This window comes from Streptomyces sp. NPDC006197, from assembly GCF_040613865.1.
Taxonomy (GTDB): domain Bacteria; phylum Actinomycetota; class Actinomycetes; order Streptomycetales; family Streptomycetaceae; genus Streptomyces.
On the sequence record NZ_JBEXSZ010000006.1, the window covers coordinates 56290 to 113552 of the forward strand.

Below are 57263 nucleotides of genomic sequence, written 5' to 3' on the forward strand. Positions count from 1 at the left end.
ACCGGGGCCGGGCCACCGCCTTCGACTGGTCCTGGTTCGCCCTCGACCACTTCCACGGGCCGGACACCTTCGCCGCCGGGGCGCTGATCGCCGCGTTCTACTACTGGGGCTGGGACGTCACCAGCAACCTCAGCGAGGAGACCCGCGACAGCCGCCGCACCGCCGGACTCGCCGCGCTCGTCGGCGTCGGCTTCGTCTTCCTCCTCTTCGAGGCCTTCACCGTCGCCGTCAACGTCCTGCTGAGCGCCGAGGAGATCCGCGCCGCCGGACCCAACGTCCTCGCCGTCCTCGGCCAGGAGATCTGGCCCGGCGTCGGCGGCAAACTGCTCGTCGTGGCCGTCCTGCTGTCCACCGTCGCCACCCTGGAGACCACGCTCCTCCAGGTCACCCGCTCGCTCTTCGCGATGGGCCGCGACCGGACCCTGCCGGCCGCGCTCGGCCTCGTGCACCGCCGCTGGAACACCCCGTGGGTCGCGGTCGCCGCCGTCGGCGGCGCCGCCCTCCTGATGTTCTGCGCGGCCGCGGCCGCCGGCTCGGTGCAGCAGATCCTCAGCGACGCCGTCTCCGCGATCGGCCTCCAGATCGCCTTCTACTACGGCCTCGCGGGCATCGCCGCCGTCGTCGCGTACAAGGCGGTCCTGTTCCGCTCCGTACGGAACCTGGTCCTCGGCGGCCTCTGGCCGCTGCTCGGCTCCGCGTTCATGCTCTGGGCCTTCGTCGAGTCCCTCGGCGAGCTCTCCACGACCGCCCTCGCCATCGGTCTGGGCGGCCTGCTCCTCGGCGTGGTCCCGCTCCTCGTGTACTGGCGGAAGGGCAGCGACTACTACCGCCCGGCCCGCCTCGACGCGGTCCGCGCGCTCGCGGCGGCGGAGGGCTCGGCACCGGCCACCCGCCCGCGCACGGGAACCCGCGACAAGAGCTACGCGACGGACTTCTGACCCGCCCCCGCACGCACGCAGCGACTTCTGACGGCAGCCGAACCCGAAGGAGGCCCCCGATGGCCGTACGCCGCCGCTCCGCGCGCCCGGCGCGACCGGAGCGCTTCGCGCCCGACTTCGACCCGGACTTCGGGGACCGGGCGCTGACCGAGGCGCGCCACGACATCGTCATCGGCCGCTGGCAGGGCGTACGGGACCTGCTCGCCGCCACCGGTACGGACTGGGCGCGCCGCACCCACCGGCTGCGGCTCCTCTCGCACGCCGCCGCCGGCAGCTCCACCGTCGAGACCTGGCGGGCCGCCGAGCCCGGCAACCCCGACGCCGCCGTGCTGCGGGCCGCGACCGAGGTGGTCCGCGTCTTCGACGCGGCCATCGCGGCCGGCCGGGGCGCCGCCATCGAGCGGGGCCGGATCGACGCCGCCGTCGACGCCTGCCGGAGCGCGGCCGAGGCCGCGCCGGCCGACCCGATGCCCTGGGTGTCGCTGCTCTCGGTGGCCCGGCTGTACGAGGGCGGGGTGCCGCGCCGCGAACTGCGCCACTGGTTCGACGAGTTGCGGCGCCGCGACCCGTACAACACCGAGGGCCACATCCAGGTGCTCCGCTACTGGTCGGCGCGGTGGCACGGCACGCACGGCAGCATGTACGACTTCGCCCGCGACGCGGCGGGCGTGGCACCGCCCGGCTCGCCGCTGCCGGTCCTGGTGCAGGTGGCCCGGGTCGAGGAGTACCGGTACATCGCGGACGGGGCGCTCGGCCGGGGCCCGGTGCGCGGCTTCGACCAGCACTGGAAGCACGAGCTGGCGGTGACCGAGCTGCGCCGTACCCACGCGCGCTGGATCGGCGGGCGGGGCCCGGAGCGCCCGGTGGCACCGGAAGAGGTCGGCGACCTCAACTTCCTGGCACACGCGGCCTGTTACGCCGGGCAGGTGGAGATCGCCCGGGAGCTGATGGGTCTCCTCGGCACGCGGGCGGCGTGGGTGCCGTGGTCGTACACGGGCGCTCCGGAGGAGCAGTTCACCAGGTTCAGGGAGGGCCTGGGAGTGGAGTGACTCCCAGGCCCCGGACTCGGCGGGTCCCTGGACTCGGCGGGTTCAGACGCCGATGTCGCGGCCGTCCGTGCGCCACACGGCGACGACCGACGGGCGAACGATCTTCCCCGGTCCGTCGGGCCAGACGGAGGCGGGCTTCTCGACGGAGGCGCCGTCGACCTCGCCCGGGTGCTGCACGGAGACGAGGACGCGGCGGTCCTGGACGAGCGGACCGCAGGTCTCGGCGCCGGTCGGCACGGTCAGGAACTGCTTGAGCTCACCGCGCCGCTCGCCGCGCGTGGCGACGCCGAACAGGCCGTCGTGCGAGCCGAGCTGGTTGCCGTCGGTGGCGATCCACAGGTTGCCGTGCGGGTCGAAGGCGACGTTGTCCGGGCAGGAGATCGGGGAGACCTGCTCCTTGGGGAAGCCGGCGAAGTAGGTGGCCGGGTCGTTCGGGTCGCCGGCGACGAGGAACAGCCGCCACGCGAAGCCGTCGCTCGCCGGGTCGTCCCAGTGCTCGGCGAGCTCCAGGATCTGCCCGTGCTTGTTGAGGTTGCGCGGGTTGGCCTCGTCGGCGGGCGCGTACCCGGCCTTGCCGCGGTTGGAGTTGTTGGTCAGCGCCACGTACACGCGACCGCTGCGCGGGGACGGCTCGACGTCCTCGGGACGGTCCATCTTCGTCGCGCCGACCTTGTCACCGGCGAGACGGGTGAAGACGTACACCTCCTCGGCGGTCATGTCGGGGACGTGCGAGACGGCACCGTCGGGACCGGCCGTGGCGAGCGGGATCCACACGCCGGAACCGTCGAACTCGCCGTCGGAGGGCAGCTTGCCGCTGCCGTCGACCTCGGCGGCGGGGCTGTCGCCGGTCAGCTTGGCGACGTAGAGGGTGCCCTCGTCGAGGAGGGTGAGGTTGTGCGCGTGCGCGGCCCGCGACGAACCCTTCTTCATCCGCTTGCTCGACACGAACTTGTAGAAGTAGTCGAACCGCTCGTCGTCGCCCATGTAGACGACCGGCCGGCCGTCCTCGGTGAGCCGGGGCTGCGCGGCCTCGTGCTTGAAGCGGCCGAGCGCGGTGCGCTTGCGGGGCGTCGACTCCGGGTCGTACGGGTCGAGCTCGACGACCCAGCCGAAGCGGTGCACCTCGTTGGGCTCCTGCGCGAGGTCGAAGCGCTTGTCGAACCGCTCCCACTTCCGCTCCGAGGCCCCGGTGCCGACGCCGTACCGCTTGTCCGTGGCGCTCGACCCGTTGGCGAAGTACTGGTTGAAGTTCTCCTCGCCGTGGAGGGTGGTGCCCCACGGGGTGGTGCCGCCGGCGCAGTTGTTGAGCGTGCCGAGGACGGTACGGCCGGCCGGGTCGGCGGAGGTCTTCAGCAGGTCGCTCCCGGCGGCGGGCCCGGCGACCTCGAACTCGCTCGTCGTGTGGAGACGACGGTTGAGGTGGTGGCGGCTGACGGCCGTCAGCTTCCCGGTCCGGTGCTCCTCCTGGACCACGACGACGGACAGGCCGTGCGCGGCCCAGGCGATCTCGACCTGCTCGCGGGTCGGGTTCGCGGCGTCGTACCCCCGGAACATCAGGACTTCGTCGGTGTACTCGTGATTCGCGACGAGGACCTGACGGTGGTGCTCCCCGCGCAGCGGCAGCAGGGAGAGGAAGTCGTTGTTGTAGCCGAACTGGCCGGCCTGCGCCTTCGCGGTCTGGTTCTCGGAGTCGAAGGCGGGCGCACCGCGGAGGATGGGCTCGCCCCAGCGGATGACCACGTTCTGGCCGTACCCGGAGGGGACGGTGACCCGGTCGTCGTTGTTGGGAGCGACGGGCGCGAAACGCAGACCACGGGCGCCGTCGGCCGGCTTCCGCGGCTGGGCGGCGACGGCCTCGGGGGCGTTCCCGACGGCCACGGCCCCGCCGACGGCGGAGGCGACGGTCACGACGGCGGCGGCGCGCAGCGCGGAACGGCGGGAGAGCGCGCCGGCTATGACGTCGCCGACGTACTCGTTGTCGCTGGTGTTGGGCACCTCGTGGAAGCAGGCGTCACCGCAGCGGAACCGGCAGGTGAGGGCGGAACGTCCGCCTCCGTGGGGGTTCGTGCTCAGCAGCGGCAGCAGTTTGCGCACTTCGTCCTCCTCCGGCGCAGACCGCGCCGACATGGTGTCGGGATTGCTTCGGCGGCGACGCTATGGGCGTAGATCTGCACAGGGGCGGCACCGGAGTGAACGGCGCATGAATGCACGGCAACCGGCGGCGACCGGGGCGCCGGAGGCGGGAGGGGCGGCCGCTAACCTTACGTATCCGCCCTGGCCAGGGATGAAAGTCCCGAAACGCCCAGTACGGACATTCACACTGCACCCCACTCATGCGAAAGGGTTCGCCCATGGGTATTCGGAGCATGCTGCGCAAGGTGTTCGGCCGGGACCGCGAGGACTCCCCGGCAACCTCCGTCCCGCCCCAGACGCGTGAGACCCCGGAGGCCGTGGAGGCCGTGAAGCCCGAGGGGACTGCGGGGGCCGTGGAGACGGCGGGGGCCGTGGAGACGGCAGAGGCCGTGAAGACGGCGGAGGCCGTGGAAACCGCGGAGGCCGGGGAGACGGCGGAGCTTCGGGAGGCCCCGGAGACGGCGGCCCGCCGGGCGGCGGACGACCTGGTGGCGGCGGCCTTCGACAACCCGCAGATCCCGAAGGCGCGGACGGCTGACGCCGGGGAGACGGGGAAGGCGACCGCGGCTGCGGAGGCGGGCGAGACCGCAGCTCCGGCGGCGGAGCCGGACGCCGAGGCGTCTGCGGCTCCGGCCGCGGAGCCGATCACCGAGGAACCGGCCGAGGCTGCGGTGGACACGGCGGCGGCGCCGGACGCCGAAGAGTCGACCGCGGACGCGGCGGCCGAGCCGGCAGAGCCGGAGACGGCCGTCGTCACGGACGAGCCCACCGTCGCGGCGGAGCCGGAGACGGCCGTCGCCGACGAGGCACAGGCCGAGGCCGACGTTCCGGCGGAGCCGGAGACGGCCGTTGCCACGGACGCCGACGCGGAGACGCCCGAAACCGCCGCCGAGACGGAAGAGGCCGTCGCCGACGAGGCCCAGGCCGAGACGACCCCTCAGGCCGAGGCCGCCGCTGCGGACGAGCCGCAGGCCGAGGCCGACGCCCCGGCGGAGTCGGAGACGGCCGTCGTCACGGACGAGCCGGTCGCCGTCGCGGCGGCCGACGTCGAGGCCCAGGCCGACGAGGCCCAGGCCGAGGCGGCCGAAGAAGCCCAGGCCACGGACACGGTCACGGACACGGACATCGCCACGGAGACCCCCGTCCCCGCCGTCCCCCTCGCCGCCGTCAAGGCCGTCGCCCCGCACCTCGCGGACGCGTACAAGGCCGCCGGGGCGCAGCTCAAGAAGCAGGGGCTCACGGGGGCGCGGGCGGCCGTGTACCTCGTGGTGGACCGGTCGGGTTCGATGCGCGGGTACTTCAAGGACGGTTCCGTGCAGCGGCTCGCCGAGCAGGTCACCGCGCTCGCGGCGCACCTCGACGAGGACGCCACGGTCACGACCGTGTTCTTCTCGACGGACATCGACGGCACGGTCGACCTGACCCCCGCCGACCTCACCCCCACCCGGATCGAGGAGATCAACGGCACCCTCGGCCGCCTGGGCCGCACCAACTACCACCGCGCCGTGGAGGAGGTCCTCGCCCACCACGAGAAGGCGGACCCGGCCCGCCCGGCCCTGGTGGTGTTCCAGACGGACGGCGCGCCGGAGTCGAAGACGGCCGCGACGCAGGCCCTCGCCGAGGCGGCCGAGAAGCCGCTGACCTGGCGGTTCGTGGTCTGGGGCGAGGAGGACAACAAGGCCTTCGACTACCTCCGGAAGCTCGACGGCACCCCCCGTACGGGGACGTACTTCGCGGGCACGACCCCCGTGGAGGCGACGCACGCGGCGTTCTACCGGGGCCTGCTGGCCGGCCTGGAGCTCTAGGTACGAGAGGCGGTGACGGTGACCGGCAGGGTCACCGTCACCACCAGCCCGCCGCCCTCCGCGGCGGACCGCGCCACGACCCGTACGGCCCCGCCGTGCGCGACGGCGATCGACCGCACGATGGAGAGCCCGAGCCCCGCGCCGGGCCCCGTCCGGTCCCGCCCCTCCCCCCGCCGGAAGGGTTCGAAGAGCCCGTCGACGTCACCGGCGGGGACGACCGGCCCGGTGTTGACGACGGTGAGGACCCCGTCCTCGGCCCGTACGCCCACTTCACCCCCCGGCACGTTGTACGCGATCGCGTTCGCGACGAGGTTCCGCACGAGCTGCGCGAGCAGCACCCGGCTCCCCCGTACGACACCGCCGTCGGCGACCACGCACGCGTCCGGGTACTCCTCGGCGACGACCTCCCCGAGCCGCACGGGGTCCTGTTCGGCGAGCCCCCGCTCGCTCCGCGCGAGGAGCAGCAGCCCGTCGATGAGGCGCTCGCTGCGCCGGTTGGCGTCGAGGAGGACCTGCCGGACGTCGCAGTCGTCGTCGAGTCCGATCTGGATCGCGGCGCGCTGGGTGGCGAGCGGGGTCCGCAGTTCGTGGGAGGCGTTGGCGATGAACCGGCGCTGGCTGTCGAAGGCGGTTTCCAGGCGTCCGAGCAGCGCGTCGATCGTGTCGCCGAGTTCCTTGAGCTCGTCGTCGGGTCCGCGCACGGCCAGCCGGTCGCCGAGGTTCCGCTCGGAGAGCAGGCGGGCGCGGGCGGTCATCTCGTGGACGGGCCGCAGGACGCGCCCGGCGGTCCACCAGCCGACGACGACGGCGCCGCAGGCCATGACGAGCAGGGCCAGGGAGGACCACATGAGCATCTGCTCGCCGGCGGCCCGGCTGACGTCGTCGCCGATCCGGTACGCCTCGGCGAAGGCGACGTCGTCGTCCGCCCGCGCGACGATCGCGTCGGCGTCGGCGTCCGTACCGGCTCTGACCAGCAGGTTCACGAGGAGCAGCAGAACCGCGCCGAGGACGAGGAAGACGCCTCCGTAGACGAGGGCGATGCGGGTACGGATGGTGGACCCGGCGCCGAGGAGTCCGGGGCGGCTGCTCAAAGCGCGTACCCCACGCCCTGCACGGTCCGGATGAGGCCCGGCTCGCCCAGCTTGGCCCGCAGCTTGCTCATGCAGACCCGTACGGCCCCGGTGAAGGGGTCGGTATGGGCGTCCCAGGCGCGTTCGAGGAGCTCCTCGGCGGAGACGACGGCGCCGTCGGCCTCCAGGAGGAGCTGGAGGACGGTGAACTCCTTGGGGGAGAGGTCGAGGTCCCGCCCGTCGCGGACGGCGGTCCGCCGGACGGTGTCCATGAGGAGGCCGCCGCGTGCGAGGAGGGGCGGGAGGGCGGGGCGGGCGGAGCGGCGCCGGAGGGCGCGGACGCGGGAGACGAGCTCGGGGAAGTCGAAGGGCTTGCCGAGGTAGTCGTCGGCGCCGAGGTCGAGGCCGTCGACGCGGTCCTCGACGGCGGAGGAGGCGGTGAGCATGAGGATCCGGGTGGGGGACCCGGCGGCGAGGAGCCGCCGGGCCACGTCGTCGCCGTGGACGCGGGGCAGATCACGGTCGAGGACGAGCACGTCGTAGGGGCTGGGGGCGTCGTACGGCCGGGCGGCACCGTACGGACTGCCACCACCGTCGGGCGGCCCGGCGGCGCCGTCGCGCGGCCAGGCAGCGCCGTCGCGCGGCCAGGCAGCGCCGTACGGACTGCCGACGCCGTACGGAATGACGGCCTCGCACGGCCCGGCGGCGCCGTACGAAGGCAGCCCGAGCGCCTCCAGGGCGTCGTCCCCGGCGTGCACGGTGTCGACGGCGAAGCCGGCCCGTCGCAGGCCGGTGGCGAGGAGGGCGGCGAGGTCGAGCTCGTCCTCGGCTACGAGTACACGCATGCCGCTCATCATCCCCACCCCCCGGTTCGCGGATGTGAGTGGATCTTCGTACGACGGTTAGGATTTCGACCATGGCGGCCACTGGATCCGAGAAGCAGGGGGCGAAGGCGTACTACGTCACGACCCCCATCTACTACGTCAACGACGCTCCTCACCTGGGCCACGCCTATACGACCGTCGCAGGCGACGTGCTCACGCGCTGGCACCGGCAGCGCGGCGAGAAGGTGTGGTTCCTCACCGGCACGGACGAGCACGGTCAGAAGATCATGCGCACGGCCGAGGCGAACGACGTCACGCCCCAGGCCTGGTGCGACAAGCTCGTCGAGGAGGCGTGGAAGCCCCTCTGGGAGCACCTGAACATCGCGAACGACGACTTCATCCGTACGACGCAGAAGCGTCACACGGACCGCGTCCAGGAGTTCGTGCAGGACCTGTACGACAAGGACGAGATCTACAAGGGCGGGTACGAAGGCCCGTACTGCGTGGGCTGTGAGGAGTACAAGCTCCCCGGCGACCTCATCGAGGCGGAGGACGGCACCAAGCTGTGCCCGATCCACAAGAAGCCGGTGGAGATCCTCAAGGAGGAGAACTACTTCTTCAAGCTGAGCGAGTACGGCCCGAAGCTGCTGGAGTTCTACGAGGCGAACCCGGGCTTCATCCAGCCGGAGTCGGCCCGCAACGAGGTCGTGAACTTCGTCAAGCAGGGCCTTCAGGACCTCTCCATCTCGCGCTCGACGTTCGACTGGGGCATCCCGATCCCGTGGGACGAGAAGCACGTCATCTACGTGTGGGTCGACGCGCTCCTGAACTACGCCACGGCCGTCGGCTACAACGAGAACCCGGCGAAGTTCGACGAGACCTTCCCGGCGAACGTGCACCTGGTCGGCAAGGACATCCTGCGGTTCCACGCGGTGATCTGGCCGGCGATGCTGATGGCGCAGGGCCTGCCGGTCCCGGGCCGGGTCGCGGCCAACGGCTGGCTGATGGTCGGCGGCGAGAAGATGTCGAAGTCGAACCTGACCGGCATCAAGCCGCAGGACCTGACCTCGCACTTCGGCGTGGACGCGTACCGCTGGTACTTCCTGCGCGCCATCGCCTTCGGCAGCGACGGCTCGTTCTCGTGGGAGGACTTCACCGCCCGCTACACGAGCGAGCTGGCGAACGACTACGGCAACCTGGCCTCGCGCGTGGCGGCGATGGTCGGCAAGTACTTCGGCGGCGAGCTGCCGGCGTCGACGGCCGACGGCGACGCGGAGAAGGCGATCCACGAGGGCCTGGCCAAGGCCGTCGCGACGGCCGACGCGAAGATCGGCGAGGAGCTGGACTTCCAGGCCGGCATCCTGGCGATCTTCGACTTCGTGAAGCAGGTCAACGGCTACATCACGGAGCAGGAGCCGTGGAAGGTGGCCAAGGACGAGTCCGAGGAGGGCCGCGCCCGCCTCGCCACGATCCTCTACACGGCCGCCGAGTCCCTCCGCGCCGTCGCCGTCCTCCTCAACCCGATCATGCCGGAGACCTCGCAGGCGCTCTGGGAGTCGCTGGGCGCCGAGGCGTCCCTGGGCGCCCTGGCCGAGCAGCCGGTCCAGTCGTCGGGCACGTGGGGGCAGCTCCAGGCCGGTGCGACGGTGACGAAGGGCGCGGTGCTGTTCCCGCGCCTGGAGGACCCGAAGAAGGACTGACGTACAGCTCCTCTCGTACGAAGAAGGCCGCCGTCCCGGTTCGTCTCCGGGGTCGGCGGCCTTCGTCGTACGCGCTCCGGGTCACCAGGTCAGGGCCAGGGCGGCGACGGCGGGCGCCATGTAGACGAGCGGGAAGGGGGCGTGGCCGTACGCGCGGGCCCGCAGCACGGTGATCACGGCCCCGGTGAAGTACAGGACGAGCCCGATGGCGGCGAGGGTGCCGATGACGGGGACGTAGAAGCCGACGACGAGGCCGACGGCCCCGGCGACCTTGGCGGCGCCGAGCCAGTTCCACATCGCCCGCGGCACGCCGTACTGGGCGAGCGGCTCGACCACGAACTTCGCCCTGGCGAAGATCGACGCCCCGGAGAACCCGGCCATGAACGCGGCGACGGCGGTGACGACGATGGCGGTGGTGGACATGGCGTGGGCTCCTTCAGCCTCTCGGTGTCCGCCTCGACCGAGCCGGACACTGCACTGACGGAGCCGGCACGAGGTGTGTGACAGCCACCGGAGAATTTCTTTCCGGCGGCCCACAGGGCCGGGACGTGACGCACCGCGGATAAAGGCTTTGCGGGCCCTCGCGGCCCGATGCCAGCCTGGTGACGACCACGGCCGAGGCATGTCGACCCAGAAGGGGGACGTCTCAGTGGACGACCCAGTGCCCGACTGGCACCGGAAACTCGAAACGTGCGGCCTCCAGGTCCGAGGCCCCGACATGTCATCCGTGCTGCCCGATGTCCGCCGGGCCCACTACGCCTTCGCGGGGTACGAGGTGAAACCGACCGCTACGGTCAGCCTTGCGCGACCCGATGTCGCGGCAGAACTGGACCGTCAGTGGGATTCCCTGACGGCAGCCGCCCGACTCGCCACGCCGGAAGGCGAGTTCTGCATGCCGGCGCCGGGCCGGGGCGGTCACGAGACCGGCTGGGTCCGCGTGAAGGACCTCGTGGGAACCGCCCTGCCCTCCCGCATCCAAGCAGGCACCGGCCTCACGGAGTTCCTGGCCGTTTCCGTGGACGGGCGGATCATGTGCGCCGTGTCCGACGAGGAGTACGACAAGTGGATCATCGTGCACCGGTTCGATGAAGAGCGCCGGGAAGCCTGACCGTCGGCCCGTCGTCCCGCTGCCGGTGGGCGGGCGCCTGGACGCCACGGCGGCGCGCGGGTTCGCGGCGGGCTGCCGTGCGGTGGGCACGGACCGGATCCTGTACCTCGCCTCCGGTGACGCTCCCTCCGTCGGCCTACGGCCGACGGAGGCCGACCTCGTCGGCATGGCCCCACCGGCGCGCCTGCTCATCCCGGACGGGGCCGGGGCCCTGCTGTTCCCCGAGCCGGGATACGCGCTCATCACCGGCACCGAGGCTTTCCTGGCCGCCGCCGTGGCCGAGGGAGCCGACGCGGCGCGGGCGCGGTTCGGGCGCTACGCCCGGACGGTGAAGGGGCGGTGGCCCCGCGTCGAGGAGATCGCCCGCGCCTACCCGCCCGTGCACAGGGTGTGGTTCCGCGCGGCGGATGTCGTACCCGGAACGGCGTCGGCACAACTGCTGTCGCTGCTGGACGACTTCACCACAGGGACGTGCACCGCGGCCGACTTCGCCGACGGATGGCGGGAGGCCCGGAGGGCGGCGCGGGCGAACGGTGAGCGGACGGGCGGAGCCCTGGCCGAGCTCTTCGACCGCGTGTTCCTGACACTGGAGGACTACACGCCGGACCCCGGGCTGAGGGAGGCGGGCGACCTCACGGACACCGAACTGCGAGAGGCGATCCGTACGCTCGGACCCGCGTAGCGCACAGGCCGGCCGGGACGCCCTGCTCGACACCTTCGACCTGCGGCTACGCGGGCTGTGGGTTCCTGTGTACGTCAGCTGCCGAGGGCGTACGCCACGAACCCGGCCCACGCGGCGCGAGGCTCGCCCGGCTCCTGGCCGTCGAGTGGCTGCGGACGCGGACCGTCTCGTACGACGCGACGGAGGCGGCGACCCAGATCACCGCGGAGCTCGCGGCGAACGCGGCCACGCACGGGCGGGTGAGCGGGCGGAACTTCCTTCTCTCGCTGCTGGTTTCGGCGGAGGTGCTCCGCATCGAGGTGACGGACACGTGTGCCGACGCCCTCCCCCGGCACTCGGGTCGAGGCCCGCTGCTCGTGGAGGCGCCGGCCGACCGGTGGGGCGTCGACCTGGGACCCGTACCCAGGAAGACGGCGTGGGCGGAACTCGACCTGCCACGCCCCTGACCAGGGAAACCACCCATCCACCGAAGCTCGTGAGCACGGGCTTCGGTGGGGCGGGCGGTCTTCCCAAGGACGACGAGAGAAGGAAAGAAACCCACCGAACCCCACCCCTTCCCGCCCCACGGACGGCACTCACTCATGCGGGTGAAAGAGGCCAACTGGGCTGGATTCGGGAGGGGTTGCCTGCTTTACGCTCAGCGCAATCGGCATATGCCGCCAGACATGAGTCAGCCCTCGCCGGGACGGCATTCCCATTGGCGAGGGCCTGACCACCGAGGAAGTAAAGGCACCTTCTCTTCCCCCATGGGTATCTCTGACACTAGCGCGCGCACGTCCTCCCCGTCCCGCAACGGCGGGGAAAACCACCCTCACGTGCGCACCCACCCCGCCGGCGTAGTCCACGACAACGCCCGCCACACCACCCGCTTCACGGTGGTCGGCAACCACCTCGCGCAGCACACGGAGTTGTCGTTGGTGGCCATCGGGCTGGCCCTGCACATCCAGTCGCTGCCGAGCGGAGCACCGGTCGACATCAAGACGCTGGCGGCCCGGTTCCCCGAGGGAACGACGCGGATCGCCGCCGGGCTGCGCGAGCTGGAGGCGCACGGGTATCTGCGGCGCACGCGGGAGCGCACCGAGAGCGGGCGGATGATCACCCGTACGGTGTCCTGCAACCGTCCGGGCCGGACCGGCGCCGCCGAGGCTCCCAAGCCCGAGCCCAGGCCTTCGACCCGCCGCCCGGAGAGCAGGCCGAGGCCCCCGGCCCACCGACCGGGAATCGACCCGAAACCCCCCGCCCGTCGACCGGAGAGCAAGCCGAAGCCCCCGACCCGCCGCCCGGAGCCACGGCCGCGCCGCGCGCTGCCCGCCGTACCGCAGCCCGCGTACCCGGCGCCGGACCTCCTGGCCACGGCCCTCGGCATCCTGGCCGGCCTGCACCACGAGGACCCCCGCCTGTACCTCTCCGCCACCGACGCCGAGCACCTCGTCCCGGGCGTCGCCACCTGGCTGGAACGCGAGCTCACGCCCGATGCCGTACGTCGCGTCCTGACCTTCGACCTCCCGACGGAACCACTCCGCCGTCCGGCCGCCCTCCTGGCCCACCGCCTCTCCGTCAAGCTCCCGCCGCTGCCACCCTTCCGCCCACCGAGCCAGGCCGTCCTGCACCCGTACCAGAACTGCGACATCTGCGACCGCGCCTACAGAGGCCCGGAACCAGGCGAGTGCGGGGCCTGCCGAGCGGGGAACCACTGACCGGGTGCAAGATCAGCCGTCAGGCATCCCGGCATGGACAGAGGCGGAATCCGTGATCGAGCTGAGTTTCTCCGTACGCCCGGATCAGGGTGAACCCTCCGACTTCGACCTGGGAGACGTGCGCTGCGGGGGAGAGAGGGGCACGGTGACGTCGGTCGGCCATGTTCCCGACCAGGGCATGATGATCTACCTCTCCGTACCACTCCTGCTCCACTCCTCAGCCGGCTGTTCGTCGGCGCGAACACGGCTTCCTTCATCGGCGCGGACACGTCGTTCCGGCTCGACTTCCGTCGCACGCGCGGCGGGCTGGTGGCGGTGTCGGCGCGGAGGAAGGTCCTGGGGACGACCGGCCTGGACGAGCTCGCGCAGGCGGTTCTCCGCCCCGTCCGCAAGCTCGCCGAAGAGGACCTGTGCCGCCTCCCGGCCGGGAGCGGGGCGGTGAACGACTACCTCCGGTCCTTGCGGAGATTCAGCGCGATCGTCGAGTAGAGCTTCGAAGCTCCACGGAGGCGGGGCCGACGACCTGACAAAGACGCCCCGAACCGTGCGCAGTACCGCAAGACCGCGCCCCGCCGAATCCGCGCCTCAAGTCCCTTCCCACCAGCGGATTTTTCACCGGGCCTGACCGTCGGCCGTCGGCAGGCGCAACCAGACCGTACTTTTGTTCGTTTCTGGTGTGAATGAGCGCATGCCAGCATGCGCAAGTGAACGAGACGGGGGACGAGACAGCACTGGCAACTCAACAGTTCTCCAGACTGGCGGAGTTGGCAGGCGAACCAGGGACAGACACGTCCGCGCGGACAACGCCCGAGGCAGAAACCGTCGACGAAGAAGCCGCGGCACGGCGGCAGTTTGCCCGGTTACTCGGTGAATTCCGGCGTACCGCCGTCCTGGTGCCCTTCGACGAGCAAGGAAGCCTGTGGACCGCCGACTTCAACGGCGTCCGGTGGATCTGCGCGTTCTCCGACGAGGAGGCGCTGGCCCGGTTCGCCGTCGCGCGGGGTGATGCCGAGCGGGAGTGGACGTACCGGACGATCCTGGGCGCGCGTCTTCTCGACGTGATGGTGCCGATGCTGCCGGGTCCGGGCGGGGTCGCGCTGGACGCGGGCAGCGCGGACGGAATGCTCTTCCCGCCGGTGGCGGGGATCGTCCCGGATGAGGTGGCGGTCGATCTCGGGGGAACGGGGACACGATGAGCGGGAGCGAGCCTGATCTCGCGGCGCCGGCGGAGGCGCTGGCGGCGATAGCGAAGGGCATCGACCTTGCCCATGCCGAGCTGAAGGAGCTCGGCATGATCGGCGAGGCGTCGACGGGCCGGGGTTTCTCCGATCTGGCCCTGTCGGGAATTGAGTTGGGGCACGGCGGTCTGACGTCGGAGTTCGGGACGTTCTGCGACCGGTGGGAGTGGGGCGTCCGTGCGCTGACCATGCGGGGGAACGGGTTCGCTCAGGCGGTCGGCCTGTCCGCCGGCTCGTTCGCGGAGCAGGAGCAGTACATCAAGGACACGATCAAGATCGGCGTGAACTCCCTCAACGGGAATCCGCATCTGTCCGAGGACGAGGTCAAGCAGAAGAGCTGGGACACCGTCCGTGACCAGCATATGTGGGACAACCCGGACTGGAGCGGGGAGTCGTTCAGCGACGCCCATCGAGAGGTCAAGCAGACCTGGGGGAACACCACGTACGACGTCGAGGACTCGATGCTCGACGGGCTGGAGCGTTCGGGGGCGCTGGACCCGGAGCGGCGGAATCGGGCTGACGAACGACTCAGGGACCTGCTCGATCCCGACCGGGCGACCATCGAGCAGGCCGAGCAGCCGCGCTGGGGGGAGAGCCGCTGATGGTGGACTGGGGTGGTCTGGCCGACAAGGGCATCGACAAGATCGCTGACGGCATTGACAGGGGCAAGCGGGGCCTCGGCGAGGGCATCGACTATGTGACCGACAAGACCGGCCAGGGCTTGGACAGCCTGGGAACGCACGAGTGGGCGGACGCGGTCGAGGAGTGGGGCGACAAGACCGCCTCCTCCCTGGGAGCGGAGGTCGGGGAACAGCAGCTCGGGCAGACCGAGGACGCGGACGAGCTCATCCACGGCAAGCCGGAGAAGATCGCCGAGACGGTGAAGAACCTCCGGGACTTCCAGCGGGCGTTCGACCTCGTCGGCGGCGGGATGAAGAAACTGGACGCCGGTCACTGGAAGGGGGAGGCGGCCGACGCGTTCCGGGAGAAGTTCCAGACCCTGCCGACCGACTGGCTGCACGCGGCGGACGCCATGGAGAACGCGGCCAAGGCGCTGGAGACGTACTCGAAGGCGATCGTGAGCGCGCAGGGCAAGGCGCGTGAGGCGATCGCGCTGTACAAGGAGGGCGTCCAGAGCTCCAAGGCGGCCGTCGACACGTACAACAAGAAGGTCGCCGATTACAACGCGGCGCGCAACGGGGACAACCCGCTGCCGGACCCCGGGCCGTTCACCGACCCCGGCACGGCCAAGCAGCAGCGCGCGCAGGAGATCCTGGACGACGCGCGGAAGGCCCGTGACGAAGCCGCGGAGACCGCGAAGGCAGCGGTCGGCGCCGCCCTCGCCCACGCGCCCGAGGAGCCGACGGGCCGCGAGCGGGCCAAGGCCGAGCTGATGGACTACGCCCTGGACCAGGGCTTCGAACTGGCCCACTTCGACGGCGGCATCGTCAAGGGCACGGCCGACCTGCTCAACTTCGTCCGCTCGCTCAACCCGGCGGATCCGTACAACCTGACCCACCCGGCGGACTACTACAAGGGCGCCAACATGACGCTCGCCGGGCTGGTGTCCACGGCGGCGAACCCGGACAGGGCGCTGAAGAACGCCTGGGAGTCGTTGAAGGGAGACCCGTCGGAGTTCTTCGGCCGGATGGCGCCGGAGCTGATCGGGACGAAGGGCGCGGGGCTGATACGGGGAGGCGTGCGCGCCGGGCTGAAGAACGGTGCCAAGCACCTGCCGGACGGGAAGAAGCCGGGCGGAGAGAAGCCGGGCGGCAGCCGGGGAGACCAAGAGAAGGATCCGAACAACAACAGCAACGAGTGCCGCGACAATGTGTGCGAGGGCGACCCGGTGGACATGGTGTCCGGCCGCGTGCTGCTGCCCCAGACGGACATAGCGCTTCCCGGATCACTCCCCCTCGTCTTCCAGCGCACCTTCGACTCCTCACGCCGATCGGGACGATGGTTCGGACCGACCTGGTCCAGCACGGTGGACCAGCGACTGGAGATCGACTCCGAAGGCGTCGTCTTCAGCTGCGACCAGGGCAGCCTCCTGGCCTATCCACATCCGGCGCCCGGCGTCCCCGTCATGCCCACGCACGGTCGCCGCTGGTCCCTGGACAGGGTGGAGGATGGCTACACCATTACCGATCCCAGCTCGGGAAGCATCCGACACTTCGTCGACCACGGCGACGGTCTCGCTCTCCTGGCCCAGATCGACGACCGCAACGGCCGCTGGATCACCTTCGAGTACGACGAGGCGGGCGCCCCGACGGCAATCGTCCACCACGGCGGCTACCACCTGAAGCTCACCACGAGCGAAGGCCGCGTGACCGCCCTCCACCTCGCGGGAGCGGCAGCGGACGGCTCCGACCAGGAGATCCTGCGCTACGGCTACACCGACGGGCACCTGACCGAGGTCGTCAACTCCTCGGGGCGCCCGCTGGTCTTCGGCTGCGACGAGCACGGCCGCATCACCTCTTGGACCGACACCAACGGAAACCGCTTCGACTACGTCTACGACGACCAAGACCGCTGCATCTACCAATCCGGCACTCATGGGCACGTCGAGTCCCACTTCTCCTGGGGAGTCGCCGACCCCGACACCGGCCTGAGGACGACCTCCATCACCGACGGTCTGGGGCACACCAAGAGGTTCGTCATCGACGACCGCGCCCAGGTCGTCGCCGAGATCGATGCGCTGGGCGCCGTCACCCGCTACGAGTACGACCGTCATAACCAGCTGCTGTCCCGTACAGATCCGGCCGGAAACACCGAACGCTTCGTCTACGACGAGGCCGGACGGCTCACCACCGTGGTTCGGCCGGACGAACGGCGTCTGCTCGCGGAGTACACCGCATCGGGTTTCCCTGTGCGCATCGTGTCCGCAGACGGCGCGGTCACACACCAGAGCTTCGACGAACGCGGAAACCGTGTCTCCCTCACTGACCCGTCAGGCGCAACGACACACTTCACTTATGACGATTCGGGTCACCTCGCCGCCGTCACGGACGCCCTCGGACACACCACTGTCGTCCGCTGCGACAAGGCTGGCCTTCAAGTCGGGATCACCGATCCGCTCGGTGCGACGACACAGATCGAACGAGACGGATTCGGTCGTCCCGTCTCCTTCAGGGACGCATCAGGCTCCTCTGCCCGGTTCGAATGGACCGTGGAGGGGCTGCTCGCCCGTCGTGTCGAGACGGACAGCAGTGAGCAATCGTGGACGTACGACGGTGAGGGCAATTGCGTCAGTCACACGGATGCCCTGGGTGGCGTCACCACCTACGAGTACACCGACTTCGACCTTCCGACGTCCCGCACCGGCCCGGACGGCGCTCGATACGAGTTCACCCACGACACCAACCTGCGGCTGACACAGGTCAGGAACCCTCAGGGGCTTGTCTGGAGGTACACGTACGATCCCGCAGGGCGCCTCTCCGCCGAAACTGATTTCGACGATCGGACCCTTGCCTACGGCTACGACCCGGCGGGCAGACTCACCTCGCGCACGAACGGCATTGGTGAGACCGTCCAGTTCCAGTACAACACCCTCGGACAGGTCGTCCGCAAAGACGCCGCAGGCACGATCACCACCTTCGAGTACGACGTATTCGACGAACTCGCAGTGGCGACCAACTCCGATGTCACCCTCACCCGGTTGCGTGATCGCCACGGACGGCTCGCGGCCGAGACCGTCGACGGCCGCACGCTCACCTTCACATATGACCTCCTCGGCCGCCGCATCGGCAGGACGACACCCAGTGGTGCCGTCAGCTCCTGGAGCTACGACCCGGCTGGGCGCCGCGCGTCGCTGACCGCCTCAGGTCGTACGCTGGTTTTCGAACGCGACGCCCTGGGGCAGGAGTTGCTTCGCCGGGTCGACGGATCGCTCACGTTCTCCCATGTGTACGACGTGATGGGCCGAATGACCGAGCAGCACGTCATCGGGCGCGGCCGTACGCTTCAGCTCCGTTCTTACGCGTACCGGGCGGATGGCAATCCGGTCGGTGTCGACGACCGACTCCGTGGGCCCCGGCACTACGACCTCGACGCGGCCGGCCGCGTCACAGCGGTTCACGGACATGACTGGACCGAGCGCTACGCCTACGACTCGGCGGGAAGCCAGACCGAGGCAACATGGCCGGCCACGCATGCGGGGGAGGACGCCACAGGCCCTCGCTCGTACCAGGGGGGTCGGATCACTCGCGCGGGGAATATCCGCTACGAACACGACGGCCAGGGGCGCATCGTCCTTCGCCAGAAGACCCGTCTGTCACGCAAGCCGGACACCTGGCGCTACACGTGGGACACCGAGGACCGGTTGACGTCCGTCACCACGCCGGACGGCACCGTGTGGCGTTACCGATACGACGCTCTCGGCCGCCGCGTGTCCAAGCAACGGCTGGCCGGCGACGACCGGACGGTCGTCGAGCAGGTCTCGTTCGTCTGGGACGACACGACCCTGTGCGAACAAACGACCCACGCCGCAGCCTTGCCTCACCCCGTGGCACTCACATGGGATCACGAAGGCTTCCATCCCCTTACCCAGACGGAGCGAGTCCTCGCGACTGACACATTGGACGAACCAGTGGCGGAGCGATTCTTCGCCATCGTCACCGACCTGATCGGAACTCCAAGTGAATTGATCGACGAATCAGGTAATCTGGCATGGCAGAGGCGTAGCACACTATGGGGCACGACGACATGGGCGGCGAACAGCACCACCTACACTCCCCTGCGTTTTCCCGGCCAGTATTTTGATCCCGAAACAGGCCTACATTACAACTACTTCAGGCACTATGACCCTGAGGTCGCACGTTATCTGACACCGGACCCCTTGGGACTTTCTCCGGCACCCACCCCAAGGTCCTACGTATCCAACCCACTCACCTGGTCTGACCCTCTCGGACTCAAACCATGCAAGAAAAAAACCGAAGATCTCAATTGGAACGAAAAGAGCCGCCCTACCTTCGGTCACACGTTCAGCGAGCACGGAGAAGGAGCTAGGAACACAAAGAGTCTGACGGACCGCGCCCGCTCCACAGGCAATGACCAAGGACAATGGCTTGACAATGCCAAGGCTGTAGAATTCCTCAAAGCACACCACGATCCTGATGCCGGTGTACGGGAAGTTCCGATACCAGAGGGCATGGGGCAGGTCATCAAACCTGACGGCCAGATCGTGCAACCGACCCACGTCCGCATGGTGCCCAAACCAGATGGCACCTACAGGTCAGCTTTCCCCATAGTGAAGTGATCCGGCGCCATGACTTTCAGAATGTCTCTGACCTCTCCTTCCCAAAGGCTCCCCGACCCACCGGAGATCGACCCCTCCGACGACTACGAATCGCTGGCGATGGACGCGTGTCAGCTGCTTTCGGAAACCGATGCGCGATTCATCATCTCGGGGTTCGGCCAGCCCGAATGGCCCGTCGATGTCTCGTACGATCTTTCCTCGGTGATCGAGCAGCTCCCTGCCGCGATCGATTGCCTGCAACAAGGGCGCGACGCCCGAATCGATCTCTACGGGCAAGGGGTCGAGCGGTGCCTGCTCTTCGCGCCTGCGGGAGTCACGGTAGAGATTCGCTGCGTCTCAGGCACCACATGGCGCCCCGACCCCGACGTGGAGGTCATGCCACGCGTGGAAGTCCTGAAACATCTCACCGACTTGGCCTCCGAGTTCGGGGCCGCGTTGCGTAAGGCAGCTCCCGAGGTTGCGGCGCTGACGCCTTTCGCCAGGTGGTAGTCGCACACGAAGGGCCCGGAATCCGTGAGGATTCCGGGCCCTTTCCAGGAGCGGACGCTTACCGCGCCGCGTCCGGGTGGACCGACTCCGTCACCGGGCGGTCCTCCGTCTTCTTCTCGACCGGCTTGCGGAGCTGGATGTTCAGCTCGCGCAGGCGGGCCTCGTCGAGCTCGGTCGGGGCGCCCATCAGGAGGTCCTGGGCGTTGCCGTTGAGCGGGAAGGCGATGGTCTCGCGGATGTTGGGCTCGTCGGCGAGGAGCATGACGATGCGGTCGACGCCCGGGGCGATGCCGCCGTGCGGCGGGGCGCCGTACTCGAAGGCGCGGAGCATGCCCGCGAACTCCTGCTCGACCGTCTCGCGCGAGTAGCCCGCGATCTCGAAGGCCTTGAACATGATCTCGGGCTCGTGGTTCCGGATGGCGCCGGAGGAGAGCTCGATGCCGTTGCAGACGATGTCGTACTGCCAGCCGAGGACGTCCAGCGGGTCCTGGGTCTCCAGGGCCTCCAGACCGCCCTGCGGCATGGAGAACGGGTTGTGCGAGAAGTCGATCTTGCCGGTCTCCTCGTCCCGCTCGTACATCGGGAAGTCGACGATCCACGCGAAGCGGAAGACGTTCTCCTCGAACTGGCCGGCGCGCTTGGCGGCCTCGACCCGGACCGGGCCCATGATCTTGGAGACCTCGTCGAACTCGCCGGCGCCGAAGAAGACGGCGTGGCCGGGCTGGAGGCCCAGGCGCTCGGTGAGGACCTTGACGTTCTCCTCGGTGAGGAACTTGGCGATCGGGCCGGTGAGGGCGCCGCCCTCGCCGACGCGGACCCAGGCCAGGCCCTTCGCGCCGAGGGAGACCGCGAAGTCGCCGAGGGAGTCGAAGAACTTGCGCGGCTGGTCGCCGGTGTTCGGGACGGCGAGCGCGCGGACGTGCTTGCCGGCGAAGGCCTTGAACTCCGACGCCTCGAAGACGTCCGAGATGTCGACGAGCTCCAGCGAGGTGCGCAGGTCGGGCTTGTCGTTGCCGTACTTGAGCATCGACTCGCGGAACGGGATCCGCGGGAACGGCGAGGTGACATGGCGGCCGCCGCCGAACTCCTCGAAGAGCTCCGTCATGAGCTTCTCGATCGGCTGGAAGACGTCCTCCTGCTCGACGAAGCTCATCTCGACGTCGAGCTGGTAGAACTCGCCGGGCGAGCGGTCGGCGCGGGCATCCTCGTCGCGGAAGCAGGGCGCGATCTGGAAGTACCGGTCGAAGCCGGAGATCATCAGCAGCTGCTTGAACTGCTGCGGCGCCTGCGGCAGCGCGTAGAACTTGCCCGGGTTCAGGCGGGACGGGACGACGAAGTCGCGGGCGCCCTCGGGGGAGGTCGCGGCGAGGATCGGGGTCGCCATCTCGTTGAAGCCGAGGGCCACCATCTTGGAGCGGATGGAGGCGATGACGGCGGAGCGCAGCATGATGTTGCGGTGCATGCGCTCGCGGCGCAGGTCGAGGAAGCGGTACTCCAGGCGCCGCTCCTCGTTCACACCGTCGTCGGTGTTGATGGTGAAGGGGATCTGCTTGGCGGCGCCCAGGACCTCGACCTCGGTGGCCTCGATCTCGATCTCGCCGGTCGGCAGCTCGGGGTTGACGTTCTCCGCGCCGCGGGAGACGACCTTGCCGTCCACGCGGACGACGGTCTCCTTGGTGAGCTTGTCGAGGACCTCGGCGGCGGGCGTGCCGGGCCGGGCGACGAGCTGCGTGATGCCGTAGTGGTCGCGCAGATCGATGAAGAGGATGCCGCCCAGGTCGCGCCGATTGTGCAGCCAGCCGCTCAGCCGGACGTCGGTGCCGACGTCAGAGGCGCGGAGCTCGCCGCAGGTGTGGGACCTGTACCGATGCATCGTCGTTCATCCAGTCTTCGGGATCGATGGTGAAGGGCTTGACGGTGTCAAGCCCTCCCAGCCTACCGGCCGGCCCAAGATCGCATTTCGGATACCGTCGGTGGCGGCCCGCTGTCCGGTATTCATAAAGTGGGGCAATGCGCACCGAGGACGTCCTGGCCGCGATCGCGACCGGCCTGTGGCGCTGGGACAACGCGTCCGGGATCGTCTCGCTCGACGCCGAGGCCGCCCGGCTGCTCGGGCTGCCCGCCGAGCCCGTGCGGCTCAGCGAGGCGGCCGTGCGGTCCCGTTTTCATCCGGTCGACTGGAACGAGATCGACGGGGTGGTCAACCTCGCCGTCGCCGAGGGCACCCTCGCCGAGGCCCGGCTGCGGATCATGGACGAGCACGGGCGGGTGATCCGTACCGTACGGAGCAGGTCGAAGCCGCTCATCGAGGGGAACGACTACCAGCTGGTCGGCACCCTCCAGGAGGTCGCCGAGCAGTTGCCGGGCACCGCCGCCCGCACCCCCATCACCGGCGACTGGCGCCGCTCCCGCGAGGCCTTCCTGCTCGACGCCGGGCGGGCGCTCGCCGAGGCGCGGTCGACGGCCGAGGTGCTGCGGGTGGCGGCCTCCCTGTCGATGCCCGGCTTCTCGCCGGACGGGCTCGCCGTCTTCGGCGTGGCGGGCGAACGGCTGACGATCATCGGCCACCACGGGCACAGCGAGGGCGACGAGGGGCCGTTCTCCTCGATGTCGCTGGACACGGACTATCCGGCGGCCGAGGTCGTGCGGACCGGGCGGGCGATCTACCTGCCGTCCCCGGAGGAATACCTGCGCCGCTTCCCCACCACCTGGCCGCTCGCGCAGCGCTTCGGGCGCCGCTCCTGGGCCTTCGTGCCGCTCGTCGTCGCCGGGCGCACGATGGGCGCCTGGATGGCGGCCTTCAAGCACCCGGTGGCGTTCACGCCCGACGAGCGTTCCGTGCTGACGACCGTCGCGCGGATGCTCGCGCAGGCCCTCGCACGCGCGGGCGTGGCCGAGTCCGAGCGCGAGCTGTCGCTCGGACTCCAGCGGACGATGATGCCGGTCCTCGGGCCGGGCATCCCCGGCATCCAGGTCGCCGCGCGGTACGTGCCGACCGGCGGCGGACTCCAGGTCGGCGGCGACTGGTACGACATGATCCGGCTGCCCGGCGGCTCCTCCCGCACCGGCGGGCACGGCCCGGGCCGGATCGCCCTCGTCATCGGTGACGTGCAGGGCCACGACGTGCGGGCCGCCGGCCTGATGGGGCAGCTGCGGATCGCCCTGCGCGCGTACGCCTCCGAGGGCCACCGGCCGGACGCGGTCCTCGCGCGCGCCTCCCGCTTCCTCTACGGGGTCACGGACGGTGACGACGGGGACGGCGGCGGTCCGCGCTTCGCTACCTGCCTCTACCTGGAGGTCGACCTGGAGACGGGGACGGTCGACATCGCGCGCGCGGGGCATCCGGACCCCGCGGTACGGATGAACGACGGAACGGTTCTGCTGAGGCCCACGGCCGGCGGGCTGCCCCTCGGCATCGACCCCGACACCGACTACCCCACCACCCGGCTCACCCTGGACCCCGGCGAGACCCTGATGATCTGCACCGACGGCCTGCTGGAGACCGGCGGACACGACCTGGACAGCGGCTGGGAGCGCGTACGGCGGCTCCTGGAGTCCCATGACGGCGACGATCTGGAGCGGCTCGCCGACGCCCTCGTGGAGGCCGTCCACGGCCCCGGCTCGCACCACACGACGGGCCCGCTCGCCGACCGCCGCGAGGACGACATCGCCGTGCTGCTGCTCTCCCGCCGGCCCGGCGGCACCGTCCAGGAGGCCCCGCGCCGCACCCTGATGACGATCGCCCAGGCGGAGCCGGAACGGATCGCCGAGGCGCGCGAGCAGGTCCGGCAGCTGCTGCACGACTGGTCGGACGAGGACCAGCTCGACGCGGCGGTCCTGATGGTCTCCGAGATGGTCACGAACGTCCTCGTCCACACCGACGGCGACGCGCTCCTGGTGGCGGAGGTCGCCTGCGGCGAGAAGACGCGGCGGCTGCGCGTGGAGGTCTCCGACGGCAGCGACGAGCTGCCGCACAAGCGGCACCCGGGCGAGATGGCGTCGAGCGGGCGCGGCCTGATCCTGATGGAGATGCTGGCGGACGCGTGGGGCGTCGACCCGCGGGGCGAGGGCAAGGCGATCTGGTTCGAACTGAACGAACCGGACCCGGAGGGCGGCTGCTGCGGATAGCCCCCGGCGGGCGACGGGCACCCCGCTGCGCGCCGCACACGTGGTGCGGGTCAGGGCGCGGAACGCGGAGGCGCCGCTGAAGGCGTCGTCCCGTACCGCGTCCGCAGCACTCCCAGGACTCCCGTCGCGGCGGCCGTCAGCGGGACGGCGAGCAGCATGCCGAGGATGCCCGCGACGGACGCGCCGGCCGTGATCGCCAGCATGACCGCGGCCGGGTGCATCTGCACGGTCCTGCTCTGGACGAGGGGCTGGAGGAGGTGGCCCTCGATGACCTGGACGGCCAGGACGACGCCGAGCACCCACAGCGCGATGACGAAGCCCCGGTCGGCGAGGGCGACGAGGACGGCGATCGCGCCGGAGAGGAAGGCCCCGAGGTACGGGATGTAGGCGGTGACGAAGACGAGCGCGGCGAGTCCCACGGCGCCGGGCACGTCGAGGACGACCAGGCCGATGCCGATGAGGACGGCGTCGACGAGGGCGATGAAGGTGGTGCCGCGCATGAAGCCCTCGACGGCTTCGAAGGCGCGGCGCGCCATGGCCTCGACGAGGTCGCCGGTGCCGCGGGGGGAGAGGGAGCGCAGGGCGCCGGCGGCCCGGTCGGAGTCCTTGAGGAAGAAGAAGATGAGGAGCAGGGCGAGGACGCCGGTGGCGAGCATCTGGCCGACGACGCTGAGGCCGCTGATGACGCCGGAGGCGGCGGTGCCGCCGAACTCCTTGAGGAGCTTCTCGGCGTTCCCGGCGAGGTCGTCGAGGGAGGTGCCGGCGGCCCCGAGGTGGTCGGCGATGTCGGAGGCGGCCCGCCGGAGCGAGGCGATGATCTGGTCGCCGGTTTCGATGAGGGCGACGACGACGACGTACGTGGCGCCGCCGACGACCACGAGGACGGCGACGACCGTGAGCGCGGCGGCGAGGCCCTTGCGCACCTTCATCCGCAGCAGGCGCCGGTGGAGCGGGCCGAGGAGGGCGGTGCCGAGGATCGCGAGGAGGACGGGGGTGACGGCCGTCTTGAAGACGACGCAGAGCCAGACGAGGACGGCGGCGACCCCGGCGGCGAGCAGCAGGACGACGCACCAGGCGGCGAACCGGCGGGCGGGTTCGGGGAGCAGGGGCTCGGGAGGGAGGGGCGCTGGGCTCGGCTGCACCCGACCACCGGACCACGTCGGCGGGCGTGGCGTCGCGCGCTGGCGGGCCGTCCGGGTGACGGCCCGTCAGTGACGGCGTACCGCTCGCCGACCCCTTCCGGCACCCCTCACGCCGGCACCACTCACGCGCCTCTCCCCGTACCGCCTATTCGCCCATTCCGTGGACCGCCGGGATCGTGCCGAGGCGGCCGGCCTGGAAGTCCTCGAAGGCCTGGCGCAGTTCGGCCTGGGTGTTCATGACGAACGGGCCGTAGTGGGCCATGGGCTCGCGGATCGGCTGCCCGCCGAGGAGGACGACCTCCAGGTCCGGGGTGTTGCCGTCCTGCTTCTCGTCGGCGCGGACGGTGAGCGAGCCCCCCTTGCCGAAGACGGCGGTCTGTCCGGTGTGGACCGGCCGCCGGTCGGTGCCGACGGTGCCGCGGCCGGCGAGCACGTACGCGAGGCCGTTGAAGTCCTCGCGCCAGGGCAGGCTGATCTCGGCGCCGGGGCGCAGGGTGGCGTGGATCATCGTGATCGGGGTGTGGGTGATGCCGGGGCCCTGGTGGCCGTCGAGCTCGCCGGCGATGACGCGGAGCAGCGCGCCGCCGTCGGGGGTGGTGAGCAGCTGGACCTGGCCGCCGCGGATGTCCTGGTAGCGGGGGGCCATCATCTTGTCGGAGGCGGGCAGGTTCACCCACAGCTGGAGGCCGTGGAAGAGGCCGCCGCTGACGACGAGGGACTCCGGCGGGGCCTCGATGTGGAGGAGGCCGGAGCCGGCGGTCATCCACTGGGTGTCGCCGTTGGTGATGGTGCCGCCGCCGCCGTTGGAGTCCTGGTGGTCGAAGGTCCCGTCGATGATGTAGGTGACGGTCTCGAAGCCGCGGTGGGGGTGCCAGGGCGTGCCCTTGGGCTCTCCGGGCGCGTACTCCACCTCACCCATCTGGTCCATCATGATGAACGGGTCGAGGTACTGGTAGTTGATCCCGGCGAACGCACGGCGCACCGGGAAGCCCTCGCCCTCGAAGCCCGAGGGGGCCGTGGTGACGGCGAGCACGGGGCGGGAGACGGCGTCGGCGGGGGCGGCGACGCGCGGCAGGGTGAGCGGGTTCTCGACAGTCACAGCGGGCATGACCGGACCTCCTAGGTGCGACCTTGTACGACCACTTTAGTTGAACACTGAACTTTCTGCCACCCAGAACGCGGCCCCGTTCCGTCTCATTCCCGGGCGCCTCGTCCGGACGGCCGAAAGTCGCCCACTCGTCCGAGTGAGCCACGGCTCCACACCCCCGGCCACTCGGGCACGCTGTCTCCGCCGGGCGGACCTCCCGGCCCCCGACGGCCCCTGAAGGAGCCCGCATGCCGTACTACCCGGAGAACCTCACGTACTCGAAGGACCACGAGTGGGTGGAGGTGACGGGCGACCGGCGCGTGCGCGTCGGCGTCACCGACTACGCGCAGACGCAGCTCGGCGACATCGTCTTCGTGGACGCCCCCGAGGTGGGCCGCGACGTCGAGGCGGGAGAGCCGTTCGGCACCCTGGAGTCGGTCAAGTCGGTGAGCGAGCTGTACGCGCCCGTCTCCGGCCGGGTGACGGTCAAGAACCCCGAGCTCGACAGCGAGCCCGAGCTGATCAACACCGACCCGTACGGCGACGGCTGGATCATCGAGATCGAGACGCCCGGCACCGGGGCGCCGACGGGCCTGCTCGACGCCGCGCAGTACAGGGACCACATCGCGGCGGAATCGGAGTAGGCCCCACGAGGAACGGGCGGGCCCGGCGCCCCTCAGGGGTCACCGGGCCCGCCCGTTCGCATCCGCGCGTACGCGCCCGTCAGCCGTACATCCGCCGCATCGCGAAGTCGACCATCTGCTCCACGGCCTTCGCGTCGAAGACCATGCGGTGGTCGCCCTCCATGTCCAGGACGAAGCCGTAGCCGGTCGGCAGCAGGTCGATCACCTCGGCGCCGGTGATCACGAAGTACTTCGACTCCTTGCCCGCGTACCGCCGCAGCTCCTTCAGCGAGGTGAACATCGGGATGACCGGCTGCTGGGTGTTGTGCAGGGCCAGGAAGCCGGGGTTGTCGCCGCGCGGGCAGTAGACCTTCGAGGTCGCGAAGATCTGCTGGAAGTCCTCGGCGGCCAGCGTGCCGGTCGTGAAGGCGCGCACGGCGTCCGCGAGGGAGGGCGGCGAGGGCTCCGGGTACAGCGGAGGCTGCTGCTGGGCGTACCCACCGGGGACACCGCCCTGCATGCCACCCTGCATACCGCCCTGCGGCGCGTACTGCCCCTGCTGGGGCGGGGCGTACTGCTGCTGGGCACCCGGGTTCTGCTCGTAGCCGTACATGGGGGCCAGCCTATCGAGCGGCGGGCCGCGGGGAAGTCGCACGGGCGCCTCTCGCACTGTTCTTCGCACCTCACGAACTCTCTTGCTAGGTTCGCGGAAGCAATTCGTCCACCACGGGGGTGACAGATGGCGCTCGACGCCAGATGGCAGGAAATCATCGGTGAACAGCCGGCCGCGATGAGCCTCGCGGGGCTCGCCGCCCCGGACGGCGGAGGCGGCGGCGGAACCGACCTCAAGGCCGATGCGGGCCCCTGGCACAGCGCCGGAAACACCGCGGGCGAACTGAGGACCTCCACCTCGAACTCGGTCACCGACCTGGACACGGCCAACGAGGGCGTCAGCGGCTCCACCGCCGGCTTCGACTCCTCCGCCGCGCTCACCGAGATCCTCGGCACCTGGAAGACCCGCCTCACCGCCGTCCGCGACGAGTGCGGCCGGCTCGAAGGCGCCCTCAAGGCCGCCGGACGCGACTTCGGCGAGCGCGAGGAGGACACCAGGCAGAGGGTGGCCGCCGAGGGCGCCCGGCAGTCCGGCCAGTCCGGCCAGAAGAAGGAGGGCTGATCCCGCCATGCCCACCTGGCAGCAGCTGCGCGACGCGAAGCTGAACGAGTACACCGACGCCGCCGACGGCTGGGGCAAGGTCAGCTCCCGCGCCAACGCGGACAAGGACCGCGTGGACAACGGCATGTTCGCGAAGATCCACGCCACCCAGAAGGGCGAGACGGCGGACAGGGCGGGCGCCGACGTCCAGCAGCTCTCCCGCAACTACCAGTACCTGCACACGGAGTGCGGCCTGATCCGTACGGCGCTCAACGGGCTCGCCAGCGAACTCGCCGCGCCGCAGAAGAAGTTGAAGCAGGCGCTGGAGGACGCGGAGAACCTGAAGTTCACCGTGAACCCCGACGGGACGGTCACCTACCCGACCCAGTCCTTCGTCCTCGCCCCCGGCACCAACACCGCCGAGCACGGCGCACCCGTCCCGCTCGCGCCCGGAAAGGGCGAAGGCGTCGGCAGCGCGGACGCCAACAAGGGCAAGGCCGAGGACATCGCCCAGCGCATCGGCGACGCCGTCCGCGAGGCCGGCGAGATCGACAGCCGCTACGCCGCCGCCCTGCGCAGGCTCAAGGCCGGTCCGGGCCTGACGGTCAGCGACGCGGACCTCGTCGACGCCGCCGCCGACACCAAGGCGCTCCAGAGCGCGGCCGGGACGTACGCGGACGACGACAAGATCCCGCACGGCAAGTCCCCCAAGGAGAACGCCGCCTGGTGGAACGGGCTGTCCCAGGAGCAGCGTGACGAGTACGCGACGCTCTACCCGGCCTCCGTCGGCGCCCTCGACGGCCTGCCGTCCTCGGTCCGCGACGACGCCAACCGCATGGTGTTCGCGGAGACCGGGGCGCAGATCCGGACGGATCTGGCCAAGCCCGCGCCGAACCAGTACATACCGAACCCCAGCGGCTCCTACCCGGCGGTCGTCCTCAGCCCCGAGTACAAGGAGTGGCAGAAGAACCAGGAGACGCTGAAGAACCAGCTCAAGGGCGTCGAAGCGATCGAGGCCCGCTTCGCCGCCACGGGCAAGGAGGGCCTCCCCGAGGCCTATCTCCTCGGCTACGACAAGAACGGCATCGGCCGGGCGATCATCGCCAACGGCAACCCCGACACCGCCGACCACACCGCCGTCTACGTACCGGGCACGAAGACGAACCTGAGCAACGAGTTCGGCGACGACATCAACCGGATGACGGAGACGTGGCTGGAGGCCTCGAAGATGGCACCGGGCCAGAACGTCTCCACCATCACCTGGTTCGGCTACGAGGCTCCGCAGTCCCTCGCCCCCGACGCCATGCAGAAGGACTTCGCGTACGACGGCTCCCCCAAGCTGCTCCAGTTCATGGACGGCCTGGAGACCGTGCAGGGCGGCGCCGACAAGAGCCACACCACGATCATCGGGCACAGCTACGGCTCCACGGTGGTCGGCGACGCCTCCAACAAGGGCGATCTGGCGGCCGACGACATCGTGGCGGTCGGCAGCCCCGGCATGCTGACCGGCAAGGCCGAGGACCTGGACGTCGGCAAGGACCACGTCTGGTCCGAGGCGGCGACGAGCGACGTGGTGCCGGCGGCCGGCAAGGTCGCCGGGCTCGGCGGCTACACGTGGGGCGTCGAGACCTGGAACGGCGTCCCGTTCAACGCCGGGTACGTGCAGACCGTGCCCTCCGACGAACTGTTCGGCGCCCACCGGATGGACGTCGACACCAGCGGACACAGCGACTACTGGACCCGGGACTCGGAGAGTCTCAAGAACCAGTCGAAGGTCGTGGCAGGCCGGTACGACAAGGTGAACGAGGACTGATGAACTCCAGCGACCGACAGACCCCCACAGCCCCGGCGCGCCGCCGCGCACGGCGCCCGGCCGCGCTCGGCGCCCTCCTCCTCTGCCTCACCACCCTCGCGACGGGATGTTCCATGAGCGACGCCGACGACCTCGGCTACACCCCCACGACCCTCGACGTCGACGACGCCAGGACCCGGACGAAGGAGCTCTCCAGCGAGATCTTCGACATGATCGGCCTGCCCCAGGGCAAGACGACCCCGGGCGGCGCGGGTGCCTCCGTGTGCCAGGAGGACCGCGAGCACCTCTTCTCGATCCGCCACCCGTGGTCCCTCTACGACGTCTCCGAGGACGAGCTGAAGCAGGGCTTCGAGCGGCTTCACCAGGCGCTGCCGGCCAAGGGGTGGAAGATCGTCTCGTACGGCCCGAACAACAGCAAGGCCAGGACCCTCGAACTCACGGCGGACAAGGAGAACGAGCACTTCGCCGTCAACGCCGAGCTGTGGGTCGGCAGCAAGGACCCGAAGCAGAAGAACCTGATCGCCGTCACCGTCGTCTCCGGCTGCTTCCGCGCCCCGGAGGGCACCGACCTGACGAACCTGTACTGACCGGCCCGTACCGACCGGACACCGACCCGGGGCGTGCGGCTCGCGTCACAGATGCCCGGACAGGGGTTGCCGTTATTACCCGTGGGTAGCATCATCGTAGAGAACGTGAGCTACTCACGGGTAGTACGCGTACGAGGAATCCGCCTCCCCGAGCCTTTACGGAGCCGTCGCCATGGGGCACTACAAGTCGAATCTCCGCGACATCGAGTTCAACCTCTTCGAGGTCCTCGGCCGCGACAAGGTGTACGGCACCGGGCCGTTCGAGGAGATGGACGTCGAGACCGCCAAGAGCATCCTCGACGAGATCCGCCGTCTCGCCGAGAACGAGCTCGCGGAGTCCTTCGCCGACGCCGACCGCAACCCGCCGGTCTTCGACCCGGAGACCAACACCGCCCCCGTGCCGGCCTCGTTCAAGAAGTCCTACAAGGCCTTCATGGACTCCGAGTACTGGCGCCTCGGCATCCCCGAGGGCATCGGCGGCACCGTCTCCCCGCGCTCCCTCGTCTGGGCCTACGCGGAGCTGCTGCTCGGCTCGAACCCGGCCGTCTGGATGTACTCCTCCGGCCCGGCGTTCGCCGGCGTCCTCTACAACGAGGGCAACGAGGCGCAGAAGAAGATCGCGCAGATCGCGGTCGAGAAGCGCTGGGGCTCCACCATGGTCCTCACCGAGCCCGACGCCGGCTCGGACGTCGGCGCCGGCCGCACCAAGGCCGTGCAGCAGGAGGACGGCTCCTGGCACATCGAGGGCGTCAAGCGCTTCATCACCTCCGGCGAGCACGACATGGAGGAGAACATCCTCCACTACGTCCTCGCCCGCCCCGAGGGCGCCGGCCCCGGCACCAAGGGCCTGAGCCTCTTCCTCGTCCCGAAGTACGAGTTCGACTGGGAGACCGGCGAGCTGGGCGCGCGCAACGGCGTCTACGCCACCAACGTCGAGCACAAGATGGGCCTCAAGGCCTCCAACACGTGCGAGATGACCTTCGGCGACCAGCACCCCGCCAAGGGCTGGCTGATCGGCGACAAGCACGACGGCATCCGCCAGATGTTCCTCATCATCGAGTTCGCCCGCATGATGGTCGGCACGAAGGCGATCTCCACCCTCTCCACGGGCTACCTCAACGCCCTGGAGTACGCCAAGGAGCGCGTCCAGGGCACCGACCTGGCCAACTTCATGGACAAGGCCGCGCCCAAGGTCACCATCACGCACCACCCCGACGTCCGCCGCTCGCTGATGACGCAGAAGGCGTACGCCGAGGGCATGCGCTCCCTCGTCCTCTACACGGCCTCCGTGCAGGACGAGATCGCGATCAAGGAAGCGGCCGGCGAGGACGCCAAGGCGCTCCACGGCCTGAACGACCTGCTCCTGCCGATCGTGAAGGGCTACGGCTCCGAGAAGGGCTACGAGCAGCTCGCGCAGTCGCTCCAGACCTTCGGCGGCTCCGGCTTCCTCCAGGAGTACCCGATCGAGCAGTACATCCGGGACGCCAAGATCGACACCCTCTACGAGGGCACCACGGCCATCCAGGGCCAGGACTTCTTCTTCCGCAAGATCGTCCGCGACCAGGGCGCCTCCCTGAACGCGCTGTCCGAGGAGATCAAGAAGTTCCTCGCGGTCGGCACCGGCGGCGAGGAGCTGGCCGGCGCCCGCGACGCGCTCGCCAAGGCCGCCGTCGACCTGGAGGGCATCGTCGGCAAGATGATCACCGACCTCACCGCCACCGGCGAGGACGTCAAGAACATCTACAAGGTCGGCCTCAACACCACCCGCCTGCTGCTCGCCTCCGGCGACGTCGTCGTCGGCTACCTGCTCCTCAAGGGCGCGGCCGTCGCCGCCGAGAAGCTGGCCGCCGGCGCCACCGGCAAGGACGTCGCCTTCTACCAGGGCAAGATCGCGGCCGCGAAGTTCTTCGCCGCCAACGTCCTGCCCGGCGTCTCCGCCGAGCGCGCGCTGGCCGAGGCCGTCGACGGCTCGCTGATGGACCTGGACGAGGCCGCGTTCTGAGACGCGCCTCGCTCTGACCGAACGGCCCGTCCCCGGGGAGGGGGGCGGGCCGTTCTCGCTGCCCGGGGACGGGCCCCGGTCCCTTTTCCGGGGTCCCGTATTCGTATTCCGGTCCCTGCGTAAGGTGGCTCCATGAGCAGCGCAGCTTCCCGTCCCACCGCCGGCCCCTTCGACCGCGGCCACACCGACGACCTGATGGCCTTCCTGACGGCCTCCCCCTCGCCGTACCACGCGGTGGCGAGCGCCGCCTCCCGCCTGGAGAAGGCCGGCTTCCGCAAGGTCGAGGAGACCGCGGCCTGGGACGGGACGTCCGGCGGGAAGTACGTGATCCGCGGCGGCGCGATCATCGCCTGGTACGTGCCGGAGGGCGCCACCGCCCACACCCCGTACCGGATCGTCGGCGCCCACACCGACTCCCCCAACCTGCGCGTCAAGCCGCAGCCCGACATGGGCGCCCAGGGCTGGCGCCAGGTCGCCGTCGAGATCTACGGCGGGACCCTGCTCAACACCTGGCTCGACCGCGACCTCGGCCTCGCCGGCCGCCTCACCCTCCGCGACGGCAGCCACCGCCTCGTCAACGTCGACCGGCCGCTGCTGCGCGTCCCGCAGCTCGCCATCCACCTCGACCGCCAGGTCAACGACGGCCTCAAGCTCGACCGCCAGCGCCACATGCAGCCCATCTGGGGCATCGGCCAGGTCCACGAGGGCGACCTGATCTCCTTCGTCGCCGCCGAGGCCGGCGTCGACGCCGAGGACGTCAGCGGCTGGGACCTCATGGTCCACGCCGTCGACGCCCCCGCCTACCTCGGCCGCGACCGCGAGCTCCTCGCCGGCCCGCGCATGGACAACCTGATCTCCGTCCACGCCGGCGTCGCCGCGCTCGCCTCCCTCGCGGGCCGCGACGACCTCCCGTACATCCCGGTCCTCGCCGCCTTCGACCACGAGGAGAACGGCTCCGAGGCCGACACCGGCGCCCAGGGCCCCCTCCTCGGCAACGTCCTGGAGCGCTCGGTCTACGCCCGCGGCGGCTCCTACGAGGACCGGGCCCGCTCCTTCGCCGGCACGGTCTGCCTCTCCTCCGACACCGGCCACGCCGTCCACCCCAACTACGCGGAGCGCCACGACCCGACGCACCACCCGCGCGTCAACGGCGGCCCGATCCTCAAGGTGAACGTCAACCAGCGGTACGCCACCGACGGCAGCGGCCGCGCGGTCTTCGCCGCCGCCTGCGAGAAGGCGGGGGTGCCCTGGCAGTCCTTCGTCTCCAGCAACGACATGCCCTGCGGCACCACGATCGGCCCGATCACGGCCGCCCGGCACGGCATCACGACCGTCGACATCGGCGTCGCGATCCTCTCCATGCACAGCGCCCGCGAACTCTGCGGCGCGGACGACCCGTACCTCCTCGCGAACGCCCTGGTGGCGTTCCTGGAGGGCTGAGCCCCCGCCCGCGCGTCGCGCGAAACATCCGCGAAAGCCCCCGCCTGGCAGCGTCGTCCCCATGCATCGTCATGAGGGCCCCTCGCAGGGGAAGTTCGCCGTCGCACTCACCGCCGCCGCCGTGCTCGCCACGGCGGCGGCGGGCGTGTTGATCGACCGGTACGACGACCGGCCGCCGTGGGCCACGGACATCGCCTACGAGGGCGGCTACCTCCAGGCCGTACGCATCGTGAAGTGGCGCGCCCTGCGCGAGGGCGAGTGCGCGCTCATGGAGCGGCAGGGCATAGGCGGCGAGCGGGCCGTGCACGACCCGGCGGCCTGGGTGGAGGGGTGCCTGGACGGGGCCGCGGGGCACCCGTCCAGGAACCAGGGGATCGTGCGCTGACCAGGGCCTGTCCGGCCCTGATCCGCCGGACAGGCCCTAGCCGTCCATGCCCGCGAGGATCAGCGGCAGCCGGGCGGCGCCGGCGGCCGTGACCTTCACCGGGACGCCCCAGTCCTGCTGGTGGACGTGGCAGGCCGGGTACTCGTTGGCCGGGTCGTCGTCGCAGGACGCGGCCATCGCGGACACGTGCAGCACGCCCTCGCTGACCTCCGGGTTCAGGTCCAGCTCCCGGAAGAGGTCCGTCCCGGTGCCCTCGCCGCCGAGCAGCAGCTCCGGCGGGGTCGAGGAGACCAGGAGGCGGGTCGAGGGACCGTACCGCTCGTCCAGCTTCTGCCCGGTCGGCGCCTGGAAGACGACGTCGAGCCGGAGCCGGCCCGGGGCGACCTCGGTGGCCTCGCGCTGCGTGCGGTGGGCGACCGCCTCGACCTGGACGGCCTCCTCCGGCAGCCGCAGCCGGGTCAGCCGGTGCCGGGCGGACTCGACGACCACGATGTCACCGCCGACGAGGACCGCGTCGCTGGGCTCGCGCAGATCGGTGGCGAGGGTGGTGACCTCGCCGGTGGCGGGGTCGAAGCGGCGCAGGGCGTGGTTGTACGTGTCGGAGACGGCGACCGAGCCGTCGGGCAGCGCGGTCACGCCCAGCGGGTGCTGGAAGAGGGCCTGGTCGGCGGCGCCGTCGCGGTGACCGAAGTCGAAGAGCCCGGTCCCGACGGCGGTGTGCACGACTCCCTCGGTGTCGACCCAGCGCAGGGCGCTGGTCTCGGAGTCGGCGACCCACAGCCGGTCCTCGGTGGCCGCGAGCCCGGAGGGCTGCGCGAACCAGGCCTCGGCGGCGGGCCCGTCGACGAGCCCCTCGTTCGTCGTCCCGGCCGCGACCTCGACGGTCTCCGTCTCCGGGTCGTACGTCCACAACTGGTGCACACCGGCCATGGCGATCCACACCTTGCCCTGCCACCAGGCGACGTCCCACGGCGAGGAGAGGTCGACCCCGAGGGCGGGGCCGGAGGTCGGGGACCCCTGCCACCACTGCTTCCCGGTGCCGGCGACGAGCTCGATCGCCCCGCTCTCCGGGTCGTACGTGCGCAGGGCGTGGTTCACGGTGTCCGCGACGACGATCCTGCCGTCCGGCAGCGGAGCGAGCCCCTGCGGCTCCCGGAAGACGCCCTCACCGATCCGCCGCACCACGGTCTCGCCGTCCTCGGCCAGCTCGACGAGCTGGTGCCGGGTGGTGTCGGAGACCAGGAAGTGGCCGTTCGCCAGGGTGACGGCCTTCCCGGGGAACCGCAGGTCGGTCGCGACGGGCTCGGGCGCCACGTACGGCCCGTCGCCGCGCCGCAGCGTCCCCTTGGCCTCGTGCTCGGCCTCCAGCTCCTCGACGAGCGTCCGGATCGCGTTGGCGTGCCCCTCACCGGCGTGCTGGGCGACGACGTACCCCTCGGGGTCGATCACGACGAGCGTCGGCCACGCTCGCACGGCGTACTGCTTCCAGGTCGCGAGCTCCGGGTCGTCGAGCACCGGGTGGTGCACCTCGTACCGCTCGACGGCGTCGACGACGGCCTGGTGCTCGGCCTCGTGCACGAACTTCGGCGAATGCACCCCGACGATCACGAGCGTGTCGCGGTGCTTCTCCTCCAGGTCCCGCAGCTCGTCGAGGACGTGCAGGCAGTTCACACAGCAAAAGGTCCAGAAGTCGAGCAGAACGATCTTTCCTCGCAGGTCGGCGAGGGTCAGTTCTTCTCCACCCGTGTTGAGCCAGCCGCCCTTGCCGATCAGCTCGGGGGCACGGACACGGGCACGGCGGGGCGCGTGGGTGGGCGCGGAGTCGTTCATGGTTCAAGGGTGCCGTACGGGTGGAAAACGGGGGCCGGGTGGGGGGCGGGGGCGTGTCCCGGGGCGGGGACGGCCGGGGGTGGGCGGTGGCATGGGGCGCATGACGCGTGCGGGCAGATCATCGGACTATTACGGCCGTCGGGTGAGCGGTGGGCTGCTGGTGGTGGCACTGCTCGCGCTGCCCGGGGCCGCCGCGTGGGCCGGTGGGTCCGGGGACGGGGCCCTGCGGATGACCGTCACCGTGGACGGACGCTCCGACAGTGCCGAGCGGCCGCCGGCGGTACGGGTCGGGGCGCAGGTCGTGAAGCGGTACTGGTTGGAGAACCTGGGCGAGGCGCATGTGTACGGGGTACGAGTCGTCGATCCCGGCGTGCCCGACGGGGCCGTACGGTGCCCCCGGCAGCAGCTCGCCGGGCTCGGGGAGATGGAGTGCGTCGCCCGTTTCCGCGCCCTGCCCGGGGTGCGCCTCGCCACCGCGCGGGCCCGGGGGGACGTCCCCTCCCTCGACGTGCTGAGCAGCGCGACCGCCCGCTCCGGGTACGTCGGCGTCGCCGGAGGCCTCACGCTCACCGAGCGGGTCGCGGTCGGGGGCGGCCGGGCCGCCGTCACCTACACCGTGGCCAACCGGGGCAACCGGCCCCTCCACGCCGTGCGCGTCGAGGACACCGCCCTGCGGCTCGGCCCCGGCGCCGTCGACTGCGGCGGGCGCACCGGGACCGTGGCCCTGCTCCCGCCGGGCGCCTCGGCCCGCTGCACGGCCACCGTCCGGCGCCCGCCGGGCACCCACCGCAGCACCGGCCTCGCCACCGGCAGCGACCGGGTCCCGACCCTCGACGCCGGGGGCTCCCTCGTCCCCGCGCCGACGCTCACGGCACGCTCCTCCGCCGCTTTCACCGTCCCCTCGCCGCCGCAGGGTGCGGGGGGCGGTGGGGGTAGTGGAGGGAGCGGGGGGAGTGGGGGGAGTGGGGTCTCTGGGGTGGTTGGGGGGGCCGGAGCCTCTGGGGTGGCCGGGGCTCCTGGGGTGGCTGGGGCTCCTGGGGTAGCTGGGGTGGCTGGTGCTCTTGGAGGGGCTGGGACGACGGCTGGTGCTGGGGCCGCCGGGGCTGCCGGGGCTGCCGGAGCCGCCGGCACGGGAGCCGCTGCCGCCGGGGCTGCCGGAGCCGCCGGCACAGGAGCCGCCGGAGCTGCCGGTGCCGCCGGCACTGGTGCCACTGCCGCCGGTGCCGTGGGCGTGCCGGGGGCCCCGGCGGTTTCGGGGGCCGGTCCCGGGGCCGTGCCTCCGGCCGTACCGCAAACCGCTCCGCGAACCGCTCCGCCCGCCGTGCCCCCGGCCGTACCGCGAACCGCCCCGGCCCGCGTGCCGCCGGTACCCGCCCGTACCGCCGCCCCCGTCCCCGTGGGCCCGCCGGAGACGGTGCCCGGAATCGGTGACCGGCAGCGGCAGCGGGTCGAGGCCGTGCCGGACGGCGAGGGGTTCCTGGGGCGGTTGCGGCGCCGGGCGCGGGAGGCGCACGAGTTCGGGGTCGTGACGATGCTGCTGCTTCTTCTGATCCCGGCGGCCGTCGCGGCCGCCCTGCTCGGCAGCCGGGGGAAGTGACCGTGGCCCTGTTCGAGACGCTCGTCGTCGTCCTCGGCGTCGCGCTCGTCGCCGCCCTCGCCGTCTTCGCCAAGACCCGGCTCTTCCCGCTCGGCGAGGACGAGGAACCGCGCGAGGACGTCGCCGAGTACATCGCCATGATGGTCTCGGTGCTCTACGCGGTGGTGCTCGGTCTCTGCCTGGTGTCCGTCTGGGACACCCGCTCCGACGCCGCCGACAACGCCCAGGCCGAGGCGAGCGCGCTGCACCAGACGTATCTCCTCGCGGACGCGCTCCCCGCCGCCCAGCGGCAGCCGCTGCGGGACGCGGCCCGTGCGTACGCCGATCACGTCGTCGACGTCGAGTGGCCGGCGATGGCGGAGCGCGCGCCGCTGGGCCCGTCCGGCTGGCAGCTGCTCGAACGACTGCGGAAGGCGGGCGAGGTGGGGGACTCGGCCGAGGTGCCGGAGCAGATCGCGGCCCAGGAGGTCCTGGCCCAGCTCGGCTACATCGACGACGCGCGCCGGGGCCGGGAGGCGGCGGCGCAGGAGCGGCTCTCCCCCGTGCTGTGGACGGGCCTGCTGATCGGCGGCGCGCTCACGCTCGCGTTCATGTTCCTGTTCGGGATCAGGAGGAGCGTGACGCACGTGGTGATGGTGATGGGGCTCTCCGGGTTCATCGCCTTCACCGTGCTGCTGATCCATCAGCTCGACGCGCCGTTCGGGGAGATGCTGGGCGCGTCACCGGACCCGTTCACCCGGTACTTCGGGTGAGAAGCGCCCCGGACCGGGGCACACATGGGCGCGTGAAATATCTCGTACGGGACAAGATCTTCGCGATCGGCGACGACTACTGGATCGAGGACGAGCAGGGCCGCCACGCCTTCCTCGTCGACGGCAAGGCGCTGCGGCTGCGCGACACCCTGGAGCTGAAGGGCCCCGACGGGCAGGTCCTCGTCACGCTGCGGCAGAAGATGTTCAGCCTGCGGGACGCGATGACGATCGAGCGGGACGACCAGCCGCTCGCGACCGTCCGCCGCAAGCGGCTCTCCCTGCTCCGCAACCACTACCGGGTGACGCTCGTCGACGGGACCGGACTGGACGTCAGCGGCCGGATCCTGGACCGGGAGTTCACCGTCGAGTACGAGGGTGAACTCCTGGCCCACATCTCCCGGCAGTGGTTCCACGTCCGCGAGACGTACGCGGTGAACGTGGTCCGCGAGGACGCGGACGCGGCGCTGCAGATCGCGGTCGCCGTGTGCGTCATCCGGATGGCGGAGCGGGAACGGGAGGACTGACCCGCCACCCGGAGGACCGACCTGCCGCCCGAAGGGGTCACCCCGCCTTCGTCAGCGCCTGCTCCAGGTCCGCCCAGAGGTCCTCGACGTGCTCGATGCCGACCGAGAGCCGGACCGTGCCGGCGCCGATGCCGGCCGCGGCGAGCGCCGCCGCGTCGAGCTGGTGGTGGGAGGTGGACGCCGGGTGCATGACCAGGGTCTTCACGTCGCCGAGCGAGACGCTGAGGGAGGCGAGCCGTACCGCCTCGACGAAGGTGCGGCCCGCCTCCCGGCCGCCCGCGAGGTCGACCGAGACCACCCCGCCGCCGCCGGCGGGCAGCAGGCGTGCGGCGATCGCCCGGTCCGGGTGGCTCGCGAGGGCCGGGTGGCGGACGGCCCGGACCGCCGGGTGCGTTTCGAGCCGGGCGGCGAGTTCGGCGGCGCTGGCGCACTGGCGCTCCATGCGCAGGGACAGGGTCTGCATGCCGCGCAGGGTGAGCCAGGCGGCGAACGGGTCGGTGGACGCGCCCTGTTCGACGGAGTGGTGGCGGACCCTGCCGTACAGCTCGGGGTCCTTGAAGACGGCGATGCCGCCGAGGACGTCCGCGTGCCCGGCCAGGTACTTGGTGGCGGAGTGGACGACGATGTCGGCGCCGTGGTCGAGGGGGCGGCAGAGCAGCGGGGAGGCGAAGGTGTTGTCGACGGCGACGGGGACCCCGGCCTCGGCGGCGACGGCGGCGAGCGCGGGCAGGTCGGCGACGCGGGTGGTGGGGTTGGCGATGGTCTCCAGGTAGAGGAGCCGGGTCTCGGGGCGCAGGGCCGCCCGCACCTCCTCCGGGTCGGTGCCGGAGACGTACGTGACGTGGACGCCCCAGCGGGTGGCGAGGTCGGTGAGGACCGCGTACGTGCCGCCGTACAGGCAGGTCTGGGCGATGACGTGGTCGCCGCTGGAGAGCAGGCCGAGGAGGACGGCGTTGATGGCGCCCATGCCGGAGGCGAAGGACCGGGCGGCGGCTCCGCCCTCCAGGCGGGCGACGGCGTCCTCCAGGGTGCGGACGGTGGGGTTGCCGAGGCGGGAGTAGAGGAAGGCGTCCGGCGAGGTGAAGCCCTCGGCGAGGGCGTCGGCCGAGTCGAAGGCGAAGACGTGGCCCTGGTGCAGGGGCACGCCGAGGGGCCTGCTGCCCGTGATCTCGACGTGCGGCGGGTGGACGGCGAGGGTTTCGGGGCGGGGGGACGCGGGACGGGGGGACGCGGGTTCGGCGTGGGTCATGAACTCAGTCTGCGGAAAGGCCGTTTGTCTTCCCAGGTCCAATCCCGGCGGATTGGATCTGACCTTGCGTCCCGTGGGCCGCCACGAAAACATGCGGGGGGGAAGAAGGCCGCGCGGCGAGCACGATCGAGAACGACCCGGAGCCGGAGAGATGCACACCCAGGTGACACCGTTCGACCTCCGGGCGTGGCAGGAGGGGAACCGGCACGATCACCGGGCCGGCTGGAAGGGGGTCTCGCCGGAGTTCGGCGAGATCACGCTGACCTGCCCCCTTCCCCGTACCTCTCCCGAGTCGATCGTCTCGGAGGTGCGCGGCGGCCTCCTGCCGACCGCTTCCTTCGAGGCGCGCGGGGCGCACGTCGAGGGGATCGGGCTGCCGACCCTCAACCGCTTCACGCTGCGGGTCGGCGACCGGATGGTGTACGTGACGCGGAACCGTTTCGGCGTCACGTCGGAGCAGCGGGCCCTGGCGATGCGGTACGCGGGCGACCACTACCGGCTCGCCGCCCTCGACAAGCGTTGCTACGTCCTGACCCGCGCCGCCGACGAGGAGGATCCCGGCGTCACGATCACCGTCCGCGAGACCGGGCGCGGCAAGGGCCGCAGGCTCTCCGTGCACGTCGGGGGGCGTGCCGAGGGCGGGGACCTCGCCCTCGGCCTGATCTTCGCCGGTGTCGACCGCTCCGCCCTGACCCGGATCGGCGCGGTGAGGGCGGGGCTCTCCCGGGCCACCCACTTCTGGACCGAGTCCCAGTACTGAGGCCGCCCGTCGGGTCCCGGGCTGGTCGGGGCCCGGGCGTGGCGGATGCGGGCCTCAGACCCGGCGGGCGGGCCTCGGGGCCCGGCTCAGGCCCGGCGGGTGGGTCTCAGGCCCGGCGGTTGCGTGGCGTTGCGACTCCGAGCACCCGGTCCTTGAGCGCCGGGAACTCCTCCCGGGTCGTCCGGACCTTCGCCGGGTCGAGGACGACCCGCAGGATCTCCTCGTCCGGGCCGGCCTCCGCGAGGGTCTCGCCCCAGGGGTCGACGACGATCGAGTGCCCGGCCTGCTCCACGCCCGCGTGGGTGCCGGCGGTGCCGCAGGCGAGGACGTACGCCTGGTTCTCGACGGCCCTGGCCCGGGCCAGGAGGGTCCAGTGGGCGCGGCGGCGGGCGGGCCAGCCGGCCGGGACGACGAAGGCCTGGGCGCCCGCGTCGACGAGGCCGCGGAAGAGTTCGGGGAAGCGCAGGTCGTAGCAGGTGCCGACGCCGACGGTGAGGTGCGGCAGGTCGACGGTGACGAGGTCCTCCCCGGCGGCCATCAGCACGGCCTCGCCCTTGTCGAAGCCGAAGCGGTGGATCTTCCGGTAGGAGGCGACGAGTTCGCCGTCGGGGGAGAGGACGAGCGAGGTGTTGTAGAGGGCGCCGCCCTCCGCCTCGACGAAGGAGCCGGCGTGCAGCCAGACCCCGGCGTCGCGGGCGGCCTCCGCCATCGCCCGGTGGGTGGGGCCGTTCAACGGCTCGGACTCGGCGGCGAAGAGGTCGGACGCGAAGGCGCCGACGGTCCACAGTTCCGGCAGGACCACGAGGTCGGAACGGCCGGATTCCTCCCGTACGAGACGCGCCGCACGGGCGCGACGGGCATCGACCGGTTCGTCCGGGTCTACCGCGATCTGGATCAGCGAGGCGCGCACACTACCACCGTCCTGGCATTCGAGCCGTCAACACCGGCCTACGATCGTCACACGAAAGCACTGCCGGGGTGCCTTCGGGCAGCGTAACTTAGCGTCCGAGCCTCCCACCCAGTCGTGTTTTCAGCCCGCGCACCGAAGAACCGCCGAGGGGTCCCGTGACCGTCCATCCCAGCCTCCAGAACTACGCCGACGCCTGGACCCATTCCATCGAGGCGATAGCCGAGCTGGTGCAGCCGCTCGTGGAGGGCGAGTGGAACCGGCCGACCCCGTGCATCGGCTGGTCGGTGCGGGACATCGTCTCCCATGTGATCGGCATGGAGACGGAGATGCTCGGCGATCCGCGGCCGATCCACTCCCTGCCCCGCGACCTGTACCACGTGCGCAGTGACTTCGCCCGCTACATGGAGGTCCAGGTCGATGTGCGGCGGCACCACACCGCCCCGGAGATGACCTCGGAGCTGGAGTACATCCTCATCCGGCGGGCCCGCCAGCTCCGCAACGAGAACCGCTCCCCCGAGCATCTGATCCGCGCTCCCCTCGGCGCCGAGCAGTCCCTCGAACTGGCCTACCGGGATCGGGCCTTCGACGTGTGGGTGCACGAGCAGGACCTGCGGACGGCGCTGGGCGTGCCGGGGAACCTGGACTCGGCCGGGGCGCTCGTGGCCCGGGACGTGCTCCTGGAAGCGCTGCCGGACGTGGTCGCCAAGGACGCCGGGGCGCCCCCGTCCTCGGCGGTGGTGCTCGACGTGACCGGTCCGGTGGAGTTCCTGCGGACGGTACGGGTGGACGCGGAGGGCCGCGGTTCGATTGACGGCGCGCCGTCGCTGGGCCCCGCGGTGACGCTGGCGACGGACTGGGAGACGTTCGTCCGCCTCGCCTGCGGCCGGGTCCGGCCGGCCGAGGTGGCCGACCGGGTCAAGACCGAGGGCGACGCGGACCTGGCGGCGGCGATCCTGGGCAACTTCGCGGTGACGCCCCGGTAGACGTGCCGGTAGACGTACCGATGGATCGCGGCACTCTCTATACGGGGACGTGCACGGCCTCGACGCGGCTGGCGACGAGCCGTTCCCGTTCCCTGCGGTGGGTGCGGGCCTTGAGGCGGAGGATCTGCACGACGCCGAGCGCCTCCAGGACGAAGACCGAGGAGAACGCGATCCGGTAGTCGTCGCCGGTCGCGTCGAGCAGCACGCCGACGGCGAGCAGCGTCGTCATCGAGGCGACGAAGCCGCCCATGTTGACGATGCCCGAGGCGGTGCCCTGACGCTCCGGCGGGTTGGCCGGGCGGGCGAAGTCGAAGCCGATCATCGAGGCCGGTCCGCAGGCGCCGAGGACCAGGCAGAGGGTGACCAGCAGCCACATCGGCGCGTGGTCGCCGGGGTACGCGAGGGTCGTGCCCCACAGCAGGGCGGTGGCCGCGACCGTACCGAGGGCGAGCGGGGCGCGGGCCGCGTGGTGGCGGGCGATGATCTGCCCGTACGCGAGGCCGACGGCCATGTTCGACAGCACGACCAGGGTGAGCAGCGTCCCGGCGGTGGACCGGGTCAGGCCCTGCGCCTCGACGAGGAACGGCAGGCCCCAGAGCAGCAGGAACACCATGGCGGGGAACTGGGTGGTGAAGTGCACCCACATGCCGAGCCGGGTGCCGGGCTCCCGCCAGGACTCGGCGATCTGGCGGCGGACGAAGGCGGCACCCGCGTGCCTGGCGGGCTCCGGTTCGTACCCCTCGGGGTGGTCCTTGAGGAAGAGCAGCAGCAGGACGAGGACGAGGACGCCGGCGAAGGAGCTGCCGACGAAGGTGGCCGTCCAGCCGAGGCCGTGCAGGGCGCGGGCGATGAAGACGGTGGAGACGAGGTTGCCGGCCATGCCGATGAGACCGGCGAGCTGGGCGATCAGCGGGCCGCGGCGGGCGGGGAACCAGCGGCTGCCGAGCCGCAGGACGCTGATGAAGGTCATGGCGTCGCCGCAGCCGAGGAGGGCGCGGGAGGCGAGCGCCGTGCCGTACGAGGGGGAGAGCGCGAAGCCCAGCTGGCCGACGGTGAAGAGCACGACGCCGAGGGCCAGGACCTTCTTGGTGCCGAGCCGGTCGACCAGGAGGCCGACGGGTATCTGCATGCCGGCGTAGACGAGCAGCTGGAGGATGGAGAAGGTGGAGAGCGCCGAGGCGTTGACGTCGAAGCGGTCGGCGGCGTCGAGGCCGGCGACGCCCAGGGACGTACGGAAGATGACGGCGACGAAGTAGACGGCGACGCCGACGCCCCAGACGAGGGCGGCGCGGCGGCCGCCGGGCGGATCGTCGGGCAGGCTGACCGGGCTCATCGGTCCTCACCCCGGACCAGGACCTTGACCCAGCTGAGGTGCTGGCGGACGCAGTGCGCGGCGCCCTCGACGTCGCCGGCCTTGATGCGGTCGAGGATCTCGGCGTGCTCGGTGATGTTCTTGGCGACGCGGTCGGGCTGGGACTGCATCACGGCGACGCCCATGCGCAGCTGGCGGTCGCGGAGCTGGTCGTAGAGGCGGACGAGGATCTGGTTGCCGGCGTGCTTGACGATCTCGGCGTGGAAGCAGCGGTCGGTGACGGCGACCTCGGCGAGGTCACCGGCCTCGGCGCGGCGCTTCTGCTCCTCCAGGAGCTCTTCGAGGCGGGCGATCAGGGTGGCGGGCGCGGGCACGGCCCGGCGGACGGCGAACTCCTCGACGAGCAGCCGGGTCTCGACGACGTCGGCGATCTCCTGCGCGGAGACGGCGAGGACGAGGGCGCCCTTCTTCGGGTAGAGCTTCAGCAGCCCTTCCATCTCCAGCTTGAGCAGTGCCTCGCGGACGGGGGTCCTGGACACCCCGACGGCCTGGGCGAGTTCGCCCTCGGTGAGGAGGGTCCCTCCCTCGTAGCGCCGGTCGAGTACGGCCTGCTTGACGTGCATGTAGACGCGGTCGGCCGCGGGGGGCTGCTTGGTGGGCAGGGGGGCGGGACCGGCTGGCGCTGATGGCATGCGCACAGCATAGATACAACAGAGGTGCAACAGACAGCCGCGTCCGCATCCTGGACCCCTTACCGGAGCCGGAAGTCGTAGTAGTCCTCGCCGCCGACGAGTACGGAGGTGAAGCACACCGGGAGGCCGTCGGGCCGGCGCGCGACCTCCTGGGAGGTGCGGCGGGTGAAGCCGAGCGAGAGCCCGGGGACGAACGGGTCCTCGCCGTCGGCATCGTGCGCCGCGAGGCCCTCCAGCAGCTCGTCGGCGGGGGCGCGGAACACGTCGGCGCCCGCCAGAAGCACCCGCGTCGTGGTGTCCCGCCCCTCCCCCGGCCACCACAGCTCGACGGCCGTGACGGTGTCCCGCTCCTCCAGGAGCACCTCGACGCCGACTCCGTCGCAGGCGGTCGAGACCGTCACCAGGACGCGGTTCGGACGGGTGCGGACCCGAGGCTCACCCCAGGGGGAGACGGCCGCCACCGCCTCGTCGAGGGTCATGCCGAGACGTACGGGCCCGGCGCCGCGGGGCGGTTCGAGGGAGAGGTCCATGCCCCAACCCAAACATCCGGTGGCGGCTGATGCCACCACCGGATGTTTCACGTGAAACAGGCGAACCCGGCCACTACGCCCAGGTGATGAGCCTCTTCGGGTTCTCCAGGATCGCGGCGACGTCGGCCAGGAACTTGGAGCCGAGCTCGCCGTCGACCAGGCGGTGGTCGAAGGAGAGGGCCAGCGTGGTGACCTGACGCGGCTTCACCTTGCCCTTGTGGACCCACGGCTGGAGCTTGATCGCACCGACCGCGAGGATCGCGGACTCGCCGGGGTTCAGGATCGGCGTACCGGTGTCGACGCCGAAGACGCCGACGTTGGTGATGGTGAAGGTGCCGCCCTGCATCGCCGCCGGGGTCGTCTTTCCCTCGCGGGCGGTGGCGACGAGCTCGCTCAGGGACTGCGAGAGCTCGGGCAGGGTCTGGGCGTGCGCGTCCTTGATGTTCGGCACGATCAGACCGCGCGGGGTGGCCGCGGCGATGCCCAGGTTCACGTAGTGCTTGAGGACGATCTCCTGCGCCGCCTCGTCCCAGGCCGCGTTGATCTCCGGGTTGCGCTTGACCGCGACCAGGACGGCCTTGGCGATGAGGAGGAGCGGGTTGACCCGCAGGCCCGCCATGTCCTTGTCGGACTTGAGCTCCTCGACCAGCTTCATCGTGCGCGTGATGTCGAAGGTCACGAACTCGGTGACGTGCGGGGCGGTGAAGGCCGAACCGACCATCGCCGCCGCCGTGGCCTTCCGCACGCCCTTGATGGGCACACGGGTCTCCCGGGCGTCGGACGCCACGGCCGGCGCGGCGGCGGGCGCCGCGACCGGTGCCGGTGCCGCCACGGGCGCGGGGGCCTCGACGACCGGGGCGGGCGCCGGGGCGGCCGCCGCGTGGACGTCCTCGCGGGTGATGATCCCGTCCGGGCCGGTCGGGGTGACCGTCGCCAGGTCGACACCGAGGTCCTTGGCGAGCTTGCGCACCGGCGGCTTGGCCAGCGGGCGGCCGGTCACGGGACCGTGGCCGTTCAGCTGCTCGGGGACCACCGGGGCGGGCGCGGCGACCTCGGCCGCCTGGGCCGGAGCGCCCGGCGTCTTGCGGGCGCGCCGCTTGGTGGAGCTCGCGGCCACGCCGTAGCCGACGAGGACCGGCTGGCGGCCCTCCGGCTCGACGGCCTCCGGCTCGGCCACCGTCTCCTGGACGGGAGCGGCCGCCACGGCCGGGGCCGCCGGGGCCTCGGGCTCGGCGCCGCCGCCCACGTTCACCGAGATGATGACCTGGCCGACGTCGACCGTGGTGCCCTCGGGGAAGAGGAGCTCGTGGACCGTCCCGTCGAAGGGGATCGGCAGCTCGACGGCGGCCTTGGCCGTCTCGACCTCGATCACGACCTGCCCGTCGGTGACGGTGTCACCGGGCTGGACGTACCACTTGAGGATCTCGGCCTCGGTCAGGCCCTCGCCCACGTCGGGCATCTTGAATTCGCGGATCGTCATGGTCGTGCTCTCCTCAGTACGCCAGCGAGCGGTCGACGGCGTCGAGCACGCGGTCCAGGCCCGGCAGGTACTCCTCCTCCAGGCGCGCCGGCGGGTACGGCGCGTGGTAGCCGCCGACCCGCAGGACGGGGGCTTCCAGGTGGTAGAAGCAGCGCTCGGTGATCCGGGCGGCGATCTCCGCTCCGGAGCCGAAGAACACCGGCGCCTCGTGGACGACGACCAGGCGGCGGGTCTTCTCGACCGAGGCCTGGATGGTGTCGAAGTCGAGGGGGGAGATCGAGCGCAGGTCCACGACCTCGATCGACTTGCCCTCCTCGGCGGCGGCCGCGGCCGCCTCCAGGCAGGTCTTCACCATCGGGCCGTAGGCGACGAGGGTGAGGTCCGTGCCCTCGCGGGCGACCCGGGCCTTGTGCAGCTCGCCGGGGATGGCCTCGGTGTCGACCTCGCCCTTGTCCCAGTAGCGGCGCTTGGGCTCGAAGAAGATGACCGGGTCGTCGCTCTGGATCGCCTGCTGGAGCATCCAGTAGGCGTCGGAGGAGTTCGCCGGGGTGACGACCTTGAGGCCCGCGACGTGCGCGAAGAGCGACTCGGGGGACTCGGAGTGGTGCTCGACGGCGCCGATGCCACCGCCGTACGGGATGCGGATGACGACCGGCATCTTCACGGTGCCGAGCGAACGGGCCCGCATCTTCGCCAGCTGCGTGACGATCTGGTCGTACGCCGGGAAGACGAAGCCGTCGAACTGGATCTCCACGACCGGCCGGTAGCCGCGCAGCGCGAGGCCGATCGCGGTGCCGACGATGCCGGACTCGGCGAGCGGGGTGTCGACGACCCGGTCCTCGCCGAAGTCCTTCTGCAGGCCGTCGGTGATCCGGAAGACACCGCCGAGCTTGCCGACGTCCAGGCCCATGATGACGACCTTGGGGTCGGTCTCCAGGGCCTTGCGCAGCGACTCGTTGAGCGCCTTCGCCAGGGGAAGCTTCTGAACAGCCATGATTACTCGGCCTCTCCGCCCGTGAAGGACTCCTGGTAGGCGGCGAACTGCGCGCGCTCCTCGTCGACGAGCGCGTGCCCGTCCGCGTAGGTGTGGTCGAACATCGCCATGTGGTCCGGGACGGGCATGGCGCGGACGACCTCGCGGACGTTCTTGCCGAGGGCCTCGCTCTCCGCTTCCAGCTCCTCGAAGAAGGCCGCGTCGGCGTGGCCCTCGTTCTCCAGGTACGCCTTCAGGCGGAGGATCGGGTCCTTGGCCTCCCACGCCTCGCGCTCCGCGTCGCGGCGGTAGCGCGTCGGGTCGTCGGAGGTGGTGTGGGCGGCCATGCGGTAGGTGAACGCCTCGACGAGCGTCGGGCCCTCGCCGCGGCGGGCGCGCTCCAGCGCGGACCGGGTCACGGCCAGGCACGCGAGGACGTCGTTGCCGTCGACGCGGACGCCGGGGAAGCCGAAGCCGCGGGCGCGCTGGTAGAGCGGGACGCGGGTCTGCTTCTCGATCGGCTCGGAAATGGCCCACTGGTTGTTCTGGCAGAAGAACACGACCGGAGCGTTGTAGACCGCGGAGAAGACGAACGACTCGTTGACGTCGCCCTGGCTGGAGGCGCCGTCACCGAAGTAGGCGAGTACGGCGGAGTCCGCGCCGTCCTTGGCGATGCCCATGGCGTAGCCGGTGGCGTGCAGGGTCTGCGAGCCGAGGACGATCGTGTACAGGTGGAAATTGTTGCTGTTGGGGTCCCAGCCGCCGTTGTTCACACCGCGGAACATTCCCAGCAGATTCGTCGGGTCGACCCCGCGGCACCAGGCGACGCCGTGCTCGCGGTAGGTCGGGAAGACGTAGTCGTCGTCGCGCAGGGCCCGGCCCGAACCGATCTGGGCGGCCTCCTGGCCGAGCAGCGAGGCCCACAGGCCCAGCTCGCCCTGACGCTGCAGGGCGGTCGCCTCGGCGTCGAAGCGCCGGGTGAGGACCATGTCGCGGTACAGACCGCGCAGTTCCTCGGCGCTCAGATCGATGTCGTAGTCGGGGTGCTGGACTCGCTCCCCTTCGGGCGTCAGCAGCTGAACGAGCTCGGGCTCCGTGGCCGTGGCGGCCGTCGCCTTCTTGGTGGTGCTCGTGCTCGCGCTTGCGGTGCGCTTGGTGCCGCTGCTGCGTCGCGTCGTCTTGCGCGCGGCAGTGCTCTCCACGGTCACGTGCGTGCTCCTCCGTCGGTCCGGCCCCCGGGTTCGCCGGTGAGGCCAGTGCGGCTCCGCCTTGTCCGTACCTTCGCACGGGGTGGGTGCGACGCGGCCGGAGTCGGGCGTGAAAGGTGCCCCGGCGAGCGCCGTCATAGGCACGTTACCCATTACGCGGCATTACCGCGAAACCCCACTTGACCTGCGATTTTGCTTGGATTTCCAAGTAAATCGAGAAAAGGGGGGACTCATCCCTGGTCAGAGCATGGACAACGGGCCCGACGCCGTCGTCGGAACACCCGGCACGTTATCCCGCGCACCCCGGGCGCCGGAAGACCCAATATGTGAGACTGACCGCGTGCGCGAAGAGGGAAAAATCCGGGTATTTCTGCTGGACGACCATGAAGTCGTCCGGCGCGGAGTCCACGAGCTGCTCTCCGTGGAGGACGACATCGAGGTGGTCGGCGAGGCCGGGACGGCGGCGGACGCGCTGGTCAGGATCCCTGCGACCCGCCCGGACGTCGCGGTGCTCGACGTCCGGCTGCCCGACGGCAGCGGGGTGGAGGTGTGCCGGGAGATCCGCTCGCAGGACGAGTCGATCAGATGCCTGATGCTGACCTCGTACGCGGACGACGAGGCGCTCTTCGACGCGATCATGGCCGGGGCCTCGGGCTACGTCCTCAAGGCGATCCGGGGCAACGAGCTGCTGAACGCCGTACGGGACGTGGCGGCCGGCAGGTCGCTGCTCGACCCGGTGGCCACCGCCCGGGTCCTGGAGCGGCTGCGCGACGGCAACAACCCGAAGCGCGACGACAGACTCGCCAACCTGACGGAGCAGGAGCGCAGGATCCTCGACCTGATCGGCGAGGGCCTGACCAACCGGGTCATCGGCGAGCGGCTCCACCTCGCGGAGAAGACCATCAAGAACTACGTCTCCAGCCTGCTGTCGAAGCTGGGCATGGAACGGCGCTCGCAGGCGGCGGCGTACGTGGCCCGGCTCCAGGCCGAACGTCACTGACGCCCGTCGGCCCCGGCCCGCACCGGGGCGGGGCCGACGGACCGCTCTCGGGACCTACGGCCCCCTCGAACCGGGGCAGGGGCCCCTTTTCCGACACGGTGCCGGTGGCGGAGAGTGGAGACCATGTCCACCGACGAGATCCGCGCCATCGAGTTGCTCAGCCGTGTGTCGTACGGCCGGGTGGCGACGAGCATGCGGGCGATGCCGTTCGTCGCCCCCGCCCGCCACGTCGTGGCCGACGGCCGCGTCCTGCTCCGGATGCACCGGGGCCTCGGCTACCACCGCGCCTGCAACGGCAGCGTGGTCGCGTACGGCGCGGACAACTGCGACTCCGGCGCCGAGCACATCTGGTCCGTGCAGTTCACGGGCACGGCCGAGATCGTCGAGCCGACGGCGGAGGAACGGGCGGCCTTCGGCCCCGAGCCCGTACGGGTGGACGGCGAGCCCTTCACCCCGGTGTTCCTGCGGATCGAGCCCCGGTTCGTGACGGTCCACGAGCTGGACTACAGCGGGCAGGCGGACGCCGGGACGTCCTCCGAGACCCGTTCCGAAGCCGGTCCCGGAACCGGCTCCCAGGCCCGTCCCGGGGACGGTTCCGAGCCCCGCTCCGCGGAGCGACGCCTCCACCACGCAGCGTGATCTAACATCTGCGGGGTGCCGCGCTCATCTGCACCCCACGCTCCGCCCGTCCGCCCCCTCCTGCGTCGCTACACGGACGTGGGCGAGCCCCTCTCCTGCGTCCCCGTGACCGAGGGCCTGCTCAACCGCGGCTACCGGCTCTCCACCACCCGCGGGGCGTACTTCCTCAAGCAGCACCTGGACGCACCCACCTCGGACCGGGCCACCATCACCCGCCAGCACCGCGCCACCCAGCGCTTACACACCCTCGGCCTGCCCGTGGCGCCGCCGCTCCCCGACAGCCGGGGCCGCACGGTCGCCCTCGTCGGCGGCCACTGCTACGCCCTGCACCCCTGGATCGACGGCCGCCACCGCGACGGCGCCCAGCTCTCCGCCGGCTGCTCCCGCCGCCTCGGCACCCTCCTCGGCCGCGTCCACACCTGCCTGGAGCAGGTCATGGAGTCCCCACCGCCGGGCGGCGAGCACGAGAGCGCCCGCCCCGAGGACACCTTCCGGGCCATCGAGGAGCTGCTCCGTCTCGCCCGCGCGCACCACCCCCGCGACAGCTTCGACGCGCTCGCCGAGCACCGGCTCAGGGAGCGGCGCAGGCTGCTCGCGCAGCACGCCCACCACCGGCCGCCGCCCGCCTCCGCCGCAGGCTGGGTGCACGGGGACTTCCACCCGCTGAACCTGCTGTACCGGGGCGCGGAGCCCGCCGCGATCGTCGACTGGGACCGGCTCGGGGTCCGCCCCAGGGCCGAGGAGGCGGTCAGGGCCGCCGCGATCTTCTTCGTACGTCCGGAGGGGGAGCTGGCCCTGGAGAAGGTGCGGGCGTACGCGCGCGCGTACCGGCGGGCGACGGGCACGGACGGCGCCGAGCTGGCCGCGGCGGCGCACCGGGTGTGGTGGGAGCGGCTCAACGACTTCTGGACCCTGCGCTGGCGCTACCAGCTGCACGACCGACGGGCCGACCCGCAGTTCCCCGCGGTGTCGGCCCTGGCGGTCTGGTGGACGCGCGAGTACGCGGCGGTCCGCGACGCCTTCGCCGGCTGAGCACGGCGAAGGCGGCTCCGTCGTCGGCGTGCCGGGGAGCCGTCAGCCGGTCTCGGTGCCCGTGCCCGGCGGCGGGGTGTCCGGGTTCTCGTTGCCGCCGGAGGAGTCGCCGGTCGGGTCGCCCGTCGGCTCCGACGGGGTCCCGGTCGTCGGCTCGCCCGTCGGCTCCGACGGCGTGTCCGTCGGGTCGGTCGGCGGCGTGGTCGTCGGCTGAGTCGGCGTCTCGGTCGTCGGCGTGCCCGTGGGCCAGGTCGGCTCGTACGTCGTCGGCGGGTTCCACGGCTGCTGCGTCTCGCCGGTCGACGTGCCCGAATCCTGGGAGGGCTCCTCGGTGGGCTCCTCCGAGGGGGTGGGCTCCTCGGAGGCGGTCGACGGCGAGGTGCTGACGGTGGACGTCGGCTGCTTCACGTCACCGCCCGGACCACCCGCCTTGTCGAGCGCGTACGCGACGCCCGCGACGATCGCGACCAGCGCGAGCGCGGCGAACAGCCACACCTTGCCCCGGCCGCCGCTGCCGCCGTTCTGCGCGCCGTACCCGTCCTGGTTGTAGCCGCCGGTGCCGCCGTCGTAGCCGCCGTCGTTCGGGTTCACCGGCGGAAGGATCGGGCCCTGCGCGGTCTCGCCGTGCAGGGGGTGGCCCATCGCGGTCGTCGCGGCCATGCCGCCGCCCGGGGTGTGCCCGCCCTCGTGCACCTCGACCGGCCCGGTGTTCCACGCGCCGGTGTAACCGCCCTGCTGCTGGAGCATCTGGAGGGCGTACTGGATGAGCCCGCGCATCTCCTCGGCGCTCTGGAACCGGTCGTCCGGGTCCTTCGCGAGCGAGCGCATCACCAGGCCGTCGAGCTCCGGCGGCACGGACCCCGTCACGTCGGACGGCGGGACCGGCGCGTCCTGGACGTGCTGGTAGACGACGGACAGCGGGGTCTCGCCGGTGAAGGGGGGCCGCAGCGCGAGGAGCTCGTAGAGCAGGCAGCCCGTGGCGTACAGGTCGGAGCGGTGGTCGACCGCCTTGCCGAGGGCCTGCTCGGGGGAGAGGTACTGCGGGGTGCCCATGACCATGCCGGTCTGGGTCATCGTCGACTGCGCGCCGTGCAGGGCGCGCGCGATGCCGAAGTCCATGACCTTCACCGCGCCGGTGTGCGTGATGATCACGTTCGCCGGCTTGATGTCGCGGTGCACGATGCCGTGCTGGTGCGAGTAGGCCAGCGCCTCCAGGACGCCGGAGACGATGATGAGCGCCTGCTCGGGACCGGGGGCCTCGGCGCTGAGCAGCAGGTCGCGGATGGTGCGGCCCTCGACCAGCTCCATCACGATGTACGGCACGGGCCGGCCGCCGACGAGGTCCTCGCCGGAGTCGTACACGGCGACGATCGCGTGGTGGTTGAGTCCGGCGACGGACTGCGCCTCGCGGGTGAAGCGGGCCTTGGAGACCGGGTCCTCGGCGAGATCGGCGCGCAGCAGCTTGACGGCCACGGTGCGGCCGAGCCGTACGTCCTCGGCGGCGAAGACCTCCGCCATGCCGCCCCGGCCCAGACGGTGCGTCAGGCGGTAGCGGCCGTCGCCGACGACGCCGCCCTCGCCCCACGATTCCGCCGACGCGTCCGGCACACCGCCACCTGCTCCGGATTCGGGTGCCATCAGTCCTCGCCGTCGTCTGTCGTGCCGTGTCCAGTCGTCACGCTACAGGCTCCGTACGACACCACGGTCCGAGATGGACCGGCCATCCAACCTCCTCGACGTACGCCTGTGCAAATTCGGCGGGTTTCCCCCGGCCGTGCGGAAACGCTTCCTGTGCGGAGGGTCACGGAACGGGTACCGAACCGATGCGCGGCTTGACGTGTCACTGCCCTACGGCAGACTTGCGCCAGGAAATTCCGGATCGACGCCGCCACGCGCGCGTAGGGGGAAGCACAGATGAGCCAGGACGGCGCACAGGGCCGCTATGCGGGCGGTTCGGTCGCGGGCGGCCGGTACCAGCTGCGCGACCTTCTCGGCGAGGGCGGCATGGCGTCGGTCTACCTGGCCTACGACAGCGCCCTCGACCGGCAGGTCGCCATCAAGACGCTGCACACGGAGCTCGGCCGGGAGCAGTCCTTCCGCGAGCGGTTCCGGCGCGAGGCGCAGGCCGTCGCGAAGCTGTCGCACACGAACATCGTCTCGGTCTTCGACACCGGCGAGGACACCCTCGACGGCGCCGTCATGCCGTACATCGTCATGGAGTACGTGGAGGGGCAGCCGCTCGGCTCGGTCCTCGCCGCGGACGTCCAGCAGTACGGCGCGATGCCGGCCGACAAGGCGCTGAAGGTCACGGCCGACGTGCTGGCCGCGCTCGAGGTCAGCCACGAGATGGGCCTGGTCCACCGTGACATCAAGCCGGGCAACGTGATGACCACCAAGCGCGGTGTGGTCAAGGTCATGGACTTCGGCATCGCGCGGGCCATGCAGTCCGGGGTCACCTCGATGACGCAGACCGGCATGGTCGTCGGCACCCCCCAGTACCTCTCCCCCGAGCAGGCCCTCGGCCGCGCGGTGGACGCCCGCTCCGACCTTTATTCGGTCGGCATCATGCTCTTCCAGCTGCTGACGGGCCGTCTCCCCTTCGACGCCGACTCGCCGCTCGCCATCGCCTACGCGCACGTGCAGGAGGAGCCGGTCGCCCCGTCCTCCGTCAACCGCTCGGTGACGCCGGCGATGGACGCGCTCGTCGCCCGCGCGCTGCGGAAGAACCCGAACGAGCGGTTCCCGAGCGCGGCCGCGATGCGCGACGAGTGCCTGCGGGTCCTGGCGGCCGGCCAGACCGGTGCGCCGATGATCGTCCAGGGCGGTCCGGTCAGCAGCGGTGCCGGCGTCAGCTCGGCGGTCTTCCCGCCCGTCGGCCAGACCCCGCCGCCGACCCCGCACCCCGGCGTGCAGCAGCCCTACCTGCCGCCGACGCCGCAGCCCGGCCCGTACGGCCCCGCGACCCCCGCGCCCGCCCCGGCGTACGGATACCCGCAGCAGGCGCCCACGCCCGCGCCGTACGCCCCCACCCCGGCCCCCGCGCCGTACGCCCCGACGCCGGCGCCCATGCCCGCTTCCGTCGCGACCGGCGGCTCGGGTTCCGACTCCCGCCGGAACACCCCGGTCATCGTCGGTGCGATCGCCGTCGCGCTGCTCGCGATCGGCGGCCTGCTCGTGGCGCTCAACATGAACAAGGACTCGGACCCGCAGGCCGGCGGCACCGGCGGCACGGGGACGCAGCAGAGCCAGACGGCGGCGCCCGGCCACAAGGGCCCCGACCTGACCAAGACGATCGACACGAAGAAGTGCACGCAGCCTAGGGAGTCGAGCGACGACCCCACCAAGTTCGAGGTCCCGAACTTCACCTACAAGAACATCCAGTCGGTGAAGGCGTGCGTCCGGGACGCCGGGTGGAAGATCATGACCCAGACCCCGGTGGACGAGTCCACGTACGGCGAGGGCACGGTCCTGGAGCAGTACCCGCCGGCCGGTGAGGACATCACGGACGAGGACGCCGAGTTCACCCTCAAGATCTCGACGGGCAACCCGCCGCAGTAGTCCCGGAGCCGCCGTACGCCCCCTGGCCCCGTCCCGGATGCCGGAACGAATCGGGCATGTGACGCTGAGTCGAACGTCTCCGCGCCTCGGTACGGGAGGGGGTCACCCGGTGACTCCAGCACTCCGCAGGGCACGCGCGCGGGCTCTGCGCCCCGCGCTCACCTGCGCGTTCACCTGCGCCCTGTACGCCACACCCTTCGCGTACGCGGCGCAGGCCCCCGACATCTCGATGGGCAGAGCGGCCCAGCCTCCCGGCACTTCGATGGGCGGCGTGGCCCAGCCCCCCGGCACTTTGATGGGCAGCGGGGCCCAGCCCCCCGGCGCCTCGATGGGCAGAGCGGCCCAGGCCCCCGGCACCTGGATGGGCGGCGTGGTGCCGACGCCGGCGGCGGGCCCGTCCTCCGCCACGCCCTCCTCGACCGCGCCGCCGGGCTCACCCTCCCCGTCCGCCTTCCCGTCCTCCTCTCCGTCCGTCTCCCCGTCGGCATCTCCGAGCGGCGACGGGGGCACCCGCGCGCCCGTCTCCCCGGCGCCCGCGCCCACCGGAACGGAGGCGCCGCCGGCGCCGAGCGCCGAGCCCTCCGACGCCCCCGCCCCCAGCCGTTCCGCCTCCCTCGCGGGGCGACCCGCGGGCGAGGGGAGGGCCCGCCCCGGGCGCTCCGAGGCCGCCGCTCCCGCCGCCTCGGCGAGCGCCAAGGCGCCGTCGCCCCGCCCCCCTCGTACCGAAACCGCTACAACCTCGCGCGAGCACGACGCCGCCGAGGAGACGCGCGAGCCGGTACGCGAGGGGGACCCGCTGCCGCCCGAGGCGGCGCCCGCCAGCCTGCCCGCCGCGGCTCCCGGACTGGCCGACGAGACCGCATCCCCCCTCGTCGACCAGCGGATTCCCGTGCTCACCCTGGGCGTGGGGCTGGCCCTGATGGGCTTCGGAATCGGCTTCCTCGGGCTCCGGATGCGCCGCCGCTGACCCCGCCGGGACCCCCGGGGTCCCCCTTGAGTCGGACCTTCCGCTTCCCTCTCAGGACGGTTGCCCACCGCGGCATACCCGGTATACATACTGAGTATGTCGATCCGCCACGGGCTCCTCGCCCTCCTCGAACGCGGCCCTCGCTACGGCTCACAGCTCCGTACGGAGTTCGAGTCGCGCACCGGCTCCACCTGGCCGCTCAACGTCGGCCAGGTCTACACGACCCTCAACCGGCTCGAGCGCGACGGCATGGTCGCCCAGGGCGGCGAGGACGCGGCCGGGCACACGCTCTACGCGATCACCGACAGCGGCCGCGCCGAGCTCAGGACCTGGTTCGAGAAGCCGGTGGACCGCACCAGCCCCGCCCGCGACGAGCTGGCCATCAAGCTCGCCATGGCCGTGGGGGCGCCCGGCGTCGACATCCGCGCCGTCATCCAGTCCCAGCGCCGGCACACCGTGAAGGCGATGCAGGACTACACCCGGCTCAAGGCGCGGGCCCTGCTCGCCGTCGAGGGCGGCGGGGCCCGGGAGCGGGACGACGTGGCCTGGCTGCTCGTCCTGGAGCAGCTGATCTTCCAGACCGAGGCGGAGGCCCGCTGGCTGGACCACTGCGAGTCCCGGCTGATCCGCCTGTCGGCGACGGCGGCCGCAGGGAGCCCGGCGACCGCGCCCGCGGGCCCGACGGCCCCGAGTGCGCCGGTCCTCCCGGCCGCCCCGGCGGTCTCCAGCGCCCCGGTCGGCCCGAGCGCCCCGAGTGCACCGGCCGCCCCGGCCGAGCCGGGGACTCCGGCCTCTTAGCGCCCTTCGACCACCGGTACGCCCGGGGCGCGTCGGCCGCACCCTCGCGCCCCGCCCATACCGCTGACGCACCACTGACGCACCACCACCTTCCACCGCACGCTCCCGTACCCGGCCCG

The 57263-nt window shown here is 71.5% G+C and carries 50 protein-coding genes (1 of these 50 running past the window's edge); 32 read left to right on the forward strand and 18 right to left on the reverse strand.

The window, feature by feature from the left end:
• Positions 1 to 938: the 3' portion of an APC family permease gene (locus ABZ318_RS03125; protein WP_356900754.1), read on the forward strand. 538 nt of this gene lie to the left of the window's left edge; only the last 938 of its 1476 coding nucleotides appear in the window; its start codon lies beyond the left edge, outside the window; it ends in the stop codon at positions 936 to 938.
• Between the two features lie 59 nt (positions 939 to 997).
• A complete protein-coding gene (locus ABZ318_RS03130) occupies positions 998 to 1987 on the forward strand; it encodes a hypothetical protein (RefSeq protein ID WP_356900755.1) in 990 nt (329 codons plus the stop codon).
• Positions 1988 to 2029: 42 nt separating this feature from the next.
• On the opposite strand, the gene ABZ318_RS03135 is transcribed toward ABZ318_RS03130, so the two are convergent.
• On the reverse strand, positions 2030 to 4081 hold the full coding sequence (locus ABZ318_RS03135) for a PhoX family protein (RefSeq protein ID WP_356900756.1): 2052 nt from the start codon (positions 4079 to 4081) through the stop codon (positions 2030 to 2032).
• A gap of 257 nt (positions 4082 to 4338) precedes the next feature.
• Here ABZ318_RS03135 and ABZ318_RS03140 point away from each other — a divergent pair, with 257 nt between their 5' ends.
• On the forward strand, positions 4339 to 5925 hold the full coding sequence (locus ABZ318_RS03140) for a VWA domain-containing protein (protein ID WP_356900757.1): 1587 nt from the start codon (positions 4339 to 4341) through the stop codon (positions 5923 to 5925).
• On the opposite strand, the gene ABZ318_RS03145 is transcribed toward ABZ318_RS03140, so the two are convergent.
• Positions 5922 to 7016 (reverse strand): ATP-binding protein, encoded by a 1095-nt coding sequence (locus ABZ318_RS03145; RefSeq protein WP_356900758.1) that lies wholly within the window; start codon positions 7014 to 7016, stop codon positions 5922 to 5924. The genes ABZ318_RS03140 and ABZ318_RS03145 overlap by 4 nt on opposite strands.
• Positions 7013 to 7840, reverse strand: a complete 828-nt coding sequence (locus ABZ318_RS03150) for a response regulator transcription factor (RefSeq protein ID WP_356900759.1) — start codon at positions 7838 to 7840, stop codon at positions 7013 to 7015. The genes ABZ318_RS03145 and ABZ318_RS03150 overlap by 4 nt, the downstream gene beginning before the upstream one ends.
• A 71-nt stretch (positions 7841 to 7911) precedes the next feature.
• Here ABZ318_RS03150 and metG point away from each other — a divergent pair, with 71 nt between their 5' ends.
• Complete coding sequence (gene metG, locus ABZ318_RS03155) at positions 7912 to 9519, forward strand: methionine--tRNA ligase (protein ID WP_356900760.1); 1608 nt, start codon at positions 7912 to 7914, stop codon at positions 9517 to 9519.
• 81 nt (positions 9520 to 9600) lie between these two features.
• Here metG and ABZ318_RS03160 read toward each other — a convergent pair whose 3' ends face one another.
• Entirely contained in the window at positions 9601 to 9942 is a 342-nt protein-coding gene (locus ABZ318_RS03160; protein WP_356900761.1) for a DoxX family protein, read from the reverse strand.
• Positions 9943 to 10237: 295 nt separating this feature from the next.
• Between ABZ318_RS03160 and ABZ318_RS03165 the strand changes: the two genes are divergently transcribed.
• From ABZ318_RS03165 to ABZ318_RS03205, 9 genes are all read left to right on the forward strand, one after another.
• Complete coding sequence (locus ABZ318_RS03165; RefSeq protein ID WP_356900762.1) at positions 10238 to 10627, forward strand: hypothetical protein; 390 nt, start codon at positions 10238 to 10240, stop codon at positions 10625 to 10627.
• Positions 10605 to 11309 (forward strand): colicin immunity domain-containing protein, encoded by a 705-nt coding sequence (locus ABZ318_RS03170; RefSeq protein WP_356900763.1) that lies wholly within the window; start codon positions 10605 to 10607, stop codon positions 11307 to 11309. The genes ABZ318_RS03165 and ABZ318_RS03170 overlap by 23 nt, the downstream gene beginning before the upstream one ends.
• A gap of 239 nt (positions 11310 to 11548) precedes the next feature.
• A complete protein-coding gene (locus ABZ318_RS03175; protein WP_356900764.1) occupies positions 11549 to 11755 on the forward strand; it encodes a hypothetical protein in 207 nt (68 codons plus the stop codon).
• A 300-nt stretch (positions 11756 to 12055) separates the two neighbouring features.
• Positions 12056 to 13006, forward strand: coding sequence for a helix-turn-helix domain-containing protein (locus ABZ318_RS03180; protein ID WP_356900765.1), 951 nt, complete (start codon positions 12056 to 12058; stop codon positions 13004 to 13006).
• A 315-nt stretch (positions 13007 to 13321) separates the two neighbouring features.
• Positions 13322 to 13495, forward strand: a complete 174-nt coding sequence (locus ABZ318_RS03185) for a hypothetical protein (RefSeq protein WP_356900766.1) — start codon at positions 13322 to 13324, stop codon at positions 13493 to 13495.
• Between the two features lie 215 nt (positions 13496 to 13710).
• Complete coding sequence (locus ABZ318_RS03190) at positions 13711 to 14202, forward strand: SseB family protein (protein WP_356900767.1); 492 nt, start codon at positions 13711 to 13713, stop codon at positions 14200 to 14202.
• Positions 14199 to 14846: a hypothetical protein gene (locus ABZ318_RS03195; RefSeq protein WP_356900768.1), complete on the forward strand. Its 648-nt coding sequence runs from the start codon at positions 14199 to 14201 to the stop codon at positions 14844 to 14846. Before ABZ318_RS03190 ends, ABZ318_RS03195 begins: the two co-directional genes overlap by 4 nt.
• Positions 14846 to 19501 carry a putative T7SS-secreted protein gene (locus ABZ318_RS03200; protein WP_356900769.1) on the forward strand — a complete coding sequence of 1552 codons (4656 nt, stop codon included), beginning with the start codon at positions 14846 to 14848 and terminating at the stop codon, positions 19499 to 19501. Before ABZ318_RS03195 ends, ABZ318_RS03200 begins: the two co-directional genes overlap by 1 nt.
• A 21-nt stretch (positions 19502 to 19522) precedes the next feature.
• A complete protein-coding gene (locus tag ABZ318_RS03205; protein WP_356900770.1) occupies positions 19523 to 19990 on the forward strand; it encodes a hypothetical protein in 468 nt (155 codons plus the stop codon).
• A 58-nt stretch (positions 19991 to 20048) separates the two neighbouring features.
• Here the strand turns inward: ABZ318_RS03205 and aspS are convergent, their stop codons facing one another.
• Positions 20049 to 21863, reverse strand: coding sequence for an aspartate--tRNA ligase (aspS, locus tag ABZ318_RS03210; protein WP_356900771.1), 1815 nt, complete (start codon positions 21861 to 21863; stop codon positions 20049 to 20051).
• 137 nt (positions 21864 to 22000) lie between these two features.
• On the opposite strand from aspS, the gene ABZ318_RS03215 reads away from it, so the two are divergent.
• Positions 22001 to 24118, forward strand: coding sequence for a SpoIIE family protein phosphatase (locus tag ABZ318_RS03215; protein WP_356900772.1), 2118 nt, complete (start codon positions 22001 to 22003; stop codon positions 24116 to 24118).
• A gap of 50 nt (positions 24119 to 24168) precedes the next feature.
• Here ABZ318_RS03215 and ABZ318_RS03220 read toward each other — a convergent pair whose 3' ends face one another.
• Together ABZ318_RS03220 and ABZ318_RS03225 are read right to left on the reverse strand one after the other, a co-directional pair.
• Complete coding sequence (locus ABZ318_RS03220) at positions 24169 to 25260, reverse strand: AI-2E family transporter (protein ID WP_356900773.1); 1092 nt, start codon at positions 25258 to 25260, stop codon at positions 24169 to 24171.
• Positions 25261 to 25405: 145 nt separating this feature from the next.
• Positions 25406 to 26368 carry a pirin family protein gene (locus tag ABZ318_RS03225; RefSeq protein ID WP_356900774.1) on the reverse strand — a complete coding sequence of 321 codons (963 nt, stop codon included), beginning with the start codon at positions 26366 to 26368 and terminating at the stop codon, positions 25406 to 25408.
• 227 nt (positions 26369 to 26595) lie between these two features.
• Between ABZ318_RS03225 and gcvH the strand changes: the two genes are divergently transcribed.
• Positions 26596 to 26991 (forward strand): glycine cleavage system protein GcvH, encoded by a 396-nt coding sequence (gene gcvH, locus ABZ318_RS03230; RefSeq protein ID WP_356900775.1) that lies wholly within the window; start codon positions 26596 to 26598, stop codon positions 26989 to 26991.
• Between the two features lie 79 nt (positions 26992 to 27070).
• On the opposite strand, the gene ABZ318_RS03235 is transcribed toward gcvH, so the two are convergent.
• The gene (locus ABZ318_RS03235; protein WP_356900776.1) at positions 27071 to 27583 is read right to left on the reverse strand and encodes an SseB family protein; all 513 of its coding nucleotides are present in this window, start codon (positions 27581 to 27583) and stop codon (positions 27071 to 27073) included.
• A 126-nt stretch (positions 27584 to 27709) separates the two neighbouring features.
• Between ABZ318_RS03235 and ABZ318_RS03240 the strand changes: the two genes are divergently transcribed.
• The 6 genes from ABZ318_RS03240 to ABZ318_RS03265 all read left to right on the forward strand — a co-directional run bounded on the left by ABZ318_RS03240 (position 27710) and on the right by ABZ318_RS03265 (position 34350).
• A complete protein-coding gene (locus ABZ318_RS03240) occupies positions 27710 to 28144 on the forward strand; it encodes a hypothetical protein (protein WP_356900777.1) in 435 nt (144 codons plus the stop codon).
• 7 nt (positions 28145 to 28151) lie between these two features.
• Positions 28152 to 29936: an alpha/beta hydrolase gene (locus ABZ318_RS03245; RefSeq protein WP_356900778.1), complete on the forward strand. Its 1785-nt coding sequence runs from the start codon at positions 28152 to 28154 to the stop codon at positions 29934 to 29936.
• Positions 29936 to 30523 carry a hypothetical protein gene (locus ABZ318_RS03250; protein ID WP_356900779.1) on the forward strand — a complete coding sequence of 196 codons (588 nt, stop codon included), beginning with the start codon at positions 29936 to 29938 and terminating at the stop codon, positions 30521 to 30523. Before ABZ318_RS03245 ends, ABZ318_RS03250 begins: the two co-directional genes overlap by 1 nt.
• 172 nt (positions 30524 to 30695) lie before the next feature.
• On the forward strand, positions 30696 to 32525 hold the full coding sequence (locus ABZ318_RS03255) for an acyl-CoA dehydrogenase (RefSeq protein ID WP_356900780.1): 1830 nt from the start codon (positions 30696 to 30698) through the stop codon (positions 32523 to 32525).
• A gap of 132 nt (positions 32526 to 32657) precedes the next feature.
• Positions 32658 to 33965, forward strand: a complete 1308-nt coding sequence (locus ABZ318_RS03260) for a M18 family aminopeptidase (protein WP_356900781.1) — start codon at positions 32658 to 32660, stop codon at positions 33963 to 33965.
• 61 nt (positions 33966 to 34026) lie between these two features.
• The gene (locus tag ABZ318_RS03265; protein ID WP_356900782.1) at positions 34027 to 34350 is read left to right on the forward strand and encodes a hypothetical protein; all 324 of its coding nucleotides are present in this window, start codon (positions 34027 to 34029) and stop codon (positions 34348 to 34350) included.
• Between the two features lie 36 nt (positions 34351 to 34386).
• Here the strand turns inward: ABZ318_RS03265 and ABZ318_RS03270 are convergent, their stop codons facing one another.
• A complete protein-coding gene (locus ABZ318_RS03270) occupies positions 34387 to 36180 on the reverse strand; it encodes an NHL domain-containing thioredoxin family protein (RefSeq protein WP_356900783.1) in 1794 nt (597 codons plus the stop codon).
• Between the two features lie 142 nt (positions 36181 to 36322).
• Between ABZ318_RS03270 and ABZ318_RS03275 the strand changes: the two genes are divergently transcribed.
• Genes ABZ318_RS03275 through ABZ318_RS03285 form a run of 3 tightly spaced genes read left to right on the forward strand, consistent with a single transcriptional unit; the run spans position 36323 to position 39053 of the window.
• On the forward strand, positions 36323 to 37777 hold the full coding sequence (locus ABZ318_RS03275) for a hypothetical protein (protein ID WP_356900784.1): 1455 nt from the start codon (positions 36323 to 36325) through the stop codon (positions 37775 to 37777).
• Between the two features lie 2 nt (positions 37778 to 37779).
• Positions 37780 to 38529 carry a hypothetical protein gene (locus ABZ318_RS03280; RefSeq protein WP_356900785.1) on the forward strand — a complete coding sequence of 250 codons (750 nt, stop codon included), beginning with the start codon at positions 37780 to 37782 and terminating at the stop codon, positions 38527 to 38529.
• Between the two features lie 32 nt (positions 38530 to 38561).
• Entirely contained in the window at positions 38562 to 39053 is a 492-nt protein-coding gene (locus tag ABZ318_RS03285; RefSeq protein WP_356900786.1) for an LURP-one-related family protein, read from the forward strand.
• A 37-nt stretch (positions 39054 to 39090) separates the two neighbouring features.
• On the opposite strand, the gene ABZ318_RS03290 is transcribed toward ABZ318_RS03285, so the two are convergent.
• A complete protein-coding gene (locus ABZ318_RS03290) occupies positions 39091 to 40302 on the reverse strand; it encodes an aminotransferase class I/II-fold pyridoxal phosphate-dependent enzyme (protein ID WP_356900787.1) in 1212 nt (403 codons plus the stop codon).
• A gap of 151 nt (positions 40303 to 40453) precedes the next feature.
• Here ABZ318_RS03290 and ABZ318_RS03295 point away from each other — a divergent pair, with 151 nt between their 5' ends.
• Positions 40454 to 41062 carry a hypothetical protein gene (locus ABZ318_RS03295; protein ID WP_356900788.1) on the forward strand — a complete coding sequence of 203 codons (609 nt, stop codon included), beginning with the start codon at positions 40454 to 40456 and terminating at the stop codon, positions 41060 to 41062.
• 106 nt (positions 41063 to 41168) lie between these two features.
• On the opposite strand, the gene ABZ318_RS03300 is transcribed toward ABZ318_RS03295, so the two are convergent.
• Complete coding sequence (locus ABZ318_RS03300) at positions 41169 to 41972, reverse strand: carbon-nitrogen family hydrolase (RefSeq protein WP_356900789.1); 804 nt, start codon at positions 41970 to 41972, stop codon at positions 41169 to 41171.
• Between the two features lie 155 nt (positions 41973 to 42127).
• On the opposite strand from ABZ318_RS03300, the gene ABZ318_RS03305 reads away from it, so the two are divergent.
• On the forward strand, positions 42128 to 42955 hold the full coding sequence (locus tag ABZ318_RS03305; RefSeq protein ID WP_356900790.1) for a maleylpyruvate isomerase family mycothiol-dependent enzyme: 828 nt from the start codon (positions 42128 to 42130) through the stop codon (positions 42953 to 42955).
• Positions 42956 to 42992: 37 nt separating this feature from the next.
• Here the strand turns inward: ABZ318_RS03305 and ABZ318_RS03310 are convergent, their stop codons facing one another.
• The 6 genes from ABZ318_RS03310 to pdhA all read right to left on the reverse strand — a co-directional run bounded on the left by ABZ318_RS03310 (position 42993) and on the right by pdhA (position 49150).
• Positions 42993 to 44288, reverse strand: a complete 1296-nt coding sequence (locus ABZ318_RS03310) for an MFS transporter (RefSeq protein WP_356900791.1) — start codon at positions 44286 to 44288, stop codon at positions 42993 to 42995.
• The gene (locus tag ABZ318_RS03315; protein ID WP_356900792.1) at positions 44285 to 44959 is read right to left on the reverse strand and encodes a GntR family transcriptional regulator; all 675 of its coding nucleotides are present in this window, start codon (positions 44957 to 44959) and stop codon (positions 44285 to 44287) included. The genes ABZ318_RS03310 and ABZ318_RS03315 overlap by 4 nt, the downstream gene beginning before the upstream one ends.
• A 59-nt stretch (positions 44960 to 45018) precedes the next feature.
• On the reverse strand, positions 45019 to 45489 hold the full coding sequence (locus tag ABZ318_RS03320; protein WP_356900793.1) for a hypothetical protein: 471 nt from the start codon (positions 45487 to 45489) through the stop codon (positions 45019 to 45021).
• A 73-nt stretch (positions 45490 to 45562) separates the two neighbouring features.
• Entirely contained in the window at positions 45563 to 46969 is a 1407-nt protein-coding gene (locus ABZ318_RS03325) for a dihydrolipoamide acetyltransferase family protein (RefSeq protein WP_356900794.1), read from the reverse strand.
• A 13-nt stretch (positions 46970 to 46982) separates the two neighbouring features.
• On the reverse strand, positions 46983 to 47963 hold the full coding sequence (locus ABZ318_RS03330; protein WP_093875189.1) for an alpha-ketoacid dehydrogenase subunit beta: 981 nt from the start codon (positions 47961 to 47963) through the stop codon (positions 46983 to 46985).
• A 2-nt stretch (positions 47964 to 47965) separates the two neighbouring features.
• Positions 47966 to 49150, reverse strand: coding sequence for a pyruvate dehydrogenase (acetyl-transferring) E1 component subunit alpha (gene pdhA / locus ABZ318_RS03335; protein ID WP_356900795.1), 1185 nt, complete (start codon positions 49148 to 49150; stop codon positions 47966 to 47968).
• 340 nt (positions 49151 to 49490) lie between these two features.
• On the opposite strand from pdhA, the gene ABZ318_RS03340 reads away from it, so the two are divergent.
• The 3 genes from ABZ318_RS03340 (at position 49491) to ABZ318_RS03350 (ending at position 51821) form a co-directional block, all read left to right on the forward strand.
• Positions 49491 to 50150 (forward strand): response regulator transcription factor, encoded by a 660-nt coding sequence (locus tag ABZ318_RS03340; RefSeq protein ID WP_356900796.1) that lies wholly within the window; start codon positions 49491 to 49493, stop codon positions 50148 to 50150.
• A gap of 123 nt (positions 50151 to 50273) precedes the next feature.
• Positions 50274 to 50789 carry a pyridoxamine 5'-phosphate oxidase family protein gene (locus ABZ318_RS03345; protein ID WP_356900797.1) on the forward strand — a complete coding sequence of 172 codons (516 nt, stop codon included), beginning with the start codon at positions 50274 to 50276 and terminating at the stop codon, positions 50787 to 50789.
• 15 nt (positions 50790 to 50804) lie between these two features.
• Positions 50805 to 51821: a phosphotransferase gene (locus tag ABZ318_RS03350; RefSeq protein ID WP_356900798.1), complete on the forward strand. Its 1017-nt coding sequence runs from the start codon at positions 50805 to 50807 to the stop codon at positions 51819 to 51821.
• 42 nt (positions 51822 to 51863) lie between these two features.
• Here the strand turns inward: ABZ318_RS03350 and ABZ318_RS03355 are convergent, their stop codons facing one another.
• Positions 51864 to 53459, reverse strand: coding sequence for a protein kinase (locus ABZ318_RS03355; protein WP_356900799.1), 1596 nt, complete (start codon positions 53457 to 53459; stop codon positions 51864 to 51866).
• Between the two features lie 276 nt (positions 53460 to 53735).
• Here ABZ318_RS03355 and ABZ318_RS03360 point away from each other — a divergent pair, with 276 nt between their 5' ends.
• From ABZ318_RS03360 to ABZ318_RS03370, 3 genes are all read left to right on the forward strand, one after another.
• Positions 53736 to 55379 carry a protein kinase gene (locus ABZ318_RS03360; RefSeq protein ID WP_356900800.1) on the forward strand — a complete coding sequence of 548 codons (1644 nt, stop codon included), beginning with the start codon at positions 53736 to 53738 and terminating at the stop codon, positions 55377 to 55379.
• Positions 55380 to 55488: 109 nt separating this feature from the next.
• The gene (locus ABZ318_RS03365; protein ID WP_356900801.1) at positions 55489 to 56346 is read left to right on the forward strand and encodes a hypothetical protein; all 858 of its coding nucleotides are present in this window, start codon (positions 55489 to 55491) and stop codon (positions 56344 to 56346) included.
• Positions 56347 to 56442: 96 nt separating this feature from the next.
• Positions 56443 to 57144, forward strand: coding sequence for a PadR family transcriptional regulator (locus tag ABZ318_RS03370; RefSeq protein WP_356900802.1), 702 nt, complete (start codon positions 56443 to 56445; stop codon positions 57142 to 57144).
• The last annotated feature ends 119 nt before the right edge of the window (positions 57145 to 57263 follow it).

What these genes read in the sequence shown, in the direction of transcription:
- ABZ318_RS03225 (WP_356900774.1), bottom strand. Translation starts at nt 26,368, where the DNA reads ATGCCCGCTGTGACTGTCGAGAACCCGCTCACCCTGCCGCGCGTCGCC.
- aspS (WP_356900771.1), bottom strand. Translation starts at nt 21,863, where the DNA reads ATGCATCGGTACAGGTCCCACACCTGCGGCGAGCTCCGCGCCTCTGAC.
- ABZ318_RS03370 (WP_356900802.1), top strand. Translation starts at nt 56,443, where the DNA reads ATGTCGATCCGCCACGGGCTCCTCGCCCTCCTCGAACGCGGCCCTCGC.
- metG (WP_356900760.1), top strand. Translation starts at nt 7,912, where the DNA reads ATGGCGGCCACTGGATCCGAGAAGCAGGGGGCGAAGGCGTACTACGTC.
- ABZ318_RS03310 (WP_356900791.1), bottom strand. Translation starts at nt 44,288, where the DNA reads ATGAGCCCGGTCAGCCTGCCCGACGATCCGCCCGGCGGCCGCCGCGCC.
- ABZ318_RS03355 (WP_356900799.1), bottom strand. Translation starts at nt 53,459, where the DNA reads ATGGCACCCGAATCCGGAGCAGGTGGCGGTGTGCCGGACGCGTCGGCG.
- ABZ318_RS03345 (WP_356900797.1), top strand. Translation starts at nt 50,274, where the DNA reads ATGTCCACCGACGAGATCCGCGCCATCGAGTTGCTCAGCCGTGTGTCG.
- ABZ318_RS03325 (WP_356900794.1), bottom strand. Translation starts at nt 46,969, where the DNA reads ATGACGATCCGCGAATTCAAGATGCCCGACGTGGGCGAGGGCCTGACC.
- ABZ318_RS03315 (WP_356900792.1), bottom strand. Translation starts at nt 44,959, where the DNA reads ATGCCATCAGCGCCAGCCGGTCCCGCCCCCCTGCCCACCAAGCAGCCC.
- ABZ318_RS03195 (WP_356900768.1), top strand. Translation starts at nt 14,199, where the DNA reads ATGAGCGGGAGCGAGCCTGATCTCGCGGCGCCGGCGGAGGCGCTGGCG.
- ABZ318_RS03255 (WP_356900780.1), top strand. Translation starts at nt 30,696, where the DNA reads ATGGGGCACTACAAGTCGAATCTCCGCGACATCGAGTTCAACCTCTTC.
- ABZ318_RS03320 (WP_356900793.1), bottom strand. Translation starts at nt 45,489, where the DNA reads ATGGACCTCTCCCTCGAACCGCCCCGCGGCGCCGGGCCCGTACGTCTC.
- ABZ318_RS03140 (WP_356900757.1), top strand. Translation starts at nt 4,339, where the DNA reads ATGGGTATTCGGAGCATGCTGCGCAAGGTGTTCGGCCGGGACCGCGAG.
- ABZ318_RS03360 (WP_356900800.1), top strand. Translation starts at nt 53,736, where the DNA reads ATGAGCCAGGACGGCGCACAGGGCCGCTATGCGGGCGGTTCGGTCGCG.
- ABZ318_RS03205 (WP_356900770.1), top strand. Translation starts at nt 19,523, where the DNA reads ATGTCTCTGACCTCTCCTTCCCAAAGGCTCCCCGACCCACCGGAGATC.
- ABZ318_RS03170 (WP_356900763.1), top strand. Translation starts at nt 10,605, where the DNA reads ATGAAGAGCGCCGGGAAGCCTGACCGTCGGCCCGTCGTCCCGCTGCCG.
- gcvH (WP_356900775.1), top strand. Translation starts at nt 26,596, where the DNA reads ATGCCGTACTACCCGGAGAACCTCACGTACTCGAAGGACCACGAGTGG.
- ABZ318_RS03240 (WP_356900777.1), top strand. Translation starts at nt 27,710, where the DNA reads ATGGCGCTCGACGCCAGATGGCAGGAAATCATCGGTGAACAGCCGGCC.
- ABZ318_RS03130 (WP_356900755.1), top strand. Translation starts at nt 998, where the DNA reads ATGGCCGTACGCCGCCGCTCCGCGCGCCCGGCGCGACCGGAGCGCTTC.
- ABZ318_RS03160 (WP_356900761.1), bottom strand. Translation starts at nt 9,942, where the DNA reads ATGTCCACCACCGCCATCGTCGTCACCGCCGTCGCCGCGTTCATGGCC.
- ABZ318_RS03245 (WP_356900778.1), top strand. Translation starts at nt 28,152, where the DNA reads ATGCCCACCTGGCAGCAGCTGCGCGACGCGAAGCTGAACGAGTACACC.
- ABZ318_RS03235 (WP_356900776.1), bottom strand. Translation starts at nt 27,583, where the DNA reads ATGTACGGCTACGAGCAGAACCCGGGTGCCCAGCAGCAGTACGCCCCG.
- ABZ318_RS03180 (WP_356900765.1), top strand. Translation starts at nt 12,056, where the DNA reads ATGGGTATCTCTGACACTAGCGCGCGCACGTCCTCCCCGTCCCGCAAC.
- ABZ318_RS03295 (WP_356900788.1), top strand. Translation starts at nt 40,454, where the DNA reads ATGCACACCCAGGTGACACCGTTCGACCTCCGGGCGTGGCAGGAGGGG.
- ABZ318_RS03215 (WP_356900772.1), top strand. Translation starts at nt 22,001, where the DNA reads ATGCGCACCGAGGACGTCCTGGCCGCGATCGCGACCGGCCTGTGGCGC.
- ABZ318_RS03200 (WP_356900769.1), top strand. Translation starts at nt 14,846, where the DNA reads ATGGTGGACTGGGGTGGTCTGGCCGACAAGGGCATCGACAAGATCGCT.
- ABZ318_RS03290 (WP_356900787.1), bottom strand. Translation starts at nt 40,302, where the DNA reads ATGACCCACGCCGAACCCGCGTCCCCCCGTCCCGCGTCCCCCCGCCCC.
- ABZ318_RS03270 (WP_356900783.1), bottom strand. Translation starts at nt 36,180, where the DNA reads ATGAACGACTCCGCGCCCACCCACGCGCCCCGCCGTGCCCGTGTCCGT.
- ABZ318_RS03260 (WP_356900781.1), top strand. Translation starts at nt 32,658, where the DNA reads ATGAGCAGCGCAGCTTCCCGTCCCACCGCCGGCCCCTTCGACCGCGGC.
- ABZ318_RS03250 (WP_356900779.1), top strand. Translation starts at nt 29,936, where the DNA reads ATGAACTCCAGCGACCGACAGACCCCCACAGCCCCGGCGCGCCGCCGC.
- ABZ318_RS03265 (WP_356900782.1), top strand. Translation starts at nt 34,027, where the DNA reads ATGCATCGTCATGAGGGCCCCTCGCAGGGGAAGTTCGCCGTCGCACTC.
- ABZ318_RS03330 (WP_093875189.1), bottom strand. Translation starts at nt 47,963, where the DNA reads ATGGCTGTTCAGAAGCTTCCCCTGGCGAAGGCGCTCAACGAGTCGCTG.
- ABZ318_RS03150 (WP_356900759.1), bottom strand. Translation starts at nt 7,840, where the DNA reads ATGCGTGTACTCGTAGCCGAGGACGAGCTCGACCTCGCCGCCCTCCTC.
- ABZ318_RS03165 (WP_356900762.1), top strand. Translation starts at nt 10,238, where the DNA reads ATGTCATCCGTGCTGCCCGATGTCCGCCGGGCCCACTACGCCTTCGCG.